55 protein-coding genes and 1 pseudogene (1 of these 56 cut by a window edge) are annotated in these 55,867 nt (G+C 73.1%); 37 read left to right on the top strand and 19 right to left on the bottom strand.

Annotated elements, in window-relative coordinates:
- From IEZ31_RS11205 to IEZ31_RS11195, 3 genes are all read right to left on the bottom strand, one after another.
- Positions 1-59, bottom strand: partial view of a ferredoxin gene (locus tag IEZ31_RS11205; RefSeq protein ID WP_373294560.1) — the 5' end (the start) only. The gene continues 160 nt to the left of window position 1, outside the view; the window shows 59 of its 219 coding nt (coding positions 1-59); it begins with the start codon at positions 57-59; its stop codon lies off the left edge, out of view.
- On the bottom strand, positions 53-1,270 hold the full coding sequence (locus IEZ31_RS11200) for a cytochrome P450 (RefSeq protein WP_190249729.1): 1,218 nt from the start codon (positions 1,268-1,270) through the stop codon (positions 53-55). The genes IEZ31_RS11205 and IEZ31_RS11200 overlap by 7 nt, the downstream gene beginning before the upstream one ends.
- A gap of 147 nt (positions 1,271-1,417) precedes the next feature.
- Positions 1,418-2,173: a tetratricopeptide repeat protein gene (locus tag IEZ31_RS11195; RefSeq protein WP_190249728.1), complete on the bottom strand. Its 756-nt coding sequence runs from the start codon at positions 2,171-2,173 to the stop codon at positions 1,418-1,420.
- 107 nt (positions 2,174-2,280) lie between these two features.
- On the opposite strand from IEZ31_RS11195, the gene IEZ31_RS11190 reads away from it, so the two are divergent.
- A complete protein-coding gene (locus IEZ31_RS11190) occupies positions 2,281-3,231 on the top strand; it encodes an NAD(+)/NADH kinase (RefSeq protein ID WP_190249727.1) in 951 nt (316 codons plus the stop codon).
- Between the two features lie 30 nt (positions 3,232-3,261).
- On the opposite strand, the gene IEZ31_RS11185 is transcribed toward IEZ31_RS11190, so the two are convergent.
- Positions 3,262-4,728, bottom strand: coding sequence for an alpha/beta hydrolase (locus IEZ31_RS11185; RefSeq protein WP_190249726.1), 1,467 nt, complete (start codon positions 4,726-4,728; stop codon positions 3,262-3,264).
- A gap of 226 nt (positions 4,729-4,954) precedes the next feature.
- Here IEZ31_RS11185 and IEZ31_RS11180 point away from each other — a divergent pair, with 226 nt between their 5' ends.
- Positions 4,955-5,869, top strand: coding sequence for an aminoglycoside phosphotransferase family protein (locus IEZ31_RS11180; protein WP_190249725.1), 915 nt, complete (start codon positions 4,955-4,957; stop codon positions 5,867-5,869).
- A 29-nt stretch (positions 5,870-5,898) separates the two neighbouring features.
- Positions 5,899-6,507 carry a class I SAM-dependent methyltransferase gene (locus IEZ31_RS11175; protein ID WP_190249724.1) on the top strand — a complete coding sequence of 203 codons (609 nt, stop codon included), beginning with the start codon at positions 5,899-5,901 and terminating at the stop codon, positions 6,505-6,507.
- A gap of 40 nt (positions 6,508-6,547) precedes the next feature.
- Here the strand turns inward: IEZ31_RS11175 and IEZ31_RS11170 are convergent, their stop codons facing one another.
- On the bottom strand, positions 6,548-7,012 hold the full coding sequence (locus tag IEZ31_RS11170; RefSeq protein WP_190249723.1) for an FMN-binding protein: 465 nt from the start codon (positions 7,010-7,012) through the stop codon (positions 6,548-6,550).
- Positions 7,013-7,023: 11 nt separating this feature from the next.
- Positions 7,024-8,298 (bottom strand): ferredoxin reductase family protein, encoded by a 1,275-nt coding sequence (locus IEZ31_RS11165; protein ID WP_190249722.1) that lies wholly within the window; start codon positions 8,296-8,298, stop codon positions 7,024-7,026.
- Positions 8,299-8,761: 463 nt separating this feature from the next.
- Between IEZ31_RS11165 and IEZ31_RS11160 the strand changes: the two are divergent.
- Positions 8,762-10,642, top strand: a pseudogene (locus IEZ31_RS11160) (heavy metal translocating P-type ATPase); the annotation flags it as partial.
- A 27-nt stretch (positions 10,643-10,669) separates the two neighbouring features.
- Positions 10,670-11,095 (top strand): hemerythrin domain-containing protein, encoded by a 426-nt coding sequence (locus tag IEZ31_RS59355; RefSeq protein WP_373294564.1) that lies wholly within the window; start codon positions 10,670-10,672, stop codon positions 11,093-11,095.
- A 19-nt stretch (positions 11,096-11,114) separates the two neighbouring features.
- Here IEZ31_RS59355 and IEZ31_RS11155 read toward each other — a convergent pair whose 3' ends face one another.
- The 3 genes from IEZ31_RS11155 to IEZ31_RS11145 all read right to left on the bottom strand — a co-directional run bounded on the left by IEZ31_RS11155 (position 11,115) and on the right by IEZ31_RS11145 (position 12,426).
- Positions 11,115-11,528, bottom strand: a complete 414-nt coding sequence (locus IEZ31_RS11155) for a hypothetical protein (RefSeq protein ID WP_190249720.1) — start codon at positions 11,526-11,528, stop codon at positions 11,115-11,117.
- Between the two features lie 151 nt (positions 11,529-11,679).
- Positions 11,680-12,162 carry a cupin domain-containing protein gene (locus tag IEZ31_RS11150; RefSeq protein ID WP_190249719.1) on the bottom strand — a complete coding sequence of 161 codons (483 nt, stop codon included), beginning with the start codon at positions 12,160-12,162 and terminating at the stop codon, positions 11,680-11,682.
- Between the two features lie 117 nt (positions 12,163-12,279).
- Positions 12,280-12,426 (bottom strand): hypothetical protein, encoded by a 147-nt coding sequence (locus IEZ31_RS11145; RefSeq protein WP_190249718.1) that lies wholly within the window; start codon positions 12,424-12,426, stop codon positions 12,280-12,282.
- 267 nt (positions 12,427-12,693) lie between these two features.
- Here IEZ31_RS11145 and IEZ31_RS11140 point away from each other — a divergent pair, with 267 nt between their 5' ends.
- Positions 12,694-13,512, top strand: a complete 819-nt coding sequence (locus tag IEZ31_RS11140; RefSeq protein WP_190249717.1) for an amidohydrolase family protein — start codon at positions 12,694-12,696, stop codon at positions 13,510-13,512.
- Here the strand turns inward: IEZ31_RS11140 and IEZ31_RS11135 are convergent.
- The 3 genes from IEZ31_RS11135 to IEZ31_RS11125 are packed head-to-tail and all read right to left on the bottom strand — an operon-like array spanning position 13,475 to position 16,176.
- Entirely contained in the window at positions 13,475-14,236 is a 762-nt protein-coding gene (locus tag IEZ31_RS11135) for a crotonase/enoyl-CoA hydratase family protein (RefSeq protein WP_190249716.1), read from the bottom strand. The genes IEZ31_RS11140 and IEZ31_RS11135 overlap by 38 nt on opposite strands.
- On the bottom strand, positions 14,233-14,991 hold the full coding sequence (locus IEZ31_RS11130; protein ID WP_190249715.1) for an SDR family NAD(P)-dependent oxidoreductase: 759 nt from the start codon (positions 14,989-14,991) through the stop codon (positions 14,233-14,235). The genes IEZ31_RS11135 and IEZ31_RS11130 overlap by 4 nt, the downstream gene beginning before the upstream one ends.
- 9 nt (positions 14,992-15,000) lie before the next feature.
- Positions 15,001-16,176: a thiolase family protein gene (locus tag IEZ31_RS11125; protein WP_190249714.1), complete on the bottom strand. Its 1,176-nt coding sequence runs from the start codon at positions 16,174-16,176 to the stop codon at positions 15,001-15,003.
- A gap of 52 nt (positions 16,177-16,228) precedes the next feature.
- On the opposite strand from IEZ31_RS11125, the gene IEZ31_RS11120 reads away from it, so the two are divergent.
- From IEZ31_RS11120 to IEZ31_RS11105, 4 genes are read left to right on the top strand one after another with little or no spacing between them, the layout of a single operon-like run.
- Entirely contained in the window at positions 16,229-17,401 is a 1,173-nt protein-coding gene (locus IEZ31_RS11120) for an acyl-CoA dehydrogenase family protein (RefSeq protein ID WP_229834678.1), read from the top strand.
- Between the two features lie 11 nt (positions 17,402-17,412).
- Positions 17,413-19,053 (top strand): AMP-binding protein, encoded by a 1,641-nt coding sequence (locus tag IEZ31_RS11115; RefSeq protein WP_190249712.1) that lies wholly within the window; start codon positions 17,413-17,415, stop codon positions 19,051-19,053.
- Positions 19,054-19,055: 2 nt separating this feature from the next.
- Positions 19,056-19,934, top strand: a complete 879-nt coding sequence (locus IEZ31_RS11110) for an HpcH/HpaI aldolase/citrate lyase family protein (RefSeq protein ID WP_190249711.1) — start codon at positions 19,056-19,058, stop codon at positions 19,932-19,934.
- Positions 19,931-21,136 (top strand): CaiB/BaiF CoA transferase family protein, encoded by a 1,206-nt coding sequence (locus IEZ31_RS11105; RefSeq protein WP_190249710.1) that lies wholly within the window; start codon positions 19,931-19,933, stop codon positions 21,134-21,136. The genes IEZ31_RS11110 and IEZ31_RS11105 overlap by 4 nt, the downstream gene beginning before the upstream one ends.
- Positions 21,137-21,181: 45 nt before the next feature.
- On the opposite strand, the gene IEZ31_RS11100 is transcribed toward IEZ31_RS11105, so the two are convergent.
- Positions 21,182-21,949, bottom strand: coding sequence for an SDR family NAD(P)-dependent oxidoreductase (locus IEZ31_RS11100; protein WP_190249709.1), 768 nt, complete (start codon positions 21,947-21,949; stop codon positions 21,182-21,184).
- A 73-nt stretch (positions 21,950-22,022) separates the two neighbouring features.
- On the opposite strand from IEZ31_RS11100, the gene IEZ31_RS11095 reads away from it, so the two are divergent.
- From IEZ31_RS11095 to IEZ31_RS11085, 3 genes are read left to right on the top strand one after another with little or no spacing between them, the layout of a single operon-like run.
- The gene (locus IEZ31_RS11095) at positions 22,023-23,162 is read left to right on the top strand and encodes an acyl-CoA dehydrogenase family protein (RefSeq protein ID WP_229834677.1); all 1,140 of its coding nucleotides are present in this window, start codon (positions 22,023-22,025) and stop codon (positions 23,160-23,162) included.
- A 50-nt stretch (positions 23,163-23,212) separates the two neighbouring features.
- A complete protein-coding gene (locus tag IEZ31_RS11090; protein WP_190249707.1) occupies positions 23,213-24,232 on the top strand; it encodes an LLM class flavin-dependent oxidoreductase in 1,020 nt (339 codons plus the stop codon).
- 4 nt (positions 24,233-24,236) lie between these two features.
- Positions 24,237-25,001, top strand: coding sequence for an enoyl-CoA hydratase/isomerase family protein (locus tag IEZ31_RS11085; protein WP_190249706.1), 765 nt, complete (start codon positions 24,237-24,239; stop codon positions 24,999-25,001).
- 38 nt (positions 25,002-25,039) lie between these two features.
- On the opposite strand, the gene aceB is transcribed toward IEZ31_RS11085, so the two are convergent.
- From aceB to IEZ31_RS11070, 3 genes are all read right to left on the bottom strand, one after another.
- Complete coding sequence (aceB, locus tag IEZ31_RS11080; RefSeq protein ID WP_190249705.1) at positions 25,040-26,593, bottom strand: malate synthase A; 1,554 nt, start codon at positions 26,591-26,593, stop codon at positions 25,040-25,042.
- A 74-nt stretch (positions 26,594-26,667) separates the two neighbouring features.
- Entirely contained in the window at positions 26,668-27,408 is a 741-nt protein-coding gene (locus IEZ31_RS11075; protein ID WP_190249704.1) for an IclR family transcriptional regulator, read from the bottom strand.
- Complete coding sequence (locus IEZ31_RS11070; RefSeq protein WP_190249703.1) at positions 27,401-28,072, bottom strand: TetR/AcrR family transcriptional regulator; 672 nt, start codon at positions 28,070-28,072, stop codon at positions 27,401-27,403. The genes IEZ31_RS11075 and IEZ31_RS11070 overlap by 8 nt, the downstream gene beginning before the upstream one ends.
- 119 nt (positions 28,073-28,191) lie before the next feature.
- Between IEZ31_RS11070 and IEZ31_RS11065 the strand changes: the two genes are divergently transcribed.
- The 19 genes from IEZ31_RS11065 to IEZ31_RS10975 all read left to right on the top strand — a co-directional run bounded on the left by IEZ31_RS11065 (position 28,192) and on the right by IEZ31_RS10975 (position 46,208).
- Positions 28,192-28,401, top strand: coding sequence for a ferredoxin (locus IEZ31_RS11065; RefSeq protein ID WP_190249702.1), 210 nt, complete (start codon positions 28,192-28,194; stop codon positions 28,399-28,401).
- Positions 28,398-29,663, top strand: a complete 1,266-nt coding sequence (locus tag IEZ31_RS11060) for a cytochrome P450 (protein WP_190249701.1) — start codon at positions 28,398-28,400, stop codon at positions 29,661-29,663. Before IEZ31_RS11065 ends, IEZ31_RS11060 begins: the two co-directional genes overlap by 4 nt.
- Positions 29,660-30,499: an acetoacetate decarboxylase family protein gene (locus tag IEZ31_RS11055; protein WP_190249700.1), complete on the top strand. Its 840-nt coding sequence runs from the start codon at positions 29,660-29,662 to the stop codon at positions 30,497-30,499. The genes IEZ31_RS11060 and IEZ31_RS11055 overlap by 4 nt, the downstream gene beginning before the upstream one ends.
- Positions 30,500-31,221: 722 nt before the next feature.
- Entirely contained in the window at positions 31,222-32,520 is a 1,299-nt protein-coding gene (locus IEZ31_RS11050) for a cytochrome P450 (RefSeq protein WP_190249699.1), read from the top strand.
- A 28-nt stretch (positions 32,521-32,548) separates the two neighbouring features.
- Positions 32,549-33,748 (top strand): cytochrome P450, encoded by a 1,200-nt coding sequence (locus IEZ31_RS11045; protein WP_229834676.1) that lies wholly within the window; start codon positions 32,549-32,551, stop codon positions 33,746-33,748.
- Positions 33,745-34,953 carry an NAD(P)/FAD-dependent oxidoreductase gene (locus IEZ31_RS11040; protein ID WP_190249698.1) on the top strand — a complete coding sequence of 403 codons (1,209 nt, stop codon included), beginning with the start codon at positions 33,745-33,747 and terminating at the stop codon, positions 34,951-34,953. Before IEZ31_RS11045 ends, IEZ31_RS11040 begins: the two co-directional genes overlap by 4 nt.
- A gap of 25 nt (positions 34,954-34,978) precedes the next feature.
- Positions 34,979-35,209 (top strand): ferredoxin, encoded by a 231-nt coding sequence (locus IEZ31_RS11035; protein ID WP_190249697.1) that lies wholly within the window; start codon positions 34,979-34,981, stop codon positions 35,207-35,209.
- The gene (locus tag IEZ31_RS11030; protein WP_190249696.1) at positions 35,206-36,039 is read left to right on the top strand and encodes an SDR family oxidoreductase; all 834 of its coding nucleotides are present in this window, start codon (positions 35,206-35,208) and stop codon (positions 36,037-36,039) included. Before IEZ31_RS11035 ends, IEZ31_RS11030 begins: the two co-directional genes overlap by 4 nt.
- Positions 35,976-37,046 carry a ketopantoate reductase family protein gene (locus tag IEZ31_RS11025; protein WP_190249695.1) on the top strand — a complete coding sequence of 357 codons (1,071 nt, stop codon included), beginning with the start codon at positions 35,976-35,978 and terminating at the stop codon, positions 37,044-37,046. Before IEZ31_RS11030 ends, IEZ31_RS11025 begins: the two co-directional genes overlap by 64 nt.
- A 128-nt stretch (positions 37,047-37,174) precedes the next feature.
- Positions 37,175-38,062, top strand: coding sequence for a branched-chain amino acid ABC transporter permease (locus IEZ31_RS11020; RefSeq protein WP_190249694.1), 888 nt, complete (start codon positions 37,175-37,177; stop codon positions 38,060-38,062).
- Entirely contained in the window at positions 38,059-39,027 is a 969-nt protein-coding gene (locus IEZ31_RS11015; RefSeq protein WP_190249693.1) for a branched-chain amino acid ABC transporter permease, read from the top strand. Before IEZ31_RS11020 ends, IEZ31_RS11015 begins: the two co-directional genes overlap by 4 nt.
- Entirely contained in the window at positions 39,024-39,857 is an 834-nt protein-coding gene (locus IEZ31_RS11010) for an ABC transporter ATP-binding protein (RefSeq protein WP_229834675.1), read from the top strand. The genes IEZ31_RS11015 and IEZ31_RS11010 overlap by 4 nt, the downstream gene beginning before the upstream one ends.
- Entirely contained in the window at positions 39,844-40,599 is a 756-nt protein-coding gene (locus tag IEZ31_RS11005) for an ABC transporter ATP-binding protein (RefSeq protein WP_190249692.1), read from the top strand. The genes IEZ31_RS11010 and IEZ31_RS11005 overlap by 14 nt, the downstream gene beginning before the upstream one ends.
- Before the next feature lie 136 nt (positions 40,600-40,735).
- Entirely contained in the window at positions 40,736-41,926 is a 1,191-nt protein-coding gene (locus tag IEZ31_RS11000) for an ABC transporter substrate-binding protein (protein ID WP_190249691.1), read from the top strand.
- 85 nt (positions 41,927-42,011) lie between these two features.
- Positions 42,012-43,382, top strand: a complete 1,371-nt coding sequence (locus IEZ31_RS10995) for a phenylacetate--CoA ligase family protein (RefSeq protein WP_190249690.1) — start codon at positions 42,012-42,014, stop codon at positions 43,380-43,382.
- Positions 43,375-44,085, top strand: a complete 711-nt coding sequence (locus IEZ31_RS10990; protein WP_190249689.1) for a VOC family protein — start codon at positions 43,375-43,377, stop codon at positions 44,083-44,085. Before IEZ31_RS10995 ends, IEZ31_RS10990 begins: the two co-directional genes overlap by 8 nt.
- A 4-nt stretch (positions 44,086-44,089) precedes the next feature.
- Positions 44,090-45,298 carry a CaiB/BaiF CoA transferase family protein gene (locus tag IEZ31_RS10985; protein ID WP_190249688.1) on the top strand — a complete coding sequence of 403 codons (1,209 nt, stop codon included), beginning with the start codon at positions 44,090-44,092 and terminating at the stop codon, positions 45,296-45,298.
- Positions 45,295-45,789, top strand: coding sequence for a MaoC family dehydratase (locus tag IEZ31_RS10980; protein ID WP_190249687.1), 495 nt, complete (start codon positions 45,295-45,297; stop codon positions 45,787-45,789). Before IEZ31_RS10985 ends, IEZ31_RS10980 begins: the two co-directional genes overlap by 4 nt.
- Positions 45,786-46,208, top strand: a complete 423-nt coding sequence (locus IEZ31_RS10975; RefSeq protein ID WP_190249686.1) for a hotdog family protein — start codon at positions 45,786-45,788, stop codon at positions 46,206-46,208. Before IEZ31_RS10980 ends, IEZ31_RS10975 begins: the two co-directional genes overlap by 4 nt.
- Before the next feature lie 26 nt (positions 46,209-46,234).
- Here the strand turns inward: IEZ31_RS10975 and IEZ31_RS10970 are convergent, their stop codons facing one another.
- From IEZ31_RS10970 to map, 3 genes are all read right to left on the bottom strand, one after another.
- Positions 46,235-46,942, bottom strand: coding sequence for a FadR/GntR family transcriptional regulator (locus IEZ31_RS10970; RefSeq protein WP_190249685.1), 708 nt, complete (start codon positions 46,940-46,942; stop codon positions 46,235-46,237).
- A 99-nt stretch (positions 46,943-47,041) separates the two neighbouring features.
- The gene (locus tag IEZ31_RS10965) at positions 47,042-47,557 is read right to left on the bottom strand and encodes a nuclear transport factor 2 family protein (protein ID WP_190249684.1); all 516 of its coding nucleotides are present in this window, start codon (positions 47,555-47,557) and stop codon (positions 47,042-47,044) included.
- A gap of 413 nt (positions 47,558-47,970) precedes the next feature.
- Positions 47,971-48,789 (bottom strand): type I methionyl aminopeptidase, encoded by an 819-nt coding sequence (gene map / locus IEZ31_RS10960; protein WP_190249683.1) that lies wholly within the window; start codon positions 48,787-48,789, stop codon positions 47,971-47,973.
- 75 nt (positions 48,790-48,864) lie between these two features.
- Between map and IEZ31_RS10955 the strand changes: the two genes are divergently transcribed.
- The 5 genes from IEZ31_RS10955 (at position 48,865) to tal (ending at position 55,776) form a co-directional block, all read left to right on the top strand.
- Positions 48,865-49,131, top strand: a complete 267-nt coding sequence (locus IEZ31_RS10955) for a helix-turn-helix domain-containing protein (RefSeq protein ID WP_190249682.1) — start codon at positions 48,865-48,867, stop codon at positions 49,129-49,131.
- A gap of 165 nt (positions 49,132-49,296) precedes the next feature.
- On the top strand, positions 49,297-50,055 hold the full coding sequence (locus tag IEZ31_RS10950; RefSeq protein ID WP_190249681.1) for a class I SAM-dependent methyltransferase: 759 nt from the start codon (positions 49,297-49,299) through the stop codon (positions 50,053-50,055).
- Entirely contained in the window at positions 50,052-52,403 is a 2,352-nt protein-coding gene (locus tag IEZ31_RS10945; RefSeq protein ID WP_190249680.1) for a hypothetical protein, read from the top strand. Before IEZ31_RS10950 ends, IEZ31_RS10945 begins: the two co-directional genes overlap by 4 nt.
- A gap of 191 nt (positions 52,404-52,594) precedes the next feature.
- A complete protein-coding gene (gene tkt / locus IEZ31_RS10940; protein WP_229834674.1) occupies positions 52,595-54,658 on the top strand; it encodes a transketolase in 2,064 nt (687 codons plus the stop codon).
- 44 nt (positions 54,659-54,702) lie between these two features.
- Positions 54,703-55,776, top strand: a complete 1,074-nt coding sequence (gene tal / locus IEZ31_RS10935) for a transaldolase (protein WP_190249678.1) — start codon at positions 54,703-54,705, stop codon at positions 55,774-55,776.
- Positions 55,777-55,867: the final 91 nt, after the last annotated feature.

Here is a 55,867-nt window from a genome sequence, read left to right as displayed (position 1 = left end):
GCGCACTGACCCGACGACACGCACACGTCCGGGTCCGCGCTCACCCTCATCGTCACCATGTCACCGGCACCTCGTCCACGCCCCCGGTCAGCCGGTTGTGCCGGATCTCGATGTCGTCGACCGCGACCGCCAGCCGCAGCGTGGGGAAGCACCGCAGCAGCGCGGGGAAGACGGTGCGCAGCTCGGTGCGGGCCAGGTTGGCGCCGATGCAGACGTGGGCGCCGTGACCGAAGGCGAGGTGCGCGTTCGGGCGGCGGGCCGGGTCGAACTCGGCCGGGTCGGCGAAGACCGTCGCGTCGCGGTTGGCGGCGTTGCTGGAGATGATGACCGCCTCGCCGCGGGCGATCGTGACGCCCGCGATCTCGACGTCCGCGTGCGCGTACCGGAGCAGGCCCAGGCCGCCGGGAGCGGTGATCCGCAGGATCTCCTCCACCGTCGGGCCGACCTCGGTGTGCGGGTCGGCGGCGAAGCGGTCGCGGCGGCGCGGGTCGGCGAGCAGCAGCAGGACGCCGAGGTCGATGCGGGTCGACGTGGTCTCGTGCCCGGCGAAGATGAGGCCGGCGGCCAGGCGGGCCAGCTCGTCCGCGGTGAACGTCGGGTCCTCGGCCTGCGCGGCGACGAGGTCGGAGATGACGTCCGGGCCGGGCGCGCGCCGCTTCGCCTCGGCCAGGCCGGTCGTGTACTCCTGGAACTCCGCCATCGCCGCCCGCGCGTCCGCGCCGCCGTCGATCAGGCCGATGCGCTGGGAGAGCCGGCGGAAATGGCCGCGGTCCGCATACGGCACGCCCAGCAGCTCGCAGATGACCAGGACCGGCAGCGGGAACGCAAGCAGCTCGTGCAGGTTGACCGGCGCGCCGGGGCGGGCGTCGCGGGCGGCCTGCATGTCGTCCAGGCAGCGCTCGGTGAGCTCCTCGATCCGGCCGGCCAGGCGGCGCATCCGGGGCGCGGAGAACGCCGGCACCAGCAGGCGGCGCATCCGGGTGTGCTCGCGCTCCTCGGTGGCGTAGTCGCCGGACGGGCCGTCGAGCACCGCCGCGTGCGAGACCCGGGCCGCCTCCTGCGGGGCCGGGTGGGAGCGGCCGAAGCGCCGGTCGCCGAAGATCTGCCGGGCCGCCGCATAGGCGGTCACCAGCCAGGCGGGGTCGCCGGCGGGCGTGGTGATCCGGGTGAGCGGGGCCTCGCGGCGCAGCACGTCGTAGAGCGGCGCGATGTCGAGCACGTTGGGCCGGTCGAACGGCAGCTGGGGCCGGGCCTGGGCGGTCGCGGTCATGGACGCTCCTCCCCGATGAGCATCGAAGACATCGGTAAATGTCGATGCAAGGCTAACATGGTGTCACGTCATCCAGGCTCCCCGTGACCGACGTGCACGCCCTCACCCGTGACCTGAGACCCGGGTCACAATTGCGGCCATCGCCTGTCAGTGATCCCGGCGCCGGCCCGGACGCGGCCGTCCGGCACGGGCGTCCTCGGCCTGTGCGATGCCGCCGAGCAGCTTGGCGAACGCGAGAACGTCACCCGCGGCGGCGAGGCGGTCGGCTTCGGCGTGGGCTTCGTCCTGCCGGTTCGCCACCGCGAGGACGTAGCCCAGCGCCCGGTACGCGGGGAGCTCACCATCGGCGATCGCGGCCCGCACCTCGCGGATCGCCTCGTCCAGCTGACCCCGGTCGAGCAACAGCCGCACCACCCGGCTGCGGACGTTGGTCTCTCCGGCCGCGACGGCCCCGCGATAGACGTCGAGGGCCTCGTCGGTGCGGCCGTGCTGCTCCAGCACCTCACCGAACGGCCAGTGCGACCCGGCCTCCTGACCGAGCGCCGCCCGAAGCTCCGCGACCGCTTCGTCGAGGCGGTCCTGCCCGGCGAGCAGGTGGGCGAAGGCGTTGATCGCCGAAAGGTCGCCGCCGGCGATCGCCGCCCGGTGCGCGGCGACGGCCTCGTCGACGCGACCGAGCTTGCCGAGCAGCGTGGCCAATCCCGCCCGGGCGCCCCACCAGCCGGCATCGATCGCGCCCTGCCATGCCGCGACCGCCTCGTCGTGGCGGCCGAGGCCCTCGTACAGTCGCGCGAGATCGATCCAGCCGCTGGCCTCCCCGGCGGCGATTCCCGCCCGGTAGATAGCCTCGGCCTCCGCAACATACCCGTGCTCCTCGTCGGTCGGGCCGGCACGATCGTTCACGGCCTGACCTTAGGCCTGCTCCGTCGGTTGCGCGTCGATGCCGCCATCGACGCGGCCGTGATCCAGGAGCCGGATGTCGGGGCGGTGACGCGTGGGAGGATGGGCCTATGGGCGGTGAGGCGAAGCTGGGCACGGTCGGGCTCGTGCTGCACCCGCGCAAGCCGGTGCAGGAGTCCGTCGAGGCGATCCTCGCCGCCGCCCGGGACCATCCGGTCCGCGTCATCGCCCGCGACGGCGACCGCGCCCGGCTGCCGCAGGCCGTCGGCACCGTGTCCGACGCCGTGTTCGCGGCGCAGGTCGACGGGATCGTCGCGCTGGGCGGCGACGGCACGATGCTGGGCGCGATGCGGCTCATGGCCGACCGGCCCGTGCCGATCCTCGGCGTCAACCACGGCAACCTGGGCTTCCTCGCCGAGGTGGCGCCGCCGCAGCTCCCGGCGGCCCTGGCGCGGCTGGCCGACGGGGACTTCACCATCGAGCGGCACGCCGGGCTCGAGGCGCATGCCGACCGGGTGGAGCTGGCCGCCGGCTTCGGCTTCAACGACGTGGTCCTGGCCCGGGCGGACCGCACCGGCGCCGTCTCCGTCGACCTGTCGGTCAACGACGTGCGATACGGCTACTACCGGGCCGACGCCGTGGTCGTCGCGACCCCGACCGGCTCGACCGCGTACAACTATGCGGCCGGCGGCCCGATCCTCTCGCCGTCCTCGGACGCGGTGGTGGTCACCCCGGTGGCGCCGATGTCGGGGATCGCCCGGCCCGTGGTGCTCGGCGCGGAGGATCGGGTGACCCTGGCCGTGGCCGCCGACAGCGCCCGGATCGCGGTGGACGTCGACGGCACCGCCAGCGGCTCGCTCGCCCCCGGCGACCGCCTGACCACCACGCTGCGCCGCGACGCCGCCCAGGTGGTCCGCTTGTCGGCGACCGAGCACGCCCGCCGCAGCCGGATCAAGCTGAGCCTGCTCGACCTGCCGCTGCGCCCCGACCAGCTCATCGAGCTGATCCCGCCCGAGCTGCGCCAGCGCGCCGACGACGCCATCGCCCGCCGCGAGCCCTGACGCTCACCAGCACCGCCTGGATCACCCCGACTAGGCGGGCCGGCCCGGGGCGGGCGCCGGGCCGCTGGTGAGCATCTCGTTGCACAGCTGCGGCAGCACCCGCGCGAAGCCGGCGCTCGCGAACTGCCAGTTGTGCCCGCCGGTGTCGACGAACCGGTGGGTGACGATCCCGTCCCGGATGGCGGCGGCCGCCAGCTGCTCGCCGACGGCGATGTCGCGGGCGTCGTCGGCACCGGCGCCGAACCACAGCGTCACCCCGGGGTACCGGCGGGTGCTCAGCAGCCGCGCGGGGTCGTGCGCCTGCTCGGCGGCGAGGTTGCCGCCGAACAGCGTGCTCAGGGTGTGCGCGGGGTTGCCGAGGTTGGGCCGCGCGTCGCCGCCGAAGTCGACGACGTGCCGGTAGATGTCGGGGTGACCGAGGACGAGGTCCAGGGCGCAGGTGCCGCCCTCGGAGAACCCGACGATGCCCCAGCTCGACGGGTTGTGCCGGATCCGCAGGGTGCCGGTGATGAACGCCGGCACGTCGGCGGTCAGGTAGGTCTCGGCGTTGCCCTGGGGGCCGTCGATGCACTCGGTGTCGCCGGTGGCGGAGCCGTTCTGGTCGACGACCACCAGCACGGGCGCCCGTCCGTCGTGCGCCGCGGCGTAGGCGTCGTCGGTGGACTGGCCGTGCCCGGACCTGAGCCAGTTGATCGGGGTGCCGGGCGACCCGACCAGCATGATGAGGACGGGCAGCGTCGCGCGGCCGGGGCCGAAGTAGGCGGGCGGCAGGAACACGACGCCGGGGCGGTGCCTGAAGTGCGACCGGGTGGCCGGGGCGTCGAGGCTGACGATCACGCCCTTCGCGGGCGGGGCGCCGCCGGGTGTGGCGCCGCCGACCAGGTCGTGCGCCTGCTGGCCGCCGATCGCCCCGGAGTGGCCGAGCACGTCGCCGACCTGCGGCCAGATGCCGTACTGCTGGTCGATGAGCATGAACGCGCCGACGACCGTCGCCGGCACCGCGACCATGGCCGCCGCTTTGCGCCAGGCGAGGGCCCGCCCGGCAGCTCGCCCGACCGGGCGACGGCGCAGGACGAGCGGGCATCCCGCGAGCGCGGCGAACCCGGCGCCGATCCAGATCGCGAACGACGGCGGGTAGGCGTCCGTCACCGTGCCGGTGATCCACAGGGTGAGTGCGACCAGGCCGACGAGCCCGGCGGCCGACAACAGCAGGATCGGCAGCGTGCGGGTGATCCACCGGCGCTCCCGGCTCCACAGCGCGGCGAGCAGCAGCGCGCAGCCCACCATCTCGAAGCCGACGGCCACTCCGCGGTCGAGTAGCGGCACGTGATCGAACGCCCCGCCCCAGGCCGCCGAGGCGAGCCCGGTCGCCGTGAGCCCGGCGGCGAAAGCGGCCACCACCGCGCCGGCCCGCGGGCCTCGGGGCCGTCGGTGCCTCGTGCGCTCGGGCGCGGCGGGAACCTCGTGCGTGGGCTCCGCCGCGTGGTAGATCCTCATGACCCTTAGCCCCCCGGCCGAGAGTCCACCATGGCAGACCAGCGAAAGGTATCTACCCGCCCGCGTCCATGGCAACAGCGGACCGTAACCGAATGGTGTCGTTTACGAGCGGCTGCCGTCGGCCAGGATGAATTTCATCGCCGATCCGCAGGTCACGCACTCGATAGCCCCCGGCGGGTGAGGGCGCCGGGGCGCGAACGACCCGGCGAGACTACCGTAGCTCCGCGTGACCCACGCCGAGATCGAGATCACCGCGGAGCTGGTCCGGGACCTCGTCCGCGACCAGCATCCCGACCTCGCCGATCGCCCGGTTCGGCTCGGCGCGCGCGGATGGGACAACCAGCTGTGGCGGCTCGGTGACGACCTCGCCGTCCGGCTTCCCTGGGCGACCGGGTCCGCTGACGCGCTGCTGCGCAAGGAGCACGCCTGGCTGCCCACGCTTGCCCCGCGCCTCCCACTGCCGATCCCTGTCCCGCAGCGATTCGGCGAGCCCTCCGAACGGTTCCCCCGGCCGTGGCTCGTCACCACCTGGGTTCCGGGCACACCCGCCGACCTCACCCCCGTCACGCGAGCCTCCGACGCGGCCGAATCCCTGGCCATGTTCCTGACGGCGCTGCACCAGCCCGCCCCCGGCGGCGCGCCCGCCGGCCGGGACCGTGGCGGACCCTTGGCCGACCGCGCCGAGGGGTTCGCCAGGGGGCTCACGTCCGCCACCGAGCGGGGGCTGATCGACGACCCGGACGCCGTCCGCGCCGTCTGGCACGACGCGGTCACGGCGCCGCGATGGACGGGCCCGGCGCTGTGGCTCCACGCGGACCTGCACCCCGCCAACGTCCTCACCGCCGACGGCACCTTCTGCGGCGTGGTCGACTTCGGCGACCTCTGCGCGGGCGACCCGGCATGTGACCTCGCCGCCGTCTGGCTCCTGCTGCCGGACGACACCACCGACCACTTCTACGCGGCCTACCAGCCGACCCCGGACACCGCCACCATGCGCCGCGCCCGCGGCTGGGCGATGGCGCGCGCCCTCGGCGGCATCCTCATCGGCGACGCCGGCGTCCACGGCCGCCCCGGCGGCAAGCCCACCTGGGGCCCACCCGCCCACGCCGCCCTGCGACGCCTCATCGCCACCATTCGCTGAGCCGGCGATCGCCACCATATGGTCGTGCGGTGAACGTGGAGCAGGTTCGGCGCGCCTATGCGTCCGTCGCAGACCTTTACATCGAGCTGTTCGGTTCAAGGCAGCAGGTCCACGCCGACGACCTGGCCTTCATCGCGCGACATCTGGCGGGCCGGCCCGGCACGGTGCTCGATCTGGGCTGCGGGCCCGGCCACATCACCGATTACCTTCGCTCGCAGGGCGTCGACGCGACGGGAATCGACATGGTCCCCGAGTTCATCGCCCATGCGCGGGCGGTCCACCCGGGCGGTAGGTACCAACTCGGGTCGATGGAGGACCTCGACGTCGCCGACCATTCGATCGCCGGCATCCTGGCCTGGTACTCGTTGATCCATCTACCGCCGCAGCGGCTCGACGGCGTGCTCGCCAGGTTCCGTCGGGCAATGGCCCCGGCCGGAGCGTTGGTGCTCGGCGTCTTCGACGGTGACGAGGTTGCCGCCTTCGACCACAAGGTCGTGACCGCTTATCGCTGGCCCGTGGACGAGCTCGTCGAGCGGCTGACGCGAGCCGGGTTCACGGAGGTCGAGCGCCTGCACCGGCCCAGCGACGGCACGCACCGGCCGCACGCCGCCCTCGCCGCGGTCGCGACCGGAGGATGAGCGGAGCCGCTCATGGGCGACGTTCACACCGGCGACCCGTTCAGGAGCCGAAGTGCGCGGCGTCGAGCGCGGCCTGCAGGGAGCGGCGGTAGCCGTCGCTGGTGACGGTGGCGCCGGACACCGAGTCGATGTCGGCGCTCTGCGCCTGCAGGACCTTCTCGCGCAGCATCGGCACCGCGTAGTCGTTGATCTCCCGGTCGCGCCGGTTGCCGCTGGGCACCTGCAGCGCGACGACGTCGGTGATCCTTCCGCCGGAGATGGTCACCCGAACCTGGACCGGGCCCCAGCGGGTCTGCGCGACCGTGCCGTTGACCAACGTGGCGCCCGACGGGGCTGCTGAGCCCGCCGGGCCGCCGGCGGCGGGACCGTTGGGCACCAGGCCCGGCGCCGCACCGACGACGCCGGGAGCGTTCGGTGCCGTCGCGCCCATCGTGCTGGTCCGGTAGCTGAACAGCAGTACGACCGCCGCCACCGTGGACAGCATCCACAGCGTGATCCGCCTCATCCGGGGTTCTCCTACCAGCTGAATCGCTCGGTGTGCAGGCGCCGCGGGGGTACACCGGCGCGCAGTACCGCCGCCGCGGCGACGGACATCCAGGCGTCGGGCCCGCAGACGTAGACGTGATGCGTGTGGATGCCGGGCACCCATCGGGGAAGCTGGTCGTCCCGGAAACCCGCCGGAACCCAGGAGCCCTCCCCGGCGCGCGGCCCGATCAGGTACCCCACCCGGAGCCCTCCGGCAATGACCGCCGCGTCCAGCTCGTCCTTGAACAGGAGGTCGTCCGCGGTACGCGCGCGGTAGAGCAGCGTCACCGGCACCCGGACCTCGTCGAGGATCGCCCGCAGTGGGGTGATGCCGACCCCGCTGGCGAGCATGGTGATCGGGCGGCCGTCGGCGGGCGGCGCGGTCAACCGGCCGTACGGGCCCTCGATGACCACCTTCGTGCCGGGCCGGACCGTGGCCACCCGCCGGCTGCCCTCGCCGAGGTCCTTCACCGTGACCCGCAGCAGGTCCGGCCGGGGCCCGGCCGAGAGCGAGTACGGGTTGGCGCGGGACCGGCCCGGCCCGTCGAGGAAGCGCCACAGGAAGAACTGCCCGGCGCGCGCCGGCAGGCGGTCCAGGTGCCGGCCGCGCAGGTACACCGAGAACACGCCGGGGCCCTCGGGCACGACGGCGGCGACGACCGGCCGGTGCCGCAGCGTGCGCCAGGCCGGCAGGCCGATCCGGAACAGGACGAGGCAGCCGGCCGCGGTGAGATAGATCGTCCACCAGTACGCGCGGGCCGCCGGCGAGGCGACGAAGTCGGTGCCGGTCCACAGCTCGTGCGGGATGGCCAGGGCCACGCCGAGGTACGCGTACAGGTGCAGCAGGTGCCATGACTCGTACCGCAGCCGGCGGCGGGCCGCGCGGACCGACGTCACCACGACGATGGTGAGCGCGAGCGACGCCGCGGCCGCCAGCAGCATCCCCGGGTACGTGGTGACCAGGTGCCACAACTCGCCCAGCGGGCCCGTGTCCTCGCTCGCGGCGTAGCCGACGGCGACGAGGACGACGTGCGCCAGCATGAGGTTGAAGGAGGTGAACCCGGTCCACCGGTGCCACGCCGCCAGGCGGTCCTGGCCGAAGCTGCGCTCGATCCACGGCACGCGGGCCATGAGCAGCACCTGGACCAGCAGCAGATCGGTGGAGACGAGGCCGGTGAGCCGGCCCAGCGAGGTCAGTCCGGGCGCCACGCCGGTGAGGTCCTGCACGCCCCGGTTGCGCACCCAGAGCGCAACGACCACCAGCATGCTGAGCACCGCCGCGGCGCCCACGAGATCGGCCCGCCACGCGGGTGGCCCCGGGCCGCGCCCCCGCCGTCGTCCCGGTCGCACTCCGCCACCCGACGCGGGCGGCAGCCACCACCGTGCGGGGTCATGCTGCGCGCCGTGCACCACGATCGGGTGCGGCGGCGCGCCACTGACGGTGTCCGGCACGAAACGACACCTCCTCGTCCGACGAACTCGTGCCCACTCTGCCGCGCCGTTCTTCGAGGATTCTTAGCCGCGGCGAGGTGTCGCCGGTTCGGGACCTTCGGCCTTGGAACGGAGGCCGCGGCGAGTGGACCATGAAGTGAGGCCGGTCCGCTGTGCCGACCGGCTCCTCGGGGGAGAGGGGTACTGCGATGTCCAATCGGTACGGGCCGCTCGTCGTCGGTGCCGGCGGTGCAGCGCTCCGTGTCGGCCGGCCGCGTTCGGCTCCTGTCACCGCGCCATGAACGAGCAGGGCGACCGCGCGTCGCAGCCGCGAGGTTCCCGGCTGTGGGCCGCCCGGGAGACCATCCTGTTCTGGCTGGCGACGCTGCTGCTCATCGCCGGTGTGGCGGCCGCCGGCGCGGGGGCGCGGGGCTGGGCGTCCGCGCTGTGGACCGCCGCGACGCTGGTCGGGCTGGCCTACTCGACGATCACCATCGCCGTCGCGCTGCTGCGCCGCCGGCCCTCGGTGGACGTCATCGCGTGGCTGGCGCTGGCCGGCGCCCTGCTGGTCGGCGAGCCGCTCGCCGGTGCGGTGATCGCTGTCATGCTGTTCACCGGAGGCGTGCTGGAGGCGCGCGCGTCGGCCCGGGCCCGCCGGGAACTCGGCCGCCTGGCCGCCGGCGCGCCGCGGATCGCTCGCCGTGAGGGCCCGGACGGCGTGGCCGAGATCCCGGTGGACCGGGTCGCGGTCGGCGACCGGCTGCTGGTCGGCTCGGGCGAGCTCGTCCCGGTCGACGGCCGGCTGCTCGACGACGGCGTGTTCGACGAGGCGGCACTGTCCGGCGAGTCGCTGCCGGTCGAGCGCCGGGCCGGCGACAACATCCGCAGTGGTGTCGTCAACGCCGGGGCGGCGGCGCGGATGCTGGCCACCGAGACCGCGGCCGCATCGACCTACGCGGGCGTGGTGCGCCTGGTCGAGCGGGCCCAGGCGAGCAGCGCCCCCTTCGTCCGCCTCGCCGACCGGTTCGCGCTGGCCTTCGTACCCCTGACGCTGCTGGCCGCCGGGCTTGCCTGGGCGATCTCGGGCGAGGCGGTGCGAGCGGTGGCCGTGCTGGTCGTGGCGACTCCCTGCCCGCTGTTGCTGGCCGCCCCGATCGCGATCATGTCCGGGGTGTCCCGGGCGGCTCGGTACGGCGTGATCCTCAAGGGCGGTGCGGCACTCGAGCAGCTGGCCGCCGGACGGGTCCTGCTGTTCGACAAGACCGGCACCCTGACCCGCGGCCGGCCCGTCCTCTCCGCGGTGATCACCGGCCACGACCTGCCGGCCGACGAGGTGCTGCGGCTGGCCGCCTCGCTCGACCAGTCGTCGGCACACGTGCTCGCCGCGCCCATCGTGACCGCCGCCCGCGACCGCAGGCTGAGCCTGCCCGTGGCGTCGAACGTGCGGGAACGGCACGGTTTCGGCATCGAAGGAACGGTGGAGGGCCACCGGGTACGCCTCGGCAAGGCGGCCTGGGTCGTCGACGGCCCCACACCGGACTGGGTGCGCCGGGCCCGGCGCCGGGCCACGCTGGACGGATCGCTGACCGTGTTCGCGGCGGTGGACGGCCGGCCCGCCGGGGTACTGCTGCTCACCGACCCGCTCCGGCCCGACGCGCCACGCATGATGCGGACGCTGCGCGACGCCGGCATCGAGCGCACCGTCATGATCACCGGAGACCGCGCGGACATCGCGGACACCGTCGGGCGGGTCGCCGGCGTCGACGCGGTGTATGCCGACCGCGACCCCGCCGACAAACTCGCCATCGTCGCCGCGGAACAGCGCGCCGCACCGACCGTCATGGTCGGCGACGGGGTGAACGACGCCCCAGCGCTCGCCGCCGCCGGTGTCGGTGTGGCCCTGGCGGCACGCGGTGTCACGGCCGCCGCCGAGGCGGCCGACGTCATGCTCACCACCGACCGGGTCGACGGCCTCGCCGACGCGATCCTCGTCGCCCGGCGCGCCCACCGCATCGCCCGCCGCTCGGCCGCGATCGGCATGGCCCTGTCGCTGGCCGCGATGATCCCCGCCGCGGCCGGGCTGCTCACACCGGTGGCCGGCGCGCTGCTGCAGGAGGCGATCGACGTCGCGGCCATCGGCCTCGCCCTGACGGTCCTGCTGCCGCAGCGCACGCACACCGTCACCCTGCCGACCGCCGACCTCGCCGTGACCCGGCAGCTGTACGCGCAGCACACCGCCATCCGGCCACTCGTCGAGCGGATCCGAGCCGTCGCCGACGACCTCTCCGTCACCGGAGGCGACCTCGAACCCGTCCGTGAGCTGCTCGACCGCCTCGAGACCGACCTGCTGCCGCACGAGCGGGCCGAGGAGGCGCAGCTGCTGCCGATCGTCGCGCGGGCCCTCGGCGGCCCCGACCCGGTCGGAGCGCTCAGCCGCACCCACGCCGAGATCGAGCACCAGATCCGCCGGCTGCGCCGCACCCTGCCGGAGACCGGCAACCAGCCCGAGCCGGAAGACGTGATCGACCTGCGGGCCGGCCTCTACGGCCTGTACGCCATCATGCAGTTGCACAACGCCCAGGAGGAGGAGAACGCGTTCAGCCTCATGCCGCCGGCGTCCGCCGCGACCTGAGCCGGGGCCGGGCTACCGCCTATCGGGCGCGGCGGCGGATCGAGCGCAGCGCCGACAGGACGAGCGCCAGGAGCGCGCCTTCGACGACCAAGCTCGTCACGCCGAGCGGCTCCGTCCAGTTGCCCACATCCGAGGTGTAGTCGGGCAGGCCCGGGCCCCGGGACAGGATGTAGCCGACCAGCGGCCCCAATGCCACGCCACCGGCCAGCAGCCACCCGGCCGGCGAGCGCGAACGCAACAGGAGCACGGCAGCCACGACGCCGGCCGCTTCGAGCACGTAGTAGCCGATGCCGACGTAGCGCGGTGTCTTGCTGCCCGGGAAGCCGCCCTGGTCGAGGACGTGGATCACGGCGACGGCGAGGCACAGCAGGGCTGCCCCGGTTCGCGCGGCGCGGGAGGCGGCCAGTGAGGTTCGTCGAGCGACCTGGGCCATGCCGGCCTCCTCAACTCGATCGAGGCCGGCCCAACCCGCGAGACCAGCCTCGTGACCAGGCCGGCGACGTCTATCTACCTACTCTGCCTCGGACCACGCCCCCGGGTGTAGCTCGCATGCCTCACCACCGGGCCACTGTGCACGGTGCCGGTCAGGTCAGCCAGAGGTTGTCGTGTTCGAGGTAGAACGCGGTGCGTTCCTCCTCGCTCAGCTGCGCAACCCGGACCAGGCCCTCGAAGTAGCCCTCGCGGGGCGCGCCCGGCGAGAAGTGCAGCAGCATCGACACCGGCGCTCCGGACTCGTTCTTGAACCCGTGGATACCACCCGCCGGAACGTGCACGTAGTCCCCGGGTTCGGCGTCGATCCAACGCCTGCCGTCATAGATTCGCATGGTGCCGGACAGGATGTAGAAGGACTCCGTGATCGACCGGTGGAAGTGCGGGTCCGGCCCGGTCACGTCGGGGCCGCACTCCCACCGGTACAGGCCGAACAGGCCGCCGGTAGACGTGCCGGTGGACAGATAGTGCACCCGGGTGCCGTTCGGATAGACGAGCTCCGGAGCGGTGCCGTCCGGACGGTAGGTTGCGCTGATCTCGCCCTCTTTGCCGTGGTACAGCGGGGGAGGATAGGTCATGCCCCACATCATGCATGGCAGGCGGCCGCGGGGTGGTTGTCCCGTGGGGACGTTCATCGAGTGCCGTTGGCGATGTCGGCCCGGATGGTGTCGCCGGACCTGCTTCGTCCTGCTTGATCAGTCGCCGGCGTTACTGTCGCGGATTGCTTCCCGCGTGAACCACGCGAGCGGCAACGCCAGCAGGATGAGGGTGGCGGCGGCGCAGCAGCTGCCGATGGCGACGACGTTGATCCAGCTCGTGACGCCGTCATAGTTCGCGGTCACGGACGACACTCCGACGAGGCACAATGCGGCCGCGCCGATCAACGCCACGGCGAGGGCAACCGCGGGCCAGAGCCACTCGGGACGGCTCGCGGTGGACCGCCGACCTTGCACGAGGCGACTCTATGTCCTGGCGACGTTGCCGTGGGTCCGCATCGACCCGCGACCGGCGCTCGTCGTCACCCCCCATGACAGTACCGACTGGCAGCGTGGCGGTGGCGGATCCGCCGGTTTAATCTATGCTAACGATTAGCCTTGAAGGAGGTCGGGATGATCATTGATGTGCACTGTCACGTCTGGCCGGACCACATTGCGCCGAAGATCCTCGCGAGCCGGCCGGCCGCCCTCGACCCGGTCTTCGACGGCACCGTCGGCGGGCTGCTGAGGACCATGGACGCGGCGGGCGTCGACCGGGCCGCCTGCCTCGGCATCGCGAACGTGGCCCGGACCGTGCACCGGACCAACGAGTTCATCGGCTCGATCGACCGGACCCGGCTGATCCCCTTCGGCACGGTACATCCGGATCTCACGCCCGAAGAGAACCTCCGGTCGCTGACCGACAACGGCATCGGCGGCGTCAAGCTGCATCCGCTCTTCCAGGAGCTGTCGCTGGCCGACCCGCGGGTGATCGCCATCGCGCACGCCCTCGCGGAGGCCGGCATCGTGGTGATCACCCACGCGGGCGCGGGCGGCGACGCCGCGGCCAACGAGCGCGGCGCGCCCCGGAACCTCATGACGCTGCACACCGCCGTGCCCGGGTTGCAGCTCATCGCCTGCCACTACGGCGGCTACCACCGCCTGGACGAGGCCGAGGCGGCGGTGCTCGGCTCGCCGATCGTCCTGGAGACCTCCTGGCCCCCGCGCCTGGCCGACCTGGACCCGTCCCGGCTGCGGTCGATCATCCGCCGCCACGGGGCGGACCGGATCGTGTTCGGCTCGGACTGGCCGATGGCTGACCCGGCGGCGGAGATCGCCACCATTCGCTCGCTGGGCCTGGAGGCGGCCGAGGAGGCCGCCATCCTCGGCGGCACCCTGGCCGGCCTGCTGGGCGTCAGCGGCCACGCCACTCGGGAGTGCGCTTCTCCGTGAACGCCCGCGCGCCCTCGACGGCGTCCTCCGACGACCGGACCGGCTCGTAGATCTCCTGCTGGCGCGCGAACCGTTCGGCCGCGGGCCAGCCCGGCGCCTCGACGGCGATGCGCTTCGCCGCACGGATCGCCAGCGGCGCGTTGCGGGCGATCTCCTGCGCCAGCTCCAGCGCCGTCCCCAGCGCGGCGCCCGGCGGGGTCAGCCGGTTGACCAGGCCCGCGGCGTGCGCCTGCTCGGCCGTCACGACGGCGCCGGTCAGGATCCACTCCATCGCGAGGGCCTGCGGGATGCGGTTCGGCAGCCGCAGCAGGCCGCCCCCGCCCGGCAGCAGTCCGCGGCGCACCTCGGGCAGGCCGAACTTCGCGTCCTGCGCCGCGACGAGCAGGTCGCAGGCCAGGACGATCTCGAAGCCGCCCGCGACGGCGAAGCCCTCGACGGCCGCGATGAGCGGCTTGGCCGGCGGGCCTTCGACGATGCCGGCGAAGCCGCGCCCCGGCACCGCCGGGCGCTCGCCGGCCAGGAACGCCTTGAGGTCCATGCCCGCGCAGAAGCCCTTGCCCGCGCCGGTCAGCACGCCGACGCTGAGGTCGTCGTGCGAGTCCAGCTCGGTCAGCGCGGCGGCGATGCCTTCGGCCGCGGCGGCGTTGATCGCGTTGCGGACCTCGGGGCGGTCGATGGTGATGAGCAGGACGCGGCCGTGCCGCTCGGTGCGTACGGCGCTCACTTGGCCTGCATCCGCACGGCGCCGTCGAGCCGGATCGTCTCGCCGTTGATCATCGGGTTGTCGACGATGTGCAGGGCCAGCCGGGCGAACTCATCCGGGCGGCCGAGCCGGGCCGGGTGCGGGACCTGGCGGGCCAGGCCGTCCTTGATCTCGTCGGAGAAGCGGTCGAGGATCGGGGTGTCGAAGATGCCGGGCGCGATCGTGGCGACCCGGATCAGCCGGCTCGCCAGGTCCCGCGCGGCCACGATCGTCATGCCGACCACGCCCGCCTTGGCGGAGGCGTAGGGGATCTGGCCGATCTGGCCCTCCCAGGCGGCGACCGACGCGGTGAGCACGCACACGCCCCGCTCGCCGTCGACCGGTTCGTTGGCGGCCATCCGGGCGGCGGTCAGGCGCAGCACGTTGAACGTGCCGACGAGGTTGATGCGTACGAGCGTCTCGTAGAGGTCGAGGTCGCCGGGAGAGCCGTCGCGGCCGACCAGCCGCACGGTCCCGCCGCGGCCGGCGCAGTGCACCAGCGCGCGGATCGGGCCGAGCCGCTCGGCGGCGTCGAGCGCGGCGCCGACCGCCGCCGGGTCGGTGACGTCGGCCGGGACGAAGGTGGCGCCGATCCGCTGGGCCACGGACGAGCCGTCGGAGGTGGGCAGGTCGGCGACGACCACCGCGGCGCCGGCCTCGACGAGGCGCGTGGCGGTGGCGAGGCCGAGGCCGGAGGCGCCGCCGGTGACGACGGCGCTGCCGTTGGCAAGGTGCATCTGAACCCCTCAGAGTCGTTCGATGATCGTGGCGTTGGCCATGCCGCCGGCCTCGCACATGGTCTGCAGCCCGTACCGGCCGCCGGTCTGCTCGAGATGGTTGATCAGCGTGGTCATCAGCCGGGCGCCGGACGCGCCGAGCGGGTGCCCGAGCGCGATGGCGCCGCCGCGCGGGTTGAGCCGCGCCGGGTCGGCGCCGAACTCGGCCAGCCATGCGAGCGGCACCGACGCGAAGGCCTCGTTGACCTCGACGGCGTCGATGTCGGCGATGGTGAGGCCGGCCTTTCGCAGTACCTTGTGGGTCGCCGGGATCGGGCCGGTCAGCATCATGACGGGATCGTCGCCGCACACGGCGGACGCGACGATCCGGGCCCGCGGGCGCAGCCCGAGCGCGGCCGCCCGCTCCTCGGTCGTCAGCAGCAGCGCGGCGGCGCCGTCGGTGAGCTGCGAACTGTTGCCCGCGGTGACCTTCCACTCCAGGTCGGGGAACTGCGCGCGCCAGCGCTCGGTGTCGAACGAGGTCCGCAGCCCGGCCAGGCCCTCGGGCGTGGTGGCCGGGCGGATCGTCTCGTCGGCGCGCACGCCCGCGATCGGCACGATCTCGTCCTCGAATCCGTTGGCGGCGGCGGTACCGGCGGCGAGCCGGTGCGACCGCGCCGCGAACGCGTCGAGGTCGGCGCGGGACAGCTGCCACTTGCGTGCGACGAGCTCGGCGGCGACGCCCTGCGGCACCAGGTCCGGGTAGCGCCGCCGCACCGCCGGGCCGAACGGGTCGGCGTCGCCGCGCGCCGAACCCATCGGCACCCGGCTCATCGACTCGACGCCGCCCGCGATCGCCAGCTCGTAGGCGCCGGCGGCGATGCCCCAGTGGGCGAACTCGATCGCCTGCTGGCCCGAGCCGCACTTGCGCTCGATCGTCACCGACGGCACGTGGTCCGGGTAGCCGGCGGCCAGCCAGGCCTGCCGGCCCGGGGTGGCGGACTGCTCCAGGTTCTGCCCGACGCAGCCGACGAGCACGTCGTCGACGGTGGCCGGGTCGATCCCGGTGCGCTCCACGAGCGCCCGCAGCGCGCCCGCGAGCAGGTCGACCGGGTGGGTTCCGGACAGCGCACCGCCCGGCTTGCCGCGGCCCATCGGGGTCCGGACGGCGTCGACGATCACGGTCTGTGGCGCGGCAGCTCCCATGCTTGACAAAGTATCTCTGCATACGAATAGCATCAATAGCAGGGAGGCCTACGTGACAAATCTTGACGGAACGTCCTGGAACGCGGGGCGAGAGGACATCCAGGACGCGGCCCGGCAACTTGCCCGAGAACGCTACGCACCCCGGGCCGAGGCGTGGGACCGCGACCGCACCCGCTTCCCCAAGGACGAGCGGCGGTACCTCGGCTCACTCGGCCTGCTCGGCATCGCGCACCCGGAGCGGTACGGCGGATCCGGCCGGCCGATCATCGACGCCCTGGTGGTCATCGAGGAGCTCGCCAAGGAGTGCCGCCCGGCCGCCTTCCAGGTCTTCGAGGCCAACACCGGCCCGGCGCAGGTGCTCAGCCAGCTCGGCACCGAGGAGCAGCGGGAGCGGTTCCTGCCGGCCATCGTCCGGGGCGAGACGACGATGGCGGTGGCGATCTCCGAGCCGGACGCCGGCTCCGCCGCCACCGACATGGCCACCCGGGCGAAGCTCAGCGACGGCATGTACACGGTGAACGGCGTCAAGCGGTGGATCTCCAACGGCAGCGAGGCCGACAGTTACCTCGTGTACGTGCGGGTCTCCGACGCGCCCGGGGCCAAGGGCATCGGCGCGCTCATCGTCGAGGCGGACCGCCCCGGCGTCAGCTTCGGCACCCCCGAGCGGCTGATGGGCTTCCGCGGCATCCCCAGCGCCGACGTCATCTTCGACGACGTGCGCGTGCCGGAGGAGAACCTGCTCATCGGCGCCGGCGGGTTCCGCAGGCTGTTCACCGCGTTCTCCATCGAGCGGCTCGGCAACGCCACGATGAGCCTGGCGATCGGGCAGGCCGCGCTGGACCGCAGCCTGCGGTACGTCCAGGACCGGGTGCAGTTCGGCAAGCCGCTCGTGGAGTTCCAGAACATCCAGCTGACCCTGGCCGACATGATGTTGCAGGTGGAGGCCGCGCGGCAGCTGCTGTTGCGGGCCGCGCTGCACGCCGGCACCGGCCTGCCGGTGTCGCTGGAGGTGTCGCTGGCCAAGTGCACCGCCAACGAGATGGCCAAGCGGGTGTCCGACCTGGCGATGCAGCTGCACGGCGGCAACGGCTACACGGAGGAGTACGGCATCGAGCGGCTGCACCGCGACGCCCACGGCTGGGCGCTGGCCGGCGGCACGCCGACGATGCAGCGGATGCGGATCGTGTCGGAGATGCTGGGACGATCCTTCGACCAGCGACGGTAGGGGACAGGAACATGGTCAGGGAGTACACCGGCACCACGCCGACCTTCCCGCAGGACGAGTGGTCGCTCGCGACCGTGCTGCGCGCGCACGTCCGCACCCGCCCGGACGCCACCGTGCTGGTCTGCCCCGACGAGGGCGCGCGGTGGACCTACGCGGAGGCGCTGCGCGACGCCGAGGCCATCGCCGGCGCCTGGTACGCGGCCGGCGCGCGGGCCGGCGACCGGGTCCTCGTCATGGCCGCCAACTCCTCGCAGTTCGTGCGCAGCTGGTTCGCCACCGCCGTCGGCGCACTCGTCGAGGTGCCGATCAACACGGCCTACGAGGGCGAGTTCCTGCGCCACCAGAGCCAGACGGTGCGGCCGCGCTGGGCGGTGATCGACGACGCCTTCGCCGAGCGGTTCGTCGCCATCGCCGAGCACACCCGCGGCATCGAGCAGTTCTGGGTGATCGACACCGGGCAGGCCGACAAGGCGGTCGAGCTGCTGCGCACCCACGGCTGGCGGGCCGAGCGCTGGGAGACCCTGCTCGACGGCGAGCGGCTCGTGCTGCCCGACCCGTCGCCGACCAGCCTCGCCTCGATCTTCTTCACGTCCGGCACCACCGGGCCGTCCAAGGGCGTGGCGATGCCGCACTCCCAGATGTACTTCTTCGGTCAGGAGGTCGTCTGGCTGACCCGGCTGACCGCGGACGACGCCTACCTCACCACGACCCCGCTGTTCCACGGCAACGCGCAGTTCATGGCCGCCTTCCCGGCGATCATCGCGGGCGCGCGGGTGGTGGTGCGCAAGAAGTTCAGCGCCAGCCGGTGGATCGACCACGTGCGCGACGACGACGTGACCGTCACCAACTTCGTCGGCGTGATGATGGACTTCGTCTGGAAGCAGCCGCCCCGCCCGGACGACGCCGACAACCGGCTGCGCTGCGTCTACGCCGCGCCCACCGCCAGCTCGGTGCTGCGCCAGTTCATGGACCGCTTCGGCGTCGAGGCGTTCGTCGACGCCTTCGGGCTGACCGAGACCAGCGCGCCGATCCTGTCGCCGTACGGCGAGATCCGCCCGCCCGGCGCCGCCGGCCTGCTCGCCTCCGAGTGGTTCGAGGCGCGCCTCGTCGACCCGGAGACCGACCGCGAGGTGCCGGTCGGCGAGATCGGCGAGCTCGTGGTGCGCTACAAGCACCCGTGGACCTGCAGCCTCGGCTACTACGGCATGCCGGAGAAGACCGTCGAGGCCTGGCGCAACCTGTGGTTCCACACCGGTGACGCGCTGCGCCGCGACGAACACGGCTGGTACTACTTCGTCGACCGCTACAAGGACGCGCTGCGCCGCCGCGGCGAGAACGTCAGCTCCTACGAGGTCGAGCAGGCGATCCTGCAGCACCCCGCGGTGAGCGAGTGCGCGGTCATCGGCGTGCCGGCCGGGGTCGAGGCGGGCGAGGACGAGGTGATGGCGGTCGTGGTGACGGTCGCCCCGGTCACCGCCGCCGAGCTGTGGGACTTCTGCGCCGGCAGGATCCCGGCGTTCGCGACGCCGCGGTTCGTCCGGTTCGTCGACGCGCTGCCCAAGACGCCGAGCGAGAAGGTCCGCAAGGCGGCGCTGCGCGAGGACGGCATCACCGCCGACACCAGCGACCGGACCGCCGTGGTGGGGGCCTGAGGATGCGCCCGTACCGCTCCGTCCTCTTCGTGCCGGGTCACCGGCCCGGCTGGGTGGAGAAGGCCGCCGCGGCCGGCGCCGACGCGGTCGTGCTCGACCTCGAGGACTCGGTCCCGGACGCCGAGAAGGCCGCCGCCCGCGCGACGGTGGCGGCCTCGGTGGCGCGGCTGCGCGCGGCGCACGGCCGCATCGGCATCGGCGTGCGGGTCAACCCGCTCGCCACCGGCCTGGCCGGGGCCGACCTCGAGGAGGTCGTCGTGCCCGGCCTGGACTTCGTCTTCCCGCCCAAGCTGACCGGGCCCGACGACGTGATCCGGTTCGACGCGCTGCTCGACCACTTCGAGCGGCGCAACGGCGTCGCCGGCCTGGAACTGCTCGTGCCGACCGAGACGATCGGCGCGATCGAGCACTGCGCGGCGATCGCGGCCGGGCCGCGGGTCGGCGGCATGATCGGGCCGACGGCCGAGCACGCCGACATCACGCGGGTGGTCGGCTTCGAGTGGACGCCGGAGGGCGACGAGACGCTGTACCTGCGCAGCCGCATCCTGCTGGCCTGCCGCGGCGCCGGCGTCCACCCGGTGACCGGGCTGTGGGAGCGGCTCGACGACCTCGACGGCCTGCGCGACTTCGCCCTCCGCGGCCGCCGGCTGGGCTTCCGCGGGATGATCGCGATCCACCCGCGGCACGTGCCGGTCATCAACGAGGTGTTCAGCCCGGGCCCCGAGCAGGTCGCGTTCTACCGCGGGCTCGCCGAGGCCTACGAGCGGGCGAGCGCCGCCGGCACCGGCGCGGTGCGGTATCGCGGCGTGCACGTCGACAAGGCCCACTACGACACCGCGCTGGAGTGGCTCGCCACCCACGCCGACGAGGGAGACCGATGAACGAGCGTCCGCTGTCCGGCATCCGGGTCCTCGAGCTCGGCACCATGTACGCCGCACCGACCGCCGGTCGGATGCTGCGCGACTTCGGCGCCGACGTGGTCAAGGTCGAGGACCCGGTCGTCGGCGACTACGCCCGGCAGTGGACGCCGCAGAAGGACGGGCTGTCGCTGGGCTTCAGCCGGCTCAACGCCGGCAAGCGCTCGGTCGCCGTCGACCTGCGCCGCGCCGAGGGGCGGGACCTCGTCCGGCGCCTCGCGGCCGGGTTCGACGTGGTGATCGAGTCGTTCCGGCCGGGCCGGCTGGAGGGCTGGGGCCTGGGCTACGACGTGCTGTCGGCCGGCAACCCGGGGCTGGTGCTCACGCGGGTCTCCGGCTTCGGCCAGACCGGCCCCTACCGGCAGCGGCCCGGCTTCGGCACCGTCGCGGAGACGGGCAGCGGCTTCGCGTACATCAACGGCTGGCCCGACACGCCGCCGACCTCGCCGCCGTTCGGCTTCGCCGACTCGATCGCCGGGATCGCCGCCGCGATGGGCACGGCGATGTCGCTCTACCGCCGCGAGCGCACCGGGCTGGGCGACGTCGTCGACGTGGCGCTGTACGAGCCGCTGATGTTCATCGTCGGGGACATGATCCTCAAGTACCAGACGAGCGGCGAGATCCAGGGCCGGGTCGGCAACGGCACCGGCTCGGCCTCGCCGCGCGGCGTCTACCGGGCCGCCGACGGCGGCTGGCTGTCGATCGCCGCCTCCAACCAGACCATCGCCGAGCGGCTCTTCGCCGCGATGGAGCGCCCCGACATCCCGCTCGACCCGCGCTTCGCCACCAACGTCGCCCGGATGGCCAACAACGACGCGATCCAGGCGGAGGTCAGCGCCTGGGTGGCGACCCGGCCCCGGGACGAGATCCTCGCCGTGCTCGACAAGCACGAGGTGGTCGCCTCGGCCGTCAACGACGCCCGCGACATCCTCGCCGACCCGCACTTCCGCGAGCGCACACTGGTCGAGCTGACCGGCAGCGAGGTGCTGGGCTCCGTGCTGATGCCCGGTCCGGTCCTGCACCTGGCCGGCTCCCCGGACCCGTCCTACGCCGGCGTCCCCGCCATCGGCGAGCACACCGACGCGGTGCTCGCCGACGTGCTCGGGCTGGACGACGACGCGCGGGCCGAACTGCGCGCCGCCGGCGTCACCGCGCCCGCGCCGTAGGGCAGGCCGCGGGCGCTGCGCGCCGCCGGCACGCAGCGCCCGCGCCTACGGCTGGCCGCCGTCGACGGTGACCAGGGCGCCGGTGGTGAAGCTCGACGCCGCCGAGGCCAGGTACAGCACGGTGCCGACGATCTCCTCCGGATGCCCGCCGCGGCCGAGCGCGAACGTGGCCGCGCGGGCGGCGAACGCCTCGGCGTCCCAGTGCCGGCTGACGTCGGTGAGGAACGTGCCGCAGACGACCGCGTTGCAGCGCACCTTCGGCCCGAACGTGTGCGCCAGGCCGGCGGTGAGGTTGTTCAGCCCCGCCTTCGCCGCCGCGTAGGGCAGCACACCGGCCCGCGGGCGCACGCCGACGCCGCTGGAGATGTTCACGATGCTGCCGCCGTCGCCGGCCGCCATCCGGGTGCCGACGAGCGCGGAGAGCCGGAACGGGCCCTTGAGGTTGACCGCCAGTACCTTGTCGAACAGCTCCTCGCTGACCGACTCGAGGGTGTCGTACAGCGGCGCCATGCCGGCGTTGTTGACCAGCACGTCGACCCGGCCGAACCGCGCGTAGGCGGCGTCGACCAGCCCGGGCAGCTCGTCCCAGCGCCCGACGTGCACCGCGTGGGGCAGGGCGGCGCGGCCGGTCTCCGCGGTGATCAGTTCGGCCTGCCGGCGGCACGAGTCCAGGTCGCGGCTGGCCACCACGACGTCCGCGCCGGCCCGCGCGAGGCCCAGCCCGATCTGCGCGCCGAGGCCGCGGCTGCCGCCGGTGACCAGCGCGACCTTGCCGGTCAGGTCGAACGGGGTGCCGGCGAACGGTGTGGTCATGGATCTCCCTCCCGAGGGCTATTCCTTGTTATGGTAATCATTAATTGCCCCGGGTTGGGAGATGGAGGTCGCCGTGTCCGACGCGCTGTTCGATCTGCCGGAGCGCTACCGCACGCTGCAGGCCGAGGCCCGCGAGCTCGCCGAGTCACTGCGCGAGCGCGCGGCCGAGGCCGACGAGCGCGACGACGTCGACCCGCACATGCGGGCGGCCCTGGCCAAGAGCGGGCTCGTCGGGCTGATGGTCCCGGCCCGGTTCGGCGGGCGCGCCGAGCTGGTCGACTCGCTGGCCGTCACCGCCGTGCGCGAGCAGCTCGCCGCCGTCAGCGCGCACCTCGACTCGCTCTTCGCGATGCAGGGCATCGGCGGCTACGCCCTCGGCGTCGGCGCGGCGCCCGCCGTGCAGGAGCGCTGGCTCGGCCCGATCGGCCGCCTCGACGCGATCGCCGCCCTCGGCCTCACCGAGCCCGACGTCGGCTCGGACCTGCGGGCCATCACGACCACGCTCACCCGCGACGGCGACGAGCTGGTGGTCGACGGCCGCAAGTCGTTCATCACCAACGCCGGCGACGCCGACGTCTACACCGTCCTGGCCCGCGCCGGCGACGAGTACTCCCTCGTGCTCGTGCCCGCGGACACCCCCGGCGTCGCCGTCGAGCGGCCGCACCAGATCATCGCCCCGCACGTCCTGGGCGACGTCGTGCTCGACCGCGTGCGGGTCCCGGCCGACCACCTCGTCGGCGCGGCCGGCGAGGGCTTCGCGCTGATGCTGGCCACCCTCGCCACGTTCCGGGTCTCCGTCGCCGGGGCCGCCGTCGGGCTGGCCGAGGCGGCGCTGCGCGAGGCGGTCCGGCACACCACCGGGAGGTCGCAGTTCGGCACCCCCCTCGCGCGGCTCGGCCCGGTGCCGGCCCTGCTGGCCACCTGCTGGACCGAGATCGAGATGGCCCGCGCGCTCACCTACCGCGCGGCCGCCGCCGCGGCCCGCGACCCGCGCGCGAGCCTGCACCTGTCGTCGATGGCCAAGGTCGGCGCGACCGAGACGGCCGGCCGGGTGGTCGACCGGTGCGTGCAGGTGATGGGCCGCTTCGGCCTGGTCCGCGGCTCGGTGATCGAGCGGCTCTACCGGGAGGCCCGGCCGATGCGCATCTACGAGGGCTCCACCGAGGTGCTGCTCGACGCGCTCGCGAAGCAGCTCGTGAAGCGCTTCTCCTGACCGAATCCCGGGGTACCGCTGGATCCCGACGTACCGAATGGAGCCCAGGCATGCGCTTCGGACTGGCCGTGCAGAACGACTTCCCGCCCGACCGGCGCCCGGCCGACCTGATCGGGCCGATGCGCGAGCAGGTCGCCGCGGCCGCCGACGCCGGGCTGTCGTCGGTCTGGATGCTGCAGCACTACCTCGGCAACATGCCGACGCTGCAGCCGATCCCGACGCTCGCCGCGATCGCCGCCGAGGCCGGCGAGATGGCCGTCGGCACCAACATGCTGATCCTGCCGCTGCACCACCCGGTCGAGGTCGCGGAGCTGTACTCCACGCTCGACCACATCAGCGGCGGCCGCGCGATCGCCGGGTTCGGCCTGGGCTACCGCGAGAACGAGTTCGAGTCCTTCGGCATCCCGCTCGACGAGCGCGTCTCCCGCTACGAGGAGTCCGTCGCCGTCGTCCGCGGCCTGTGGTCGGGAGCGCCGGTCGACTTCGCCGGGCGGCACTACACGCTCAAGGGCCAGCGGATCAGCCTGCCGCCGGTGCGGCCGGGCGGGCCGCCGATCTGGGTCGGCGCCGGCGCCCACCGCACCGGCGCCCGGCGCGCGGCCCGGCTCGGCGACGCCTGGATCATCCCGCCGCACGTGACCCCGGAGCGGCTGGCGACGGTGCTCGGCTGGTACCGGGCCGAGATCGCGGCGGCCGGCACGCGCGGCGACCGGGACGTCGTGGTGCGGCGGGAGCTGGTGCTCGACCACGACCCCGAGCGGGCGATGGCGATCGGCGCCCGGGCCCGCGGCAACCTCACCCGCGCCTACAGCGCCTTCAACGCCCCCGACGCCACCGCGAGCTACCGGCAGCTGAGCGACGCGCAGGCGGCCGAGGACGTGGCCGCGCACTCGTACATCTTCACCACCCCGGCCGAGTGCGTCCGCCGGCTCAAGGACCTGCAGGAGCTCGGCGTCACCTACGTCATCCTGCGCATGCAGTGGCACGACCTGCCGCAGGAGCAGGTGCTCGCGACCCTCGCCCTGTTCCGGAACGAGGTACTGCCCCACTTCCCGCGTCACGGAGGCTGAACAGATGACGGATGTCGAGGTCGAGCGCCGGGGCTCCGCGGTGTGGATCCGGCTCAACCGGCCCGAGCGGCGCAACGCGTACGACGCCCCGATGGCGCACGCGATCGCCGACGCCCTGGAGGATGCGGCCGCCGCGCGGTCGGTGGTCATCACCGGATCCGGCGGCAGCTTCTGCGCCGGGGGAGCCCTCACCGGCCTGGCCCAGCCGACCATGGAGAACATGCGCGGGCTGTACCGCGCGTCGCTGCGCCTGCTCGACGCCGTGCGGCAGTGCCCGCGGCCGGTCATCGCCGCGGTCGGCGGGGCCGCGGCCGGCGGCGGCAACGAGCTCGTGGTCGCCTGCGACCTGGCGGTCGCCGCCCGCTCGGCGACGTTCGGCCAGACCGGGCCGCGCGTGGGCAGCTCGCCGGTGATGGGCGCCACCAACGTGCTGGCGACGCAGATCGGCGAGAAGCGGGCCAAGGAGATGGCGATGCTGTGCCGGCGGTACAGCGCCGAGCAGGCCCTTGGGCTCGGCCTCGTCAACGAGGTGGTGGACGACGACGCGCTCGAGGCGCGGGTCGCCGAGGTGTGCGCGGAGATCGAGGCGCTCAGCCCGCGGTACCTGGAGATCACCAAGGTCAGTTCGAACGTCTGGTGGAACGCCGCGCGCGACTCCTTCAGCACCGGGCTGGGGATGCTGGTGCAGGCGGTCGGCAGCCCCGACATGGTCGAGGGGGCCACCGCCTTCCTGGAGAAGCGCCGCCCGCGGTTCCCGGACCCGGCCTGAACGGCGGTCCGCCGGGCCCCGGCGGACCGCCTGTCGCGTCACGGCATGCGCTCGTAGGCGGGCAGCGTCAGGAACTCGGCGAACTCGTCCGCGAGGGCCATCTCGGTGAACAGCGCGCGGGCCTCGGCCCACCGGCCGCCCTCCGGCGCGATCGCCGCCATCTCCTCGTCGATGAGCCGCTCGACGAGGGCGCGGTCGACGACCTGGCCGTCGTCGAGCCGGACCGCGGTGTGCAGCCACTGCCAGACCTGCGAGCGGGAGATCTCGGCGGTCGCCGCGTCCTCCATGAGGTTGTTGATGCCGACCGCGCCGGTGCCGCGCAGCCACGCCTCCAGGTAGCGCACGCCGACGCTGATGTTGCTGCGCAGCCCGGCCTCGGTGACCGCGCCCGGCGTGCTGCGCACGTCGAGCAGCTCGGCGGCGGTGACGCGCACGTCGTCGCGGGTGTTGCCGAGCTGGTTCGGGCGGTCGCCGAGCACGCCGTCGAACACCTCGGTGCACAGCGCGACCATCGCCGGGTGCGCGACCCAGGAGCCGTCGAAGCCGTCGTTCGCCTCGCGGGTCTTGTCGCCGCGGACCTTCTCGAACGCGGCCGCGTTGACGGCCTCGTCCTTGCTCGGGATGAACGCGGCCATGCCGCCGATCGCGTGGGCGCCGCGCTTGTGGCAGGTGCTCACGAGCAGCTCGGTGTAGGCGCGCATGAACGGCACGGTCATCGTCACCGAGTTGCGGTCGGGCAGGAGGAAGTCGTCGCCGTGGGTGCGCAGCTTCTTGATGACGCTGAACATGTAGTCCCAGCGGCCGGCGTTGAGCCCGGCCGAGTGCTCGCGCAGCTCGTAGAGGATCTCCTCCATCTCGAACGCGGCCGGGAACGTCTCGATGAGGACGGTGGCGCGGATGGTGCCGCGGGGCAGCCCGAGCGCCTCCTGGGCGTGCAGGAAGACGTCGTTCCACAGCCGCGCCTCGAGGTGCGACTCCATCTTGGGCAGGTAGAAGTAGGGCCGGGTGGCGTGGTGGTTGTGGAAGCAGTACAGCGCGAAGTCGACCAGGGAGCCGGACACGGGCTGCCCGTCGACGAGGATGTGCTTCTCCGGCAGGTGCCAGCCGCGCGGGCGCACCACGATCGTCGGCCGGGGGCCGTCGGTCAGCCGGTAGTGCTTGCCCTCGGGCGAGGTGAAGCTGATCGTGCCGGCGACCGCGTCGCGCAGGTTGAGCTGGCCCTCGATCATGTTCTCCCAGAGCGGGGTGTTGGCGTCCTCGTGGTCGGCCAGCCACACCTTGGCGCCGGAGTTCAGCGCGTTGATCGTCATCTTGCGGTCGGTCGGGCCGGTGATCTCGGCGCGGCGGTCGACCAGGCCGGGGGCGGGCGACGCGACGCGCCACGACTCGTCCTCGCGGACGTCCTTGGTCTCGGCCAGGAAGTCGAGCGTGCCGCCGGCGGCCAGCTCGGCGTAGCGGCGGTCACGGGCGGCGAGCAGCTCCCGTCGCCGCGGCTCGAACCGGCGGTGCAGGCCGGCCAGGAACTCCAACGCGGCCGGCGTGAGGATCTCGTCGTAGCGATCGTGCAGCGGGGCGACAACCTGAGCGGACAAGGCGGACCTCCTCGGGATTCGCCGTCATCGTGGCCCCCCGAGGTACTTTTCCGCAATATGCTCCTAGTTTTCCGTTAGTCGGAAAACCGGTCCGTCCTCAGGGCGGTGGCCGCCGCGGTGAGCACCGGCACGGCCGACCGGATCAGGTCGTCGGTCATCCGGGTCACCGGGCCGGAGATCGAAACGGCCATCGGGACCGCGTCCGACGGCGGCAGCGCCACCGCCACACACCGGACCCCGGCCTCCTGCTCCTCGTCGTCGATCGCGTAGCCGTCGCGGCGCACCAGCTCCAGCTCCGCCGCCAGCGACGCCGCCGCGCTGGGAAGGTGCTCGGCCAGCGCCTGCAGCCGGCGCGGCGGCAGCTGCGCCAGCATGGCCTTGCCGACCGCGGTCGAGTGCGCGCCGGCGTGCCGGCCCACCTCCGTGAACATGCGCATCGAGTGGCGGCCGGGGACCTGCGCGACGTAGACCACGCGCACGCCGTCGAGCTTGGCCAGGTTCGCACTCTCGTCGAGCTGGTCGACGACGCGCTGCAGGTGCGGGGTGGCCCACCGGGCCGTCGACCAGCCGGAGGCCTCGCCCAGCCGGGTCAGCCGGGCGCTGAGGGCATAGGCCCGGTTCGACTCCTGCCGCACGTAGCCGGCGGCGACCAGCGTGCGCAGCAGGCGATGAATGGTGGCGAGCGGCAGCCCGGCGGCGTCGCGCAGCTCGGTGACCGAGGCCGTCCCGCCCGCCGCCGCGAGCGCCTCCAGCAGCTGGAAGGCGCGCAGGATCGACTGGACCGGCGCGTCGCCCGGCGCGGCGTCGTCACGCATCGGTGGCCGCCGGGTCGAGGTGGGCCCGGGGGATCCGGTGCGGCGGCAGCAGGCGGTCGGGCACGCCGAGGCCGATGAGGGCGAACCGGGCCGAGCGCCGCCAGTCGTCCTGGGTCGTGGCGCGGTCGGTGGCCAGCCGCACCGACAGCCCGCCGACGAACAGTGCGACGTCGTCGTCGGTCACCTCGGCGCGGACCACGCCCGCGGCCCGGCTCTCGTCGGTGAGCTCGGCGATGGTCAGCCGGGAGGCGACGTGCACGTCGCGCATCTCGGCCGTCGGGCGGCCGCCGAACAGCTCCAGATAGAGCCGGTTGGCCTGGTTGTACTCGAACGCGCCGAACACGAAGTCGACCAGGCCGGACCCCCTGCCGTCGGAGCCGGCCTGCGCGTCGAGCGCGATGCGGTGGATCTGCGCGAACTGGCTCGTGGCGACCGCGATCTGCAGCGCCTGGCGGGTCGGGAAGCTGCGGTAGACGGTGGTGCGGCTGACCCCGGCCCGTTCGGCGATCTTCTCGACGGTGCCCATCATGCCGTCCTCGGCGAAGATCTCCAGGGCCGCGTCGACGACGAGGTCGCGGTTGCGCTGCCCGTCGCTGCGCAGGGCGCGGCCGTCCTCGGCCGCCAGGCTGCGCACGATGGCCTCCGCCGTGGTGCTGCGTCTCATGCCTCGCAGTATGACCCAGCCCCTCGCCTTGTCGAGACCACGCAAACCCTTGCCATGGAACGATCCCGCTCGTACGCTCCGAAACGTACAGTGGTGTTCGTTTACTGCGGGAGGTACCGATGAAGGCCCGCGTTGATGCCGAGCGCTGCCAGAGCCATGGCGTGTGCGTCGTGACGGCGCCCGAGCTGTTCCGGTTCCAGGACGACGGCACGGCCGTCGCCGTCGACCGCGAGCTGGGCCGGGCCGACCTCGACGGGGCCCGGGCGGCCGAGGCCAGCTGCCCGGAGCTCGCGATCGTGCTGGAGGACGCAGAGGAGAGGGTGCGATGACGCCGGCGATCGCCGACCACGTCGAGATGACCCGGGTGGTCGCCTATCACGAGGTGCAGGAGGTCCTGCGCTCGTCCGGCTTCTGGCCGTCGATGTTCGTGCGGGTCAGCGGCCCGCTGCTGGAGGGCACGCTCATGACGCTCAGCGTCGAGGAGCACCTCAAGCGCCGCCGCACCGAGGTCGTGATGTTCTCCCGGGCCCAGCTGATGGACTACGAGCTGCGCACGGTCGTGCCGGCGCTGCGCGAGCAGCTGGAGGCGGCGTTCGACGGCGGGGCGGCTGCTCCGAAGGTCGACATCATGCACGTGATGCGCGACGCCCTGCTGCGGGTGACCGCGAAGGTCGTCGGCATCGACGACCTGGCCGGCCCGGCCGACGTCGACGAGCTGCGGGAGCTGGCCGAGCACTTCGGCGAGGGCTCGTCGGCCGAGTGGGCCATCCACGACCGCGAGGCCGTGGTCGCCGCCGCCGTGGCCGCCAAGGACCGCTTCGGCGAGCGCTTCTTCCGCCCCGCCATGCAGCGGCGCCAGGCGCTGCTGGCCGCGGCCGCCGAGGTTCCCAACGACCTCACCACGCTGCTGCTGCGCAACTACGGCGACTGGGAGCCCGAGAAGCTGCTGCGCGAGGTCATCTTCTACGTCACCGCGTCGGCGAACACGACCACGCACCTGGCCCCGCACGTGCTGCAGGAGGTGCTCGCGCACTTCGAGCGCCGGCCGGAGGACCGGGCCAAGGCGGGCGACCTGTCGTTCCTGCAGCGGGCGGTGAGCGAGGGCCTGCGGCTGCACCCGACCGTGCCGGCCCTGCTGCGCCTCGCGCTCGAGGATGTAACGCTGCCGAGCGGGCGGACGTTCGCGGCCGGGGAGCAACTGCTGCTCGACCTCAACGAGGCCAACCGCGACGAGACCGTCTTCGGGCCGACGGCGCAGGAGTACGACCCCTACCGGCCGCTGCCGCCGCGCACCACCGCCTACGGGCTGGCGTTCGGCGACGGGGCCCACACGTGCCTCGGCCGGCAGGTCGCCGTCGGGGCGGGCAACGGGTCGGTCGACCGCGACGACGTCCCCGCGGGCGTGCTCACCCGGCTGCTGCAGGAGGTGCTGCGGTACGAGCCGGCCATCGACCCCGCCGACCCGCCGGTGTTCCGGGAGAACACCGCGACCATGCGGTTCGCCCGGTTCCCGGTCGTCCTGCGGGCCCGGCCGGCCGCCGCCGCGGGCGGTTGCCCGTTCCACGCCACGTCCGCGGAGGGTGCGCCATGACCGAGATGTACCGCATGCCGATCGGCTTCGGCCCGTCGCTCGGCCCGCGCCAGGGCCCCGGCGGCCGCCGGTTCACCGGCGAGCCGATCCGCACGAACCTGCTCACCTGCGCCTACCGCACCGACCCCGACCGGCTGGCGGCCGTGCTGCCGGCGCCGTTCGTCCCCGCGCCCGACCCGGTGGTGACCGTCCGGGTGCTGCACAACCTCGGCTTCCCGTGGCTGGCCGGCCGCGGCTACAACTACTTCGAGGTGCTCTTCCGCGCGGTCCACCGGGGCGCCGCGGGCGAGACCCTCGGCGACTTCGTCGCGGTGATGTGGGAGAGCATGGCCGACCCGATCATCGTCGGCCGCGACGAGGCCGGGCATCCGAAGCTCTTCGCCGACGTCTCCGCGCCGCACAACATCGGCGGCGGTGTCGAGGTCACGGCAAGCTGGGAGGGCTTCGAGTTCGGCCGGCTGCGCCTCGACGGCGCTTCGCTCGGCGACTGGCCCCACGAGCTGGAGCAGACGACCGCGTTCGCCGACCCGGCCGGCGCCACCCCGCTGCCGCGGTTCAACTACAAGTACTTCCCGAGCACCACCGAGCCCGGCAAGGCCGCCGTCGGCGAGGTGGTGATGATCCCCGCCGGGGTGTACCGCCAGCAGGTCCTCACCCGGTGGACCGGCACCGGCGGCGTCAGCTGGCGCGAGGCCCGCTGGGAGGACCTGCCGACCTTCGCCCAGGTGGTCAACGGCCTGGCCGCTCTGCCGCAGGTGGAGCCGCTGCCCGCGAGCCTGACGCAGCTGGTCAAACTGACCAACGACCTCCGCGACGAGCTCCAGCTCCTGCACTAGCCCTGCCCGCCCGCCCGTCCTGCCCGCCCGTGGTGCCCGCCCGTGGTGCCCGCCCGTGGTGCCCGCCCGTGGTGCCCGCCCGTGGTGCCCGCCCGTGGTGCCCGCCCGTGGTGCCCGCCCGTCCTGCCCGCCTGCTCCGCGCGGACCGCCCCGCCCGTCCCGCCCGCTCCGCTCCGCCCGGACCGCTTTGCCGCCCCGTCCGTCCCGCGCTGCCTGCCTGCCCGTCCTGCCCTCCCCGTTCCGTTCGTCGATCTTGGAGTTGTGGTGCCAGGACACTCCCAGAATGCCCGGTTTGTGAGGCACCACAACTCCAAGATCGACGCACCGGGGGCGGCGGCCGGGACGGAGCGGCCAAGCGGAGGGGGAGTGGCAGGCGAAGTGGAGGGGGGCGGGCGGCGCGGCGCGCGGCCGGGCCGGCTGAGGCGGGCGGAGCTGGCCGGGTGAGCTTCGCAGGCAGAGCGGAGTGGGTGGGCAGTGCGGGCAGAGCGGGGCGGAGCGGCGGGCAGAGCGGGGCGGGTGGGCAGCGCAGGGCGGGCGGGGTGGAGTGGCGGGACGGGCGGGGCGAGCAACACGGGCAAGGGCGGAGCGGGCGCAGGAGTGACCGCAGCGGGCGGTGCGAGCGGAGCGGCCGGAGCAGGCAGGCGGCGCGGGCAAGGGAGATCCCTTGACCGCATTCTATGCGCATCATTAATCTGAAATGGTTCTCGGGGAAGGAGTGGCCCATGACCTTCGTCATCGACGCCGACCGCAACTCGGCGAACATCGCCGGCAACGTGCTACCACGGTTCAACCTGGCGCTCGACCACGCGCGGGACCCGTTCCGCCTGTTCGCCGAGTACCGCACGCACGACCCGGTGCACTGGGGACTGCCGAGCGACCCAAGGCTGCCCGGGCTGTGGTACCTCTTCCGGCACGCCGACTGCTCGACGCTGTTCCGCCTCAGCGTCGAGCGGCCGGACGTGCTCGGCGCGACGCCGGCCGGGCTCGGCTGGGACTTCGGGGCCGGCGCGCCGCCGGAGACCCAGTCCTACTTCACGCTGCGCAAGTCGTTCCTGACCGCGATGAACGACCCCGACCACGCCCGCGTCCGGTCGGTCATCGCCGGCTACTTCACGCCCAAGCGCGTGGCGGAGTTCCGGCCCCGGCTGGAGCAGATCGTCGCCGGACTGTTCGACGACATCGAGGCCGAGGCGGCGGCCACCGGCGGGTTCGACTTCGCCGCGCTGCTCGCGCACAAGCTGCCGCTCATCGTGATGTCGGAGCTCATGGGCGTCCCGCCGGAGGACCGCGACACCGTGCTGAGCCTGTCCGACCGGCTCATGCAGGGCTTCGACGTCGACGGCTCGTTCGACCGTATCCTCGTCGCGGCCGAGGGCGCCGAGGGCTTCGCCCACTACCTCGACGCGCTCTTCGCCGCCCGGCGCCGCGGCGGTACCGACGACGTCATCGGCGCGATCGTGGCCGCCGCCGACGAGGACCGGATGTCCGAGCCGGAGCTCTACGGCACGATCTCGACGCTGCTGCAGGCCGGGCAGTCGCCGGCGATGGGCCTGCTCGGCGTCGGCACCCTCGGCCTGCTGCAGCAGCGGGACCGGTTCGAGGAGCTGGCCGCCGACCCGGACCGGCTGGTCGTGCCGGCCACCGAGGAGCTGCTGCGCTGGGTCAGCCCCGCGCAGGCACCGCCGCCGCGCTGGCTCTACGCCGACGTCGAGATCGGCGGCAAGCTGCTGCGCCGCGGCGAGGCCGTGGTCGCCCTCATCGGCGCGGCCAACCGCGACCCCGAGGTCTTCCCCGACCCGGACCGCATCGACTTCACCCGCCGCCCGAACCCGCACCTGGCCTTCGGCGGCGGCATCCACCGGTGCCTCGGCTCGACGCTCGCCCGCCTGGAGGGGCAGGTCGTGCTGAAGGAGCTGGTGACCCGGTTCCCGACCGTCGACCTGCGGCCCGGGGGCGGGCTGGTGTTCCAGGACCGGCACATCGCCCGGGCCCTGATCCACCTGCCCCTGCAGGTCCGCTAGCCGTTCCACCGAGAGGACAGGTGACCTCGTGAGCCCCGACCAACTGCGCTGCCCGGTCAGCCACACCGACTACCGCCACGACGGCCCGATCCTCTCGCACTACGCGATGGCGTCCGCCGAGCGCGAGGCCGAGCCGTTCTACCTCAACGACGCGACGAGCCATCCCTTCTGGATGCTGACCCGCTACGAGCACGTGCTCGAGGCGATCCAGATGCCGGAGTACTTCTCCAACTCGGTCTCCAACGCGCTGAGCCCCGACCGCAAGGTCCGGTTCATGCCGAACAACCTCGACGGCGAGGAGCACCTGCGGCTGCGCCGGGTGCTCAACCGCTGGTTCTCGCCGGCCGCCGTGCGCAGCCTCGACGGCCTGGCCAAGCAGCGGGCCCGGGACCTCATCGGGGAGATCGCCCCGCTGGGCCGCACCGACCTGGTCGACGGCTTCGCGCTGCGCTACCCGACCGAGATGTTCCTGGCGACGATCGGCATGCCGGTCGAGGACGGCCCGAAGTTCCTGGACTGGGTCGGCGCGCTGTTCTCCAACCTCTACAAGGGCCCGGAGGCCGAGGCGGCGGTCGCGTCGATCCGGCAGTACTTCGACGACGCGATCGAGGACCGCCGGCGCAGCCCGCGGGACCCGGAGACCGACTTCCTCAGCCGCATGCTGCACCCCGACCACGGCCCGCAGTGGCTCGACCAGGAGGACCTCAAGACGGTCTGCCTGTCGCTGGTCACCGCCGGGCTCGACACCACCCGCAGCGGCCTCGGTTACGTCTTCGCCCACCTGGCCACCCACCCGGAGGACCGGCAGGCCCTGGTCGACGACCCCGAGCTGATCCCCAAGGCCATCGAGGAGTTCATGCGGCTGTACTCGCTGATCCTCCAGGAGGGCCGGCTGGTGCTCAAGGACATCGACTTCCACGGCCTGCCGATGAAGGCCGGCGACATCGTCTGGCTCGGCATCGCCTCGGCCAACCGCGACCCGCGCAAGTTCGAGTGCCCGGAGGAGTTCCGGCTCGACCGCGCGAACACCGGCCACCACCTCGGCTTCGGCGCCGGGCCGCACCGCTGCCTCGGCATGCACCTCGCGCGCCACGAGCTGGAGGTCGTCGTTCGCGAGTGGCACCGGCAGATCCCGCAGTACGGGCTGGCCCCGGGCACCGAGCTGATCGAGCGCGGCCACCAGCTGAGCCTGCGCTCGCTGCCGCTGGCGTGGCCGGCCCAGCAATGACGGGGCCGGGGATCGTCGTCGTGGGCGGCGGGCTCGGGGGCCTGCGCGCCGTCGAGTCGCTGCGCCGCCTCGGCCACACGGGGCCGGTCACGCTCGTGAGCGACGAGCGGCTGGCCCCCTACGACCGCCCGCCGCTGTCCAAGCAGCTGCTGCACCCCGACCGGCTCGGCGAGCCGCCGTTCCTGTGCGCGCCGGAGGCCTACGACGGCCTGTGCGAGCTGGTCCTCGGCCGCCGTGCCGTCCACCTCGACGTGGCCGCTCATACGGTACTGCTGGACGACGGCACCGCCGTGCCGTACACGGCGGCGGTCCTGGCCACCGGCACCAGCCCGCGCCGGCTGCCCGTCCTCGACGGCCTGTCGCACACCGTGCGCACCTACGACGACGCCGTGCGGCTGCGCCGGGCGATCCTCGACCACGAGCGCCTGGCCGTGGTCGGGGCGGGCTTCATGGGCTGCGAGATCGCCTCGGCGGCGACCGCCGCCGGCACGCCGGTCACGGTGATCGAGGCGGCGCCGACGCCGCTGTTCGGCGCCCTCGGCCCGGCCGTCGGCGCCCACGTCCGCGACCTGCTCGCGGCCGACGGCGTCGACGTGCGCTGCTGCGTCTCGGTGACCGGCGTGGGCGGCGACGGCGGCCATCGTCGTCTCGTGCTGTCCGACGGCGGCACGGTCGGCGCGGCCGTCGTGGCGGAGTGCGTCGGCGTCCGGCCGGCCGTGGACTGGCTGCGCGACGCCGGCCTGGAGCTCGCCGACGGCATCGTCTGCGACGCCTACGGCGAGACCTCCGCGCGCGACGTCTACGCGGTCGGCGACGCGGCCGCCTGGCGCTACCCGGGTGCGGCGGCGCCGGTGCGGGTCGAGCACTGGACCACCACCACCGCCCAGGCCCAGGCCGTGGCCCGCAACCTGCTGGCCGGCCGCGACGAGCGGCAGCCGCTCGACGCGCCGCTGCACTACTTCTGGAGCGACCAGTGCGGCACGAAGCTGCAGTGCTTCGGCCTGCCCGGCGCGGCCGACGAGGTCGAGCTGCGGGCCGGCGCCGACGGTCGCTCGCTGCTGGCCGCCTACGGCGACGGCCGGCGGGCCACCGCCGTGCTCGGCATCGGCCGGCCCAAGCAGGTGCTGCACCTGCGCACCCGCCTGGCGTCCGGTGCCTCGTTCGCCGAGGTCGCCGGGGCCGTCCGCGAGCTCGCGGCGGCCTGATGAGCCCGAACCGAAGGGAGCGGACATGACCGTGGACAACGGCGACCTCACCGTGGAGGTGGACCGGGTCGCCTGCGAGGGCCACGCCCTCTGCCTCGTCTACGCCGCGGAGGTGTTCGACATGGACGACGAGGAGCGCGCGGTCGTGCTCGTGGACCCGGTGCCGGGGTCGCTGCGCGGCGCGGTCGAGGACGCCGCGAGCAACTGCCCGGTGCAGGCGATCCGGCTGCACGCCCAGAGCGCGGCGAGCGCGTGACCGCCTCCGGCGACGTCGCCGTCGTCACCGGGGCGGCCAGCGGCATCGGCGCGGCCACCGCGCGGCTGCTGGTGGGCCGCGGCTGGCGGGTCGTGCTGGCCGACGTGCAGGCCGACCCGCTCGTCGAGCTGGCCCGGGAGCTCGGCCCGGCCGCGCTGCCGCTGCGCGTCGACGTGGCCCACGAGGCGGACGTCGCCGCGGCGGCGGACCAGGCCGTGTCGGTGTTCGGCCGGCTGGACCTGATGTTCGCCAACGCCGGCGTGTTCGGTGCCTACGGGCCGATCCACACCGCCGACCTGGCCGCCGTCGACGCCACCTGGGCGATCGACCTGCGCGGGGTGTTCCTGTCGATGAAGCACGCCGCCCGGGTCATGCGCCCGCGGCAGCATGGCGTCATCGTCGTGACCACCAGCCCGGCGGCGGTTGCCGGCGGCGTCGGCAACCACGCGTACAGCGCCGCGAAGGCCGGCGTCCTCGGGCTCATGCGCTCGGTGGCGGGCGAGCTGCGCCCGCACGGCATCCGGGTCAACGCGGTCATGCCCGGCCCGACGGCCACGCCGATGAACGCCGACCTCGCCGTCGGCGACGTCACCGCCATGGACCGCACGATCGAGCTGCTGCAGGCCCGCACGGACGGCAAGCGCCCGATCTTCGCCGAGGACATCGCCGAGGCGGTGGCGTTCCTGGCCGGCCCGGCCGCGGAGATGATCACGGCGCACACGCTCGTGGTGGACGGCGGGTTCACCGCGATCCCGGGCGACTCGCGGTGGGCCCGCGGCGACCACGAGGCCGGCGGCGCGATCTTCGAGGCCGGGCGGCGGGCACCCTGACCGGGGCCGGCCCGGCGGACACCCGGCTCCGCGTCGCGGTCGTCGGCGCCGGGGCGCTCGGGCAGCTCGTCGGTGCCCTGCTGGCGCACGACGGGCGGGCCGCGCCGACGATCGTGAGCCGCCGCCCGGAGGCGGTCGAGGCCATCCGGTACCGCGGGATCGAGGTCCGCCGGCTGGCCACCGGCGACCCGCCGCTGCACGCCCGGCCGGCGGTGGTCGCCGCCGCGGACGCCCCGTCGGCGGCGTTCGACGTGGTACTGCTGCTGAACAAGAGCTACGACACCGGCTGGGCGATCGGGCTGGCCCGCACCCTCGCCGCCGCCGACGGGGTCGTCGTGGCCCTGCAGAACGGGCTGAGCTCCGCCGAGCGGGTCGAGCGGGCCGACCCGCGCGGCGTCGCCGGGGTGATCTACCAGGGCGCCGAGTACGTGGGCCCGGGCGTGGTCGACCACACCGTGGCCGGCGCGCTGGTGGCCGCGCCGCCGCCGGCCCGGGCCGCCCGGGCCGCCGCCCTGCTGGGCCGGCTCGACTCGCCGGCGCTGCCGGTGCGCGTCGTCGCCGACCGCGACGCGATGCTCTGGGAGAAGGCCGTCGGCGCCGTCTCCAACGCCGTGTCCGGGGCGCTGTTCCTGCCGGTGCGGGCGATCACCCGCAGCGCGTCGGCGTGGGAGGTCCTGGAGCGGGCCCGGGCCGAGGTGCTCGCGGTCGCCGCGGCCCGGGGCGTCCGCGTCGACTTGGAGGTGCTGCGGTCGCGCTTCGCCGGGCGGCCGGTGGCCCGGGACAACCCCGGATCGACGTACCAGTCGCTGCGCAGCGGCCGCGGCACCGAGATCGGCGACTTCATCGGCGAGATCGAGGCGTGCGGCGCCGAGCGGGGCGTGCCGACGCCGGTGCTCGCGACGCTGCGGCTGCTGGTGCGGGCCCGCGAGGAACTGTCCGCTTCGGTCCCGGCACACCCCGTCACCAGCGAGGACGCGCCGGACGGGAGCAACCGGCCGAACGCCTGACTCTGCGCTGGTCAAGTCGATCGAGAGTGTTACGGGGCAGTGTCAGTTCCTTGACACCCCCGTTTCAGTCATACCATTATCAGTAATTACGAGATCGCCCCCAATCAACGTTGCGAGGGGAAGCCCCGATGACCCAGCAATTGATCAACGGAGCTGTGCTCTGTGCGGTATATATCCTGTTCAGCCTGGGTCTTACGCTCTCCTGGGGCGCCTTGGACGTGCTGAACCTGGCGCACGGCGCCCTGATGATGTTCAGCGCCTTCACCGCCTACGTCGTGACGCAGTACATCGCGCTGCCGCTCTGGCTGCTCTTCGTCATCGGCGTCGGCACCGCCGGCGTCCTCACGCTGCTGCTCGACGTCGTCGTCTTCCGGCACATCCGGGCGAGGGTCCCCGACAAACGACAAGCCGAGCTGCTCACGCTGATCGCGGGCGTGGGCGCCGCGGGCATCCCGGTCACCCTCGCCGTGGCCTACACGCACGACAGCCCGTTCGGCATCGGGCACCTCGACTGGAGCACCTACAAGCTCGGCGAGCACACCCACATCTCCACGGTCCAGGCCGCGATCATCCTGGCCGGCGCGGTGCTGTGCACCGTGGTGGCGATGTGGGTGTCGCGCACCCGCACCGGGCGGGCGCTGCGGGCGGTCGCCTACGACGGGGAGACGGCCGAGCTGATGGGCGTGAACACCCGGGCGCTGTCGGCGGTGACGATGCTCATCGCCGGCTCCCTGGCCGGGCTGGCCGGCATGCTGCTGGTGATCTACCTCGGCGCGCTGACGCCGGGCAGCGGCGAGCCGTTCATGCTCAAGGGCTTCGCGATCATCATCCTCGGCTCGGTCGGCAGCGTCTGGGGCACCGCGATCGGGGCGGTCGTGCTGGCCGGCACCGAGACGATCGTCATCTCCCAGACGTCGGGCACCTGGGTCGACGCGATCTCGTTCGCGATCATTCTCCTGGTCATCGTGCTGCGCCCGCAGGGCGTGGTCGGCAAAGGATTGGCGGAACGGGTATGAGCAGCTGGTACTTCGGCCATCTCACGCTGATCCAGGGCATGCTGATCAGCATCCCGCTGGCGATGAGCGTCCAGATCGCGCTGCGCTCGGGCGTGTTCAGCTTCGCCAGCATCGGCTTCTACGGCATCGGCGCCTACGGCACCGGCATCCTCGTCATCCGCGACTGGCCGGTGCTGCCGGCGATCGCGCTGATGGTCGTGGTCTCCGGGCTCGTCGCGTACTTCATGTCGATCCCGCTGATCCGGCTGCGCGGGCTGTATCTCGGCATGGTCACCTTCGCCTTCGACCTCATCCTCACGGTCGTGGCGACCAACGGCGGCGAGCTGACCGGCGGCGCCCTCGGCCTGCTGGGCGTGCCGCTCGGCGTCGGCACGGGCGGGCTGCTGGCCGCCGCGGTCTTCGCCGTGCTGCTGGTCAGCCAGCTGGAGCGGCGGGCCGTCGGCCGGGCGCTGGTCGGCATCAAGAACAGCGAGGAGCTGGTGATGAGCGTCGGCGTGGACCTCAAGCGCCGCAAGCGGATCGTCTTCGCCATCTCCGGCGCGCTGGGCGCCCTGTCCGGCTCGCTCTACGTGCTGACGTTCAGCACCGTGCAGCCGACGTCGGCCGGCTTCACGCTGATCATCACCACGCTGACGATGGCCGTCATCGGCGGCACCTCGTCGTGGATCGGCGCGGTGATCGGCACGATCATCATCACCTGGCTGCCGTCGCTGGCCGCGACCATCGGCGAGTACCAGCACCTGGTCTACGGCGTCGTGCTGGTGCTCGTGGTGATGTACGCGCCCGAGGGCGTCCTCGGCGCGCTGCGCTGGCTGTGGCAGCGGGTCGCACCCGGCCTGCGGGCGGCGCGGCCACCGGGACCGGCGCCGGCCGGGGTGGCACCGGCTGCCCCGCCGCCGGTGGGCGACCCCACCACGACGGCCGAGCCGGTGGCCGCGGACCGGGCGAAGGGCGCAGCGCGATGACCGACGCGATGACGCAGGCCGCACCGGACGCCGGCGGCGCCCCCGCCACGGCCGTGCCGGCGCTCGAGGTCCGCGAGGCCGCGGTGAACCTCGGCGGCGTGAAGGCCCTCGACGGGGTGTCCCTGACCGTGCACGACGGCCGGCTCTACGGGCTGGCCGGCCCGAACGGCTCCGGCAAGAGCACCCTGCTGGCGGCCATCTCCCGGCTGCTCGACCTGACCAGCGGCAACATCCTGATCGGCGGCGCGGACGTCATGCGCCGCTCGCCGTTCCAGGTCGCGCAGCTGGGCCTGGCCCGCACGTTCCAGACGGTCCGGCTGATGCCGCAGTTCTCGGTGCTGGAGAACGCGATGTTCGGCGCCGACCAGGCCGTCTTCGGCTCGTCGTTCGTCAAGCAGTGGCTCATGCCGTGGTGGACCCGCGGGCGCGAGGCGCAGGTGCGGGCCCGGGCCGAGGCGGCGCTGGACCGGCTGCACCTCATGGACCTGCGCGACGAGCTGCCGCTGAACCTGTCCTACGGCACGCAGCGCAAGGTGGAGATCGCCCGCGCGCTCGCGGCGGAGCCGCACCTGCTCCTGCTCGACGAGCCGACGGCGGGCATGAACCGGGCCGAGCGCGACGAGATCGGCGAGCTGCTGCTGCGGCTGCGCCACGAGGGCGTCACGCAGATCCTGGTCGAACACGACCTGAAGATGATGGTCGACATCTGCGACCACCTGTACGTGCTGGACTCCGGCCACCGCATCGCGTCCGGCCGGCCCGCGGAGGTCATCCGCGAGCCGCAGGTGGTCGAGGCCTACCTGGGGAGGGGTCGCCGTGCCGCTGCTTGAGATCTCCGACGTGGTGGTCCGCTACGGGGCCGTCACCGCCGTGCAGGGCTTCTCCGGCTCGGTCGGCGACGGCGACATCGTGGTCGTGCTCGGGCCGAACGGCGCGGGCAAGACGTCGCTGCTGCGCTCGGTGGCCGGGCTGGTGCCCAAGGCCGGCGGCCGGGTGATGTTCGACGGCACCGACATCACCCGCTGGCGCACGCACCGGATCAGCCGGGCCGGCATCGCGCTGGTGCCCGAGGGCCGGCGGATCTTCAGCCCGCTGTCGGTGCAGGACAACCTGCTGATCGGCGCGTACGCGCGCACGTCCACGCAGGACAAGGCGAAGCTGCTGAGCGACATCTACGACCGGTTCCCGGTGCTGGCCGAGCGCCGCAACCGGCAGGCGGGGCTGCTCAGCGGCGGCGAGCAGCAGATGCTCGCGTTCGGCCGGGCCCTCATGAGCTCGCCGAAGCTCATGATGATGGACGAGCCGTCCATGGGCCTGGCGCCGGTCGCGGTCGACATCGTGATGACCACGGTGCAGTCGATCGCCGCCTCCGGCATCGCCGTGCTCATGGTCGAGCAGAACGCGGCCATGGCCCAGGAGCTGGCCACGAAAGCCATCGTCATGGAGCGTGGCGAGATCACCGAGGTGGACACGACGGGCCGGATCAAGTCCGGCGTCGGCAGCCTCAGCGGTTTCGTGGACCTCGACACCTCTGACACCTCTGACACCCCGGACGAGCCCGTCGCCCGCTGAGTGCGCCCCGCCCACCGGCGGGCCTCGGCGGCGGCAAAATCTATGCGCATCTTACGACGACTTACCATTGCCCGGCCGTCACTGCCAACTCTATGATGCGAATCATAGGTCTAGATAGGCCGCCGGGTGCTCAACGATGAGGACGGTTCTCGTGGACAGCTTCGACAGACTCACACGGCGGCCCCGGGCGCTCGTCGCCCTCGGTGCCGCGGTCACGCTCGTGCTCGCCGGCTGTGGCAGCGATTCGGGCGGTGGCGACAGTGCCGGCGGCGGCCTTCCCGCCACCGTCAAGGTCGTCGCGATCTCGGAGACCACCGGCTTCGCCGGCCCTGCCGGCAAGGCCAGTGAGAACGGCCAGAAGGTCGCGATCGAGGAGATCAACAGCAGCGGCTTCCTCGGCAGCTCCAAGCTGGAGATCGACTTCAAGGACACCGGCAGCCAGCCCGCCCAGGGCGTCGCGCTGCTCAACCAGGCGATCCAGTCCGGCGCCAGCGTGGTGCTCGGCTCGATCCTGTCGACCGTGGTGGCCGCCGAGGCGCCGCTCGCCGAGCGGGCCAAGGTGCCCATGATCTACCTGTCCAGCAGCGGCGAGTTCGCCCAGGGCAGCCAGTACGTCTGGGCCGCGACGCCGCCCGCCGACCAGTACTTCCACTGGCAGGCCGAGTACCTGCGGGACAAGAACGCCAAGAACGTCGCCGTCATCTACAACTCCGACGTCTCCAGCACCCAGAAGTGGGCCGACTCGGTCTGGCCGCAGGCGTCCCAGGCGGCCGGGCTGAACATCGTGGCCAAGGAGGCCTCGCCCACGTCGGCCACCGACGCCTCCGGCGTGGTGTCCAAGGTGGTCGCCAAGAACCCCGACGCCGTCGTCGTGCTCGCCTCCGGTACCGCCAACAACGCCATCGTCCTGGCGCTGCGCCGGGCCAACTTCACCGGCATCATCGCCGGCTCCATCGGCATGGCGGGCGCCGTCAACCCGCTCAAGGAGCAGGGCTACGGCGTGGTGTGGCCGACGAACTTCAGCAACCTGGTCGAGACCCAGGAGGCGAAGAACTTCGTCGACCGCTACCAGAAGATGTTCAACGCCCTGCCGAACAACTACGCCGCCGCCGCCTACGACGAGGTGTGGTTCCTGGCCCGGGCGCTGAAGGAGGCCAACAGCACCAACCGCGAGGCGATCAACAAGGCCTTGCAGAAGGTCGGCGCGGCCGGGTTCAGCGGTGCGCTGGGCAAGCTGCAGTACAAGGACAACGTCTCGCAGGCGCCCGGTCTGCTGATCGAGTGGCGCGACGACAAGGAAGTCCCGATCAAGGGGTACGGCAACTGACCTGCCGCCCGAGCCGAGCCCGGTGGTGCCCGTGTTCCCCGCGCACGGGCACCACCGGCCGCCACCGTCGAAGGAGCCGACGCCAATGCCCGTTGCCAATCCGGTCATCGAGAGGATGAGCCGGGCCGACCTGCTCGGCTTCGTCGAGCGGGCCGCCGTCGCGGCGGTGCGGCGCGCGGCCGAGACGTCGCCGCTGCACCGGTGGCGCTACGCCCGCACGGACCTGCGGCCCGAGCGCCTCCGGACGCTCGACGACGTGCGGCGGCACGTGCCCACGGTGACCAAGCTCGACCTGCTGGAGTTCCAGGAGACGCTGCCCGGCGGCGGTGCCGAGCCGGCCGATCCCACGGTCCGGCAGCTGCACCTGACCAGCGGCACCAGCGGCGTCGGCCGGGAGATCTACCCGCGGGGCAGCCACGACCTGGCCGGCCTGGGTATCCCCGGCGCCTACGAGTACCTCTGGGGCGGCCTGGTGCCGGGCGACCGGCTCATGCTGACCATCCCGTACGGCCAGACCATGGCCGGGCCCTACTTCCAGGAGACCTGCGCCGCGGCCGGCCTCGTGCCGATCAACGCGTTCGCCGGCAGCACCGCCGACCGGCTGCGCGACCTGCAGCGCTTCGCCTGTGCCGGCCTGTCCGGCACGCCCTCCTACGTGCACCGGCTCACCCTGGAGGCCCGGGAAGCCGGGCTGGACCCGGCCCGGGACCTGCCGTCGCTGAAGGCGATCTTCCTGTCCGGCGAGCCCTACGGCCCGGCCTGGGCCCACGACGTCGCGACCTTCTGGCGGGCGACGGTCTGCGAGGGCTGGGGCGCCACGCAGACCCTCGGCGTGGCGATGTGCACCTGCGAGCGGGGCGCCGTGCGCCTCGACGAGGACGGCACCGCCCGGCACGCGCTGCTGCACGGCCTGGACCACCGCTGCTGGATCGAGGTCCTCGACCCCGACGGCAACCCGGTCGGCCCGGGCGAGACCGGCGAGATCGTGGTGACCATGCTGCGGCCCAGCGCCCAGCCGACGATCCGCTTCCGGATGGCCGACAAGGTCCAACTGCTGGAGCCCGGCTCGTGCGGCTGCGGCCGCCCGCTGTCCTGCTACGCGGCCGGCACCATCGGCCGGGTCGACGACATGATGAAGATCCGCGGCATGAACGTCTGGCCGGACGCGATCGACGCGGTGCTGCTGCGCTCGCCGGTGGTCGACTACCGCGGCCGGATCTACAGCGACGACCGCGGCCGCGAGTCCGTCGACGTGACGATCGCGCTGGAGTCCGGCACCCCGCCGGAGTCCGCGGCGGCGCTGCCGGAGCGGCTACGGCACGCGGTGAAGCGGGCCGTCGGCATCACGGTCGACATCTCGGTGGTCGACGTGCGGCAGATGCCCGTCCAGCAGTTCAAGTCCCGGCGCTGGCGCGACGACCGGGCCGTGCGGATGGCAGGAGCGACCAATGGCTGACGACACCGCGACGGACGCCACGCAACGGCTGCAGGCGGCGACCGTGCAGGCCTGGCAGGCGGTCGAGCGGATGCGCGCCCGCCTCGGCGAGCTCGGCGACGCCGGGGTGCTGTCGATCCTCGGCGAGCGCATCGCCGCGCTGCTCGGCGAGTTCGCCTGGGAGGCCGGCATCGTCGACCCGGCGCTCGCGGCGGCCTCGCTGCCGGCCGGGGTGCGCCTCGACCACGTCGGGCTCGTGGTGGGCGACCTGCGCGCGGCCGCCGCCCTCTACGGCGACGCGCTCGGCGGGACGCTCGTCTCCGGCGGCCTCCACAGTGGACTCGGCGTGCACAGCCTGCACTACACCTTCGCCGGCGGCGGCAAGGTCGAGCTGCTCCAGCCGGTCCAGGACGGCCCGATCAGGCAGTTCCTGGAGACCCGCGGCGGCGGCATGCACCACCTCACGTTCTTCACCGACGACCTGACCGCCACCATCGACGGCCTCGACCGCGGCGGGCTCAAGGTGGTCGACGTCGACCGCAGCGCACCCGAGTGGCACGAGGCGTACCTCAGCCCGCGCAGTACCCAGGGATGCGTCATCCAGCTCGCGCAGAGCCCGGACCTCCCGCCGGTTCCCGGCGTCTCCGTCGACGGCGTCCTCGCCGGCGAGTGGGAGTGGCGGGACCACCGCGCCCAGCGCACCACGATCGAGACAGGACGGTGAGGACGTGTACGACGTACTGAACGGCGTCCGGGTGGTGGAGCTGTCCACCTGGACGATGGTTCCGTCCTGCGGCGCGGTGTGCGCCGAGTGGGGCGCGGACGTCATCAAGATCGAGCATCCCAGCGGCGACCCCCAGCGCCGGGTGCGGTTCACCCCGTCGGCGGACGAGCCGGCCGCGCTGACCATGACCCACCTGCCCAACCGCGGCAAGCGCAGCGTCGCCCTCGACCTGCACGCCGAGCGCGGCCGGGAGGTGCTGCTGCGGCTGGTCGAGTCGGCCGACGTGTTCCTCACCAACTTCCTCGCCCCGGCCCGGCGCAAGCTGCGCGTCGACGTCGAGGACCTGCGCGCGGTCAACCCGCGGCTGGTCTACGCCAAGGCGACCGGGCAGGGTCCGAAGGGGCCCGACGCCGACCTCGGCGGCTACGACATCTCGGCCGGCTGGGCCCGGCCCAGCATGGTCCAGCAGATGATGGCGTTCGGTGCGGACGAGCCGCCGGCCATGCCGCCCGGCCTGGTCGACCTCCAGGCCGGCTTCAACCTCGCGGCGGGCATCGCGGGCGCGCTGTTCAAGCTGGAGCGCACCGGGCAGCCGTCGGTGGTCGACGTGTCGCTGCTGTCGGCGGCGCTGTGGATGCTCGGGCCGAACCTGTCGGCCGCGTACTACGACTCCGAGATCCTGCACGCCACCGGCCGGTACGATCCCGCGCACGGCGCGCTGACCAACAGCTACCGCACGCGCGACGGCCGCTGGCTGTACCTGGTCTTCATCGAGCCGGACCGCTACTGGCACGACTTCTGCCGCCGCATCGACCGGCCCGACCTGGCCGCCGACCCGCGCTTCGCCACCGCCGAGGTCCGCGCGCAGCACGTCAAGGCGTGCGTCGACGAGCTCGAAGCGGTGTTCGCCACGCGCACGCTCGACGAGTGGCGGGCCGCCCTCGACGGCATGGAGGGCCCGTGGGCGCCGGTGCAGACCGCCGCCGAGACGGTGCGCGACCCGCAGGTCGTCGCCAACGGCTACCTCGGCTTCGCGGGTGCGGGCGACGCGGCGTTCGCGCTCGTGTCGAACCCGGTGCAGTTCGACGGGCAGCCGGTGGGTCCGGTGGCGCTCGCGCCGGCGGTGGGGGAGCACAGCGACACGGTCCTGGCCGGACTCGGTTACGACCCGGAGACGATCCGGGCGCTGCACGACGAGGGAGTGGTGGGATGACACCGGGTGAGGTGGTCGCCAAGACGGTCGGCGCGGAGGAGATCTCGGCCTCGGCGATCCGGCGGTACGTCGAGGCGCACGAGATGCGCTGCCCGCTCTACAGCGACGAGGCCACGGCCCGCGCGCACGGCCACGACTCGGTCATCGCGCCGTGGTCGATGCTGCTGACCGCGGCGATGCCGGCCTACTGGGAGCCGGGCCAGGAACCGCTGCCCCCGGGCGCGCTCCCGCCGTTCATGTGGACGAAGCTCGACCTGCCCGGCACCGAGATGGTGACCACCAGCGTCGACCTGGAGTTCCTGGCGCCGCTGCGCATCGGCGACCGGATCGAGACCACCTACCGCATCGTGCGCACGACGCCGAAGACGACGCGGGTCGGCGAGGGCGTCTACGTCGACTTCGAGCTGGAGTTCCACCGGCAGGACGGCACGCTCGTCGCGGTCGAGCGCACCTCGATCTACAGCTACACGCCGTTCGGGAGCGCGTCGTGACCGCGCCCGCCGTGGGAGCCGCCGTCGGCCCGCTGTCGATGTTCCTGTCGCTGCAGCGGCTCATCATGGTCTCCGGCGCCAACCGCGACTTCGCGCCGACGCACATCGACAACGAGGCCGCCCGCGAGGGCGGCGCCCCGGCCGCCTACGCCGACATCATGTTCGTCTTCACGATGATCGACCGGCTGCTGCTGGAGTGGGCCGGACCCGCCGCGGTGCTGCGCCGGATCGGGCCGGTGAAGCTGCACGACTTCGTGCTCTGCGGCGAGCCGCTCGAGGTGACCGGCACGGTCGGCCGCGTGACGCCGGCCGCGGCGCCCGACGGCCGGCCGGGCACCGAGGTCGAGGTCGAGATCGCGTTCGTGCAGGGGGAGCGGCGGCCGGTCACCGGCCGCGGGCACGTCTGGCTGCCGGCCTGACCGCGCGCGGGGCCGGGCCGCCACCGTCAGGTGATGGTCCGGTCCCAGCGGATCACGTGGTCCATCACCTCGGGGAACTTCAGCTCGGCATACTTCACGTACTCGTTGATGTGGTCGCGCATGCGGTCCTCGGCGGCCTGCGGGTCGCGCGACATCAGCGCGTGGTAGATCTCGTCGTGCGCCTTGACGATCGCCGCGCGGCGCGGGCTGGGGTATTCGATGCCGATGACCGTGCCGTCGAGGATGCCCAGCAGCGAGTCGACGATGTAGCCGAACAGGGTGTTGCCCGACGACCACGCGATGATGTCGTGGAAGCGCTGGTTGGCCTCCAGGAACAGGTCCTGGTTGTCGAGGTGGTCGCGCATCTGGTCGATGGTGCCGCCGAGCTCGGCCAGCGACTCGTCCGAGATCCGCTCGGCGGCGAGGCGGCTGATCATCGGCTCCAGCGCGGTGCGGACCTCGACGATGTTGCGGAACGGTGCCTGCTTGAGCTGCATGAGCAGCACGAGCGTGCTGGCGAGGTGGGAGGCGTTGGGATCGGTGAGGATCGGCCCGCCGCGCGGGCCCGGCTTGATCACGATGACGCCCTGGAACTCCAGGAAGCGCAGCGCCTCGCGCAGCGTGCCGCGGCCCGTCTCGTAGCGCTCCAGCATGGTGCGCTCGGGCTCGAGGTGGTCGCCGGGCTTGAGTCGCTCATACTGCACGTCGCGGATGATCCGCTGGGCGAGGAGCATGGCTGCCTTCTGCGGGCGGTGGCCCCCGTTTGCGGGCGGGCTCATCATCGGATGCATCGCTCCTCCAGCGTCACAATTCCATGGCAAACATTACCATCGTTACGCCGGATCCGGTGACTCCGTGTTACCGGGTTCCGGGTCCGACGTCCAGCCCGCTGCGAGGTCCGTCGACAGGTGCACGGTGATTGTCTTCGATAGGAACAAGGGCCGCTGACCCGACACGTCGATCCGGTCGTGGTATTCGCCCCAGCCGATCACCGAACGGGCGGGATCGCGGCCGACGAAGTGGAAGTGGGCCGCGGCGGCGACGACGTCGTCGCTCTCGGCGCTGAGGCCGGGGCTCGCGACGAAGTGCCGCTTCCGCGACGGGTCGAGATCCCACGCGGCGCGGAAGGCCTCGGCGATCTGCGCCGCGCCGGTGAACGTGCCGCGCGGGTTGCGCAGGACGGCCCGCTCGTGGAACAGGGCCGTGACCGCCTCGACCGACCGGGTGTCGACGGCGGCCGCGTAGGCGTGCAGGAGGCCGCGGGCGAGCTCCAGGCGCTCCAGCCGGCGGACCCGCGCGGCCAGGTCGCGCAGCGCGGCCATGGCCGCAACGGTCTCGGCGTCGTCCATGCCGGGCCTCCCATCACGTCGGGCGAACGCCGATCGTACCGTATAATCATGTTCACGATTAGTATGAACTGCCGGTCCGGTCGGTGATCATAGCCACGGGCAAGCCGGGTCGCGGGGCGCTCGTGCGCCGGCTTCGCCGACCTCGACCGGGCCGACCTCGAACGCGGTGTACCGCCCGCCGGCGCGCCCGGGTGTCCGTCCCGGCGCGGGCGCGCGCGGCGGGACCTGGAGCAACTGGCCGAGCCGGTGGCGCACCCGCGCCCTCGTGCGGTGCGCCTGCCTGTCGAAGCCACCCGGAGCTACGCGCGATCCTCGAGCACGGGCCGGCCTCGCGCGTGCGGGCTCGTGCGATCCTCGCCGCCGCCGGGGCGAGCGACCCCGGCCAGGCCGGGCAACCGAGCCGCGGCAGTGGGTCAGGAGGCTGTGGCGGGCTTCTTGGTGGGATCGGCCGAGGTGGTGCCGTGCGTGGGGCGGCGGGTCAGGACCCGGGGCCCGGAAGCCGTGATGGCGACCGTGTGCTCGGAGTGGGCGGTGCGGGAGCCGTCGGCGGAGCGGATCGTCCAGCCGTCGTTGTCATACCTGATTTTGGCGGTGGAGCGGCAGAACCAGGGCTCGATGGCGATGGTGAGGCCGGGATCGAGTTTCATGCCGCGGCGGGCGCGGCCGTCGTTGGCGACGTGCGGGGCCTCGTGCATGGTGCGGCCGATACCGTGGCCGCCGAACTCGCCGTTGACGCCGTAGCCGTAGGAGTGGGCGACCTCGCCGATCGCGGCGGAGACGTCGCCGAGGCGGCCGCCGGGCTGGGCGGCGGTGATGGCGGCCTCCAGCGCGACCTCGGTGGCCTCGATCAGCCTCAGGTCGGCCGGGTCGGGGGTGCCGACGATGACGGAGAGCGCGGAGTCGGCGACCCAGCCGTCGATGCCGACCGCCATGTCGATGCTGAGCAGGTCACCGTCCCGCAGGACGTAGTCGTGCGGCAGGCCGTGCAGCACCGCGTCGTTGACCGACAGGCACAGCACGTTGCGGAACGGGCCGCGGCCGAACGAAGGGGCGTAGTCCCAGTAGCAGGACTCGGCGCCGCGTTCCTTGATCCGGCGGCGGGCGTGGTGTTCGAGGTCCATCAGGTTGACGCCGACTGCCGCGACACCGCTCAGCTCGGCGAGCAGCTCGCCGACGAACTGGCCGGTCACCGCCATTCGGTCGATCTCCTCGGCGGACTTGAGCTCGATCACGACAGCCTCCCTTTCCGTTTGCGGTATTTTTATACCACGCCCGGTCGGGGGCGCTCGGAGGGATATCCTGCTGGCATGGTTCGCCAACCGCTCACCCCCGAACAGATCGCAGCGGGCCAGCGCCTCGGAGTCGCCCTCCGGGCCGCGCGGGCCGACCGCAGCCTTGTCGAGGTGGCCCTGGCGGCCGGCATCTCCCCCGAGACGCTGCGCAAGATCGAGGCGGGCCGCCTTCCCGCACCGGCGTTCGGCACGGTGGTCTGCCTCAGCCAGGCCCTCGACGTCCCCCTCAGCGACCTGGCCGACGTCTGGCTGGCCGACATGCCCATCCGCCAGGCGTCCTAGCGGGCCGTCCCAGGGCCGTCCCGGGGCAATCCCAGGGCAATCCCATCGGCTCACCGGTCGGTGGCGTGACCGCCGGTCACCTTCGTCGTTGTTCATGACGCCATGACAGGTATGCCGGTTTAGCCCTATATGCGGCTTATCGGGAAGCGCCGAAGGGATGTCGCCATGACCCAGCTCGACGGTCCTGGTGTGTTGCCGCAGTACGGCAGCGGCGAGTACTACGAGCGCAACGCCGGCTACGACCTCGACGGGCCGTTCAAAGCGCGCGACATGCTCCGCGTCCTGCATCCCGTGCTCGCCCAGCATGGCTACAAGGTCAGATCGTTCGCCGACGTCGGCTGCGGTGGTGGCCGGTCGACCAAGGCGATCCTCGACGGTCTCGTCGACGCGGGCCACCCGGTGGAGACCGCCCTCGGGTACGAGGTGAGCCCGCACGTGCTCGGGCTGCGCCATGAGGGCGTCGAGTTCCGGCACGAGGACTTCACCGAGTCGGGCGCCGACGTCGATCTCGTGGCGCTGTTCGACGTGTTCGAACACGTGCCGGACCCGATCGGGTTCGTGCGCAGCGTCGCGGAGCGCTGCGACCTGCTGGCCATGCACATCCCGCTCGACGACAACGTCGGCAATGCCGTGCTCAACCGGTACCGCAGCCTGATGGACGACCCGGGGCACGTGGTCTTCTTCGACACGGCCAGCGCGCTGACGTTCGTCGCGATGGCCGGGATCACGGTGCAGAACTTCCGCTACACCTACCCGCACCGCTGGCCGAGCTCCCGCACCAGCGCGGCGCACCGGCTCGCCAAACCGCTGCGGGCGATGCTCGTGGCGGTCAACCCGTGGCTGGCGTACAAGCTGGTCGGCGGGGTGAGCCTGATGGTGCTCGGGCTGACACCGCGCGGGCACCGGACCATCGCCCGCCGGTGATCGCGCTCGTCACCGCGGACGCGCCCCCGGCCCCGCCGCCGCCACGACCGCTGGCCCGCTGGTGGGTGGCCTGGCTGCCGCCCGTCGCAGCCGCGCTGTTCACCGTGTGCTTCCTCGACTTCCACGGCGTGCCGATGCGCACCACCGCCCGGTTCGCCGGCTACCTCGGCGGCGGGGTCCTCCTGCCCGGCATGCTGCTGTGGCGCTACCTCCAGGGCCGGTCCGGCCGGCTGGTCAGCGACGCGGCCGCCGGGCTCGCGCTCGGCTACGCCTGCGAGGTCCTGACCTACATCGCCGCCCGGTCGGCCGGACTGCCACGGCTGGCCCCGGCATGGGCCGTCATCACCGTCGTCGCGTTCGCGGCCGTGCCGGGCCTGCGCCGGTACTGGCGAGGACAGGGGCCGGGGGAGCGCACGCCGGCGATGTGGTCCGCGGTGCTCTCCGCGGCGGCGATGGTCCTGCTGTGGTGGAGTGGCGTGGCGTTCTTCCGCACCCACGACCTGAACGAGCCCGGCATGCGGGCCCCGGACGGCGACTCGATGTTCCACCTCGCCCTGATCGGCGAGGCCCGCCACCACATGCCGATCATGTCGCCGTGGCTGCCGGACCAGCCGCTGCTGTACCACTGGTTCGCCTACGCCGACATGGCCGCCACCTCGTGGGGCACCGGCATCGAACCGCAGGTGCTGCTCCTGCGACTCTCGCCGCTGCCGATGGTGTTCGGCCTGCTCGCCCTCATCGGCGTGCTCGGCGTGCGGCTGACCGGCCGCTGGTGGGCCGGTGCCGCCGCGGCCCTCGTCGCCTGGTTCGCCCTCGCCCCGACCCCGTACCCGTGGCGGCTGCACGGCTGGTTCAGCACCTTCGCCACCAACGCCTACGAGGACGGTTCCCTGCTGCGGGCCCAGATGTGGACCAGCCCCACCCAGACGTTCGGCGCCGTCCTCTTCGCCGGCCTCGCCCTCGCCCTCGTCGAACTGCTCACCGCCCCCACCGCGCGCCGATGGGCCGCGGTCGTCCTGCTCATGGCGGCGGTGACCGGCGGCAAGGCCACCTTCCTGCCGATGCTCCTCGGCGGGCTGCTGCTCGTCGCCGCCGTCGAACTGGTCCGCCGGCGTCGCCCGCACCGCACCGCCCTCGCCGCGGCCGGGCTCACCCTGGCCGCGATCGCCGTCGCGCAGCTCGTCCTCTTCCGCGGCGCCGTGCAGGGCATGGCGATCCAGCCGCTGCACTTCGCCCGGATCTCCGGCGCCCCCTACACCGCCGGCTTCGCCACCCCGGACGTCGGCCCCGCCTGGCGGCTGCTGCTCGTCGCCGCGATCACCCTGCTGTGCTGGGCCTGCATCTGGCCCGGCCTCGCCGCGCTGCGCCGGCTGCACACCGACCGGCAGGTGCTGGCCGAGCCGGTCGTCATGATGCTCGGCATCGGCCTGGCCGGCGTGGCCGCCCTCGCCGTCTTCGGCCACGAGGGCGGCGCCGAGGGCTGGTTCATGGTCTCCGGCCGCCCCTACCTCACCCTCGCCGCCGTCGCCGGCATCGTGCTCGTCACGCCGGCCGCCGTGCCCGCGCGCCGGCTCGTCACCGCCGCCGTGATCGCCGCCGCGGCCGGCGGCCTGGCGACGCTCGTCGTCAGGGAACAGCTGAGCCGGCGCATCCCAGCACCCGCGGCCACCGGCGGTCCACTGTGGACCGCCTGGGCGCTGCTCTGGCCGTACCTCGCCGTCGCCGCGCTCGTCGGCCTGCTCGCCGTCGTCGTGCGCCTCGCCGACCTGCCCGGCAAGCGTGCGCTCTGCGCGGCCTTCCTCGCCGGGACGTGCGCGGCCACCAGCGTCGTCCACCTGTACCGGTGGACCCACGACGCCACCCGGACCGGCTGGCGCGGCGCCGTCGTCGCCCCGATCTACATCCCGCACGGCACCAGGACCGCCGGCCGCTGGCTGCGCGACCATTCCCAGCCCGGCGACCTGGTCGCCACCAACGCCCACTGCCTCCTGCTGCCCGGCACGCCACCCGACGCCTGCGACAACCGCCACTTCGCCTTCTCCGCCTACACCGAACGGCGCTTCCTCATCGAGGCGTGGGGCTTCACCGACCGCACCCACCGGGCCGGCCAGCACCACGGCGTCAACTTCGTCTACGCCCCGTACTGGGAGCCCGCGAAACTCGCCGACAACGACACCGCGTTCACCAGCCCCAGCCGCGAACGCATGCATCGCCTCGCCGACCACTACGGCGTGCGCTGGCTCTTCGTCGACGAGTCCTACGGCACCGTCGCACCGGACCTCGGCGACTACGCCACGTTCAGGTTCCGAGCCGGCGCGATCGCCGTCTACCAGCTCACCAACCGCTGACCTGCGTGCCGGACCCCCGGAGATGCAACAGCGCAGACGTGCGCGTGGCAGGCTCGGAACGGACAATCGCTCGGTCCGGGTGAGTCTGGCGGGACCCCGTGGATATTGGTTTGTACGGGTACGGCTCCGGGACGCGACGCGCCGATCCAGGCGCGGCGTGACGCCAAGATCCACGATCCATGGAGGTCATCGTGACCACCACGGCCATCGATCTGGACACGCTCTCCGTCAACACCATCCGCGGCCTGTGCATGGACGCGGTCCAGCGGGCGGAGTCCGGACATCCGGGTACGCCGATGGGCCTCGCGCCGGTCGCATACACGCTGTGGCAGCGGTTCCTGCGGTTCGACCCGGCCGATCCGATCTGGCCGAACCGGGACCGGTTCGTGCTGTCCGAGGGCCATGCCTCGGCCCTGCTCTGGTCGCTGCTGCACCTGGCCGGGGTACGCACGGTCGACGCCGAGTACGAGGTCCTCGGCCGTCCGTCGGTCACCATCGAGGACCTCAAGACCTTCCGGCAGCTCGACTCGCGCTGTCCGGGCCACCCCGAGTACCGGTGGACGAGCGGGGTCGAGACCACCACCGGGCCGCTCGGCCAGGGGGACGCGACCTCGGTGGGGATGGCCATCGCCGGCCAGTGGCTGGCCGCGAGGTACAACCGCGACGACTTCCGGCTCTTCGACTTCGACGTGTACTCGATCACCGGGGACGGCGACCTGATGGAAGGCGTCGCCTCCGAGGCGGCCTCGCTCGCCGGTCACCAGCGGTTGGCCAACCTGTGCTGGATCTACGACTCGAACCGGGTGACCATCGAGGGCCACACCGACCTCACGTTCACCGAGGACGTGGCCGAGCGCTTCCTGGCATACGGCTGGAACGTGACGACCGTCGCGGACGCCAACGACCTCGGCGCGGTGGAGCGGGCACTGCACAGCTTCCGGGCCGAACAGGAGCGCCCGACGCTGATCGTGGTGCACAGCCACATCGGGTACGGCTCCCCGGTCGAAGGCACCGCGCAGGCACACGGCGAGCCACTCGGCCCGCAGGCCGTCCGGGAGACCAAACGGTTCCTCGGCATGCCCGAGGACGCCGACTTCTACGTCCCGGACGGGGTGTACGACTGGTTCGCCCGAGGCATCGGTGCGCGCGGCAGCGCCGCGCGTGACGCGTGGCGGTCGACCTTCGAGGCGTACCGCGGCAGGTACCCGCAGCTGGCCGACGAGATCGAGCGGATGCAGCGGCGGGAGCTCCCGGACGGCTGGCAGGAGGCGCTGCCGACGTTCCCGGCCGATGCGAAGGGGCTCGCCACCCGGGACTCCTCGGGTCAGGTGCTCAACGCGCTCGCACAGGCGGTGCCGTGGCTGTTGGGCGGGTCGGCCGACCTCGCCCCGTCCACCAAGACACGCCTGGTGTTCCCCGGCGCCGGCGATTTCCAGGCCGATGACCGGTCGGGGCGCAACTTCCACCTCGGTGTCCGCGAGCACGCGTCGGCGGCGATCGCCAACGGGATGGCGCTGTCCAAGCTCCGTCCCTACTGGTCGGGCTTCCTGATCTTCTCCGACTACGCCCGTGCGGCGATCCGGCTGTCGGCGTTGATGGAGATCCCGACCGTGCACATCTTCAGCCACGACTCGATCGGGGTCGGCGAGGACGGACCCACCCATCAGCCGGTCGAGCAGCTCGCCTCGCTGCGGGCCATGCCGGGCCTGCTGGTGTTCCGCCCGGCCGACGCGAACGAGGTGGTCGAAACCTGGCGGGTCGTCGCCGGACTGCGCCGTGCACCGGCGGCGCTGGTGCTCTCCCGGCAGCCGCTGCCCACGTTGGACCGCAGCCGGCTGGCCGCCGCGTCCGGGGTCGCGATGGGCGGGTACGTGCTGGCCGACGCGCCGTCCGGCGAGCCGGACGTGATCCTGCTGGCCACCGGCTCGGAGGTGGCGCTCGCCCTCGCCGCGCGCGACGAGCTCGCCGCCGGCGGGATCGGGGCCCGGGTGGTGAGCATGCCGTGCTGGGAGCTGTTCGACCGGCAGCCACGCCGGTACCGCGACGAGGTGCTGCCCCCGTCGGTGCGGGCCCGGGTCGCGATCGAGCAGGCGTCCACGCTCGGCTGGGAGCGGTACGTGGGGGACGCCGGCGCGGTCGTCGGCATGCACACCTTCGGCGCCTCCGCGCCACTCAAGCAGCTGCTGAGGAAGTTCGGGTTCACGCCCGAACGGGTGACCGAGGTCGCCCGGGAACAGGTGGCCGCGAACACCTGACCGCCGAGGCGGCCTCATCCGGATCCGGCAAGGAGGGAGGGGACGTGAAAGCAACCCAGATCCTGCACGAGCACGGGCAGAGCCTCTGGCTCGACAACATCACCCGGGGCATGCTCGACTCCGGCCAGATCCAGCAGTACATCGACAAGTACTCGGTCACCGGGCTCACGTCGAACCCGTCGATCTTCGACAAGGCCATCGAGTCCGGCTACTACGACGACGCGATCCGGCAGAAGTCCGCGACCGGGTGTTCCGACGAGGAGTTGTTCGTCGAGCTGGCGATCGAGGATCTGCGCCGGGCGGCGGACGAGTTCCTGCCGGTGCACGAGCGCACCGACGGCGTGGACGGCTGGGTGTCGCTTGAGGTGTCGCCGCTGCTCGCGTTCGACACGGCGGCCACGATCGAGGCCGCCAAGACGCTGCACGCGAAGGCCGCGCGGTCCAACGTGATGATCAAGATTCCGGGCACGGCCGAGGGCCGGCCGGCGATCACCGAGTGCGTCGCGTCCGGGGTGCCCGTGAACGTCACCCTGCTGTTCTCACCGGAGCAGTACGAGGCCGCCGCGGACGCGTACCTCGCCGCCGTCGAGCGCCGGCTTGACCACCAGCTCGATCCCGCCGTGGGGTCGGTCGCCTCGGTCTTCATGTCCCGCTGGGACGACGCGGTGGCCACCCGCGTGCCGGAGGAGTTGAAGGACCAGCTCGGGCTGGCCGTCGGACTCGCCACCTACCGGGCGTACCGGCGGCTCATGGACTCCGACCGGGTACAGCGGGTGCAGAACTCGGGCGGGCGGATCCAACGGCTGCTGTGGGCCAGCACCAGGACGAAGGACCCGGCCGCCTCCGACACGCTCTACGTCCACGGGCTCGCCGCGCCGTTCACGATCAACACCATGCCCGACACCACGCTGCAGGCGTTCTACGACCACGGCGAGATAGGGGAGCCGATGCCCGCCGACGGCGACGACTGCGACGCGATGCTGGCCCGGTTCCGTGACGCCGGCGTCGACGAGGCCGCCCTCGCCGCGAAACTGCAGTCCGACGGAGCGAAGAAGTTCGTCGCCGCCTGGAACGACCTCGTGGAGAGGATCTCCGCGCAGCGCGCCGCGGTCGCCTGACGCGTGCAAAGAACCGGTCCCGGACCTCGGGTGAGGTCCGGGACCGGGTGCACCGGGCGCGCGGGTCAGGCGTTGACGAGTTCCTGCTGCG

Origin of the sequence: Dactylosporangium sucinum, assembly GCF_014647515.1 — a bacterium.
Classification (GTDB): Bacteria; Actinomycetota; Actinomycetes; order Mycobacteriales; family Micromonosporaceae; genus Dactylosporangium; species Dactylosporangium sucinum.
This window is presented reverse-complemented; position numbering and strand designations above follow the sequence as displayed.

Bases quoted from the DNA above. Each gene is read 5' to 3' on its own strand.
- IEZ31_RS11085 (WP_190249706.1), top strand. From the start codon at position 24,237: ATGACGGATGTCGAGGTCGAGCGCCGGGGCTCCGCGGTGTGGATCCGG.
- IEZ31_RS11170 (WP_190249723.1), bottom strand. From the start codon at position 7,012: ATGAGGCGGATCACGCTGTGGATGCTGTCCACGGTGGCGGCGGTCGTA.
- IEZ31_RS10995 (WP_190249690.1), top strand. From the start codon at position 42,012: ATGCCCGTTGCCAATCCGGTCATCGAGAGGATGAGCCGGGCCGACCTG.
- IEZ31_RS11190 (WP_190249727.1), top strand. From the start codon at position 2,281: ATGGGCGGTGAGGCGAAGCTGGGCACGGTCGGGCTCGTGCTGCACCCG.
- IEZ31_RS10980 (WP_190249687.1), top strand. From the start codon at position 45,295: ATGACACCGGGTGAGGTGGTCGCCAAGACGGTCGGCGCGGAGGAGATC.
- IEZ31_RS11070 (WP_190249703.1), bottom strand. From the start codon at position 28,072: ATGAGACGCAGCACCACGGCGGAGGCCATCGTGCGCAGCCTGGCGGCC.
- IEZ31_RS11110 (WP_190249711.1), top strand. From the start codon at position 19,056: ATGCGCCCGTACCGCTCCGTCCTCTTCGTGCCGGGTCACCGGCCCGGC.
- IEZ31_RS11050 (WP_190249699.1), top strand. From the start codon at position 31,222: ATGACCTTCGTCATCGACGCCGACCGCAACTCGGCGAACATCGCCGGC.
- IEZ31_RS11065 (WP_190249702.1), top strand. From the start codon at position 28,192: ATGAAGGCCCGCGTTGATGCCGAGCGCTGCCAGAGCCATGGCGTGTGC.
- IEZ31_RS11100 (WP_190249709.1), bottom strand. From the start codon at position 21,949: ATGACCACACCGTTCGCCGGCACCCCGTTCGACCTGACCGGCAAGGTC.
- IEZ31_RS11115 (WP_190249712.1), top strand. From the start codon at position 17,413: ATGGTCAGGGAGTACACCGGCACCACGCCGACCTTCCCGCAGGACGAG.
- IEZ31_RS10950 (WP_190249681.1), top strand. From the start codon at position 49,297: ATGACCCAGCTCGACGGTCCTGGTGTGTTGCCGCAGTACGGCAGCGGC.
- IEZ31_RS10990 (WP_190249689.1), top strand. From the start codon at position 43,375: ATGGCTGACGACACCGCGACGGACGCCACGCAACGGCTGCAGGCGGCG.
- IEZ31_RS11200 (WP_190249729.1), bottom strand. From the start codon at position 1,270: ATGACCGCGACCGCCCAGGCCCGGCCCCAGCTGCCGTTCGACCGGCCC.
- IEZ31_RS11150 (WP_190249719.1), bottom strand. From the start codon at position 12,162: ATGACCTATCCTCCCCCGCTGTACCACGGCAAAGAGGGCGAGATCAGC.
- IEZ31_RS10970 (WP_190249685.1), bottom strand. From the start codon at position 46,942: ATGCTCCTCGCCCAGCGGATCATCCGCGACGTGCAGTATGAGCGACTC.
- IEZ31_RS10955 (WP_190249682.1), top strand. From the start codon at position 48,865: ATGGTTCGCCAACCGCTCACCCCCGAACAGATCGCAGCGGGCCAGCGC.
- IEZ31_RS11075 (WP_190249704.1), bottom strand. From the start codon at position 27,408: ATGCGTGACGACGCCGCGCCGGGCGACGCGCCGGTCCAGTCGATCCTG.
- IEZ31_RS11090 (WP_190249707.1), top strand. From the start codon at position 23,213: ATGCGCTTCGGACTGGCCGTGCAGAACGACTTCCCGCCCGACCGGCGC.
- IEZ31_RS11060 (WP_190249701.1), top strand. From the start codon at position 28,398: ATGACGCCGGCGATCGCCGACCACGTCGAGATGACCCGGGTGGTCGCC.
- IEZ31_RS11035 (WP_190249697.1), top strand. From the start codon at position 34,979: ATGACCGTGGACAACGGCGACCTCACCGTGGAGGTGGACCGGGTCGCC.
- IEZ31_RS11140 (WP_190249717.1), top strand. From the start codon at position 12,694: ATGATCATTGATGTGCACTGTCACGTCTGGCCGGACCACATTGCGCCG.
- IEZ31_RS10965 (WP_190249684.1), bottom strand. From the start codon at position 47,557: ATGGACGACGCCGAGACCGTTGCGGCCATGGCCGCGCTGCGCGACCTG.
- IEZ31_RS11015 (WP_190249693.1), top strand. From the start codon at position 38,059: ATGAGCAGCTGGTACTTCGGCCATCTCACGCTGATCCAGGGCATGCTG.
- IEZ31_RS11155 (WP_190249720.1), bottom strand. From the start codon at position 11,528: ATGGCCCAGGTCGCTCGACGAACCTCACTGGCCGCCTCCCGCGCCGCG.
- IEZ31_RS11105 (WP_190249710.1), top strand. From the start codon at position 19,931: ATGAACGAGCGTCCGCTGTCCGGCATCCGGGTCCTCGAGCTCGGCACC.
- IEZ31_RS11040 (WP_190249698.1), top strand. From the start codon at position 33,745: ATGACGGGGCCGGGGATCGTCGTCGTGGGCGGCGGGCTCGGGGGCCTG.
- IEZ31_RS11010 (WP_229834675.1), top strand. From the start codon at position 39,024: ATGACCGACGCGATGACGCAGGCCGCACCGGACGCCGGCGGCGCCCCC.
- IEZ31_RS11185 (WP_190249726.1), bottom strand. From the start codon at position 4,728: ATGAGGATCTACCACGCGGCGGAGCCCACGCACGAGGTTCCCGCCGCG.
- IEZ31_RS11125 (WP_190249714.1), bottom strand. From the start codon at position 16,176: ATGGGAGCTGCCGCGCCACAGACCGTGATCGTCGACGCCGTCCGGACC.
- IEZ31_RS11165 (WP_190249722.1), bottom strand. From the start codon at position 8,298: ATGCTGGTGGTCGTTGCGCTCTGGGTGCGCAACCGGGGCGTGCAGGAC.
- IEZ31_RS11055 (WP_190249700.1), top strand. From the start codon at position 29,660: ATGACCGAGATGTACCGCATGCCGATCGGCTTCGGCCCGTCGCTCGGC.
- IEZ31_RS11130 (WP_190249715.1), bottom strand. From the start codon at position 14,991: ATGCACCTTGCCAACGGCAGCGCCGTCGTCACCGGCGGCGCCTCCGGC.
- IEZ31_RS11020 (WP_190249694.1), top strand. From the start codon at position 37,175: ATGACCCAGCAATTGATCAACGGAGCTGTGCTCTGTGCGGTATATATC.
- IEZ31_RS11000 (WP_190249691.1), top strand. From the start codon at position 40,736: ATGAGGACGGTTCTCGTGGACAGCTTCGACAGACTCACACGGCGGCCC.